Below are 55,322 nucleotides of genomic sequence, written 5' to 3' on the forward strand. Positions count from 1 at the left end.
CTGGTCGCGCACGTCCCGCCCACCCTGCAGCGCCGCGGTGAGCACCCCGTCGCCGCCGATGAGCCCCTGCACCCGGTCGAGGGCCCGATGGGCCCGCAGGTCGCCGCCGGAGGCCCCGCCCCACAGCCGGCCCTGCTCGGCGCCCGCCGGGGCGACGTCTTGCGCGGTGAGGGCCAGCCGCACCAGGGACACCGGGTGGGAGTCCTCGGGATCCTCGGGAGCCCGGGTCAGCGCGCCCGCGGTGAGCCACCCCTCGAGCTGCCAGCGGATCCGGTCGGTGATGCGCGCGGCGGTGAGGCCGCCGAGCCCGCCCGTGTCGGTGCGCCACACCCGGACCAGGTCCTCGCCCTCGTCGGTGCGGGCGGCGACCTGGAGGCGCCCGCAGGTGACCGAGTGCTCCATGAGCAGCGCGTGGAGCTCCTCGGCGAGCCGCCTGCCCATGAAGGTGGCGATGTCGACCCGGTGGGCCGGCGGGTCGAGCTCGCAGGACACCTCGAGGTCCGTCTCCGGGCGGCGGCGGGCCGGGGGCCGGGCGTCGTGGCCGCGCGCGAGCAGCTGCGCCCAGGCGCCGAGCCTCCCGAACCGGGCCTGCACGTCCCCGTCGGGCAGGCCGGCGAGGTCGCCGAGGACGCGCAGCCCCAGCCGGCCGAGCAGGTCCACGAGCTCGCCCACCCGGGCGTCGAGGCCGTCCTGGACGGCGGCGTGGGCCAGCTCGCTCATGCCCCGCGGGGCCAGGTAGTCGCGCGAGGCGCCGGGTGGCACCGTCGCGTCCTCGCGGGCGGCGAGGATCGCGGCGAGCAGCCCATCGGCCGTCCCGACGTGGGCCTCGTGTCCGGTGCGCTGGGCGACGGCCGTCACGATCCGCTCCGCGAGCGCCTCCTCCGAGCCGTGGTAGCGACTCGCTCCCCCGGCCGGCAGCAGCAGCAGGCCGGCGCGGGCCACCTCGATGCCCGCGACGACTGTCTCGACCGCGGTGGCGACGGGCTCGAAGAGCCGCACGTCACGCCCCTCGTCGGCGGCGAGCAGCACGAGCTCGGGGCAGCAGCCCTGCGCCTGCCGTCGGCGCATCCCCCGGCGCACGCCCTGGGCGCGCGCGAGGGTGGAGACGGCGACGAGGCGCCGCCCGTCGTGGACGGCCGCGGGCAGATGCGGGGCCACCTCGTCGCCGCGCACGGCGGCCACGACCGGCCAGTCCGGCACCCACACGACCGTGGTGCGCGTGCTCATCCGACCAACCGCAGCGGCGCGGGCGTGCTCACACGTCCCCGGCCAGAGTCCGAGACCGGCGGGGCGCCGCCCGTCGACCTGCCGAGCGGAAGCGTCAGGCCGACGCTCCGCGGGACGCCGGCGCCTCCGCGTCCGCTGCGGGTGACCCGCAGCTCATGCGCGCGCAGCCTCCCGGCGCCGTCCTCGGCGCCGCTCCACCGCTCGCTGGCGGCGGTCAGGACGGTGTTCGCCCCCGGCCACGCCACACTCGAGAGCAGCACGGCCCCCCGGTCGCGGGCGCGGGCCGCGAGTCGTCGCCGGTCGCCGTCGGTGAGCACCGCGCCGGGCCCGACGAGCACGACGTCGAGCCCGTCGACCAGGGCCGCCACCACGCTCGGCGCGTCGAGGCCGGGACGGGGCACCAGGGCGAGCCGCTCCAGGGCCACCCCTGCCTGGGCCGCGGCGAGCAGGCCCACGCCCGGCTGCCCGACGACGGCCGCCCAGGCGCCCTCGGCGCACGCGTGGGCGAGCAGGGTGAGCAGCAGCGAGGTGGAGCCGGTGACGGCCATGGCGCTGCCCCGGCGTAGCCCGTCGGGCAGCAGGGGCGCGAGCTCGTCGGGGACGGGCAACGAGGGCCGCTCGCTCAGGAGCAGCGAGGGCTGGGGCGCCTCGACCGGGGCCCCGGGGAGGTCGAGGGCCTCCCCGACCTCCGCCATGCCGGAGGGCTCGGCGGGCATGGCGTCCGCCGCGATCACGCCACTCGGGGCGGGCCCCGCGGGGGGCGGCGCGGCGCCCCCGCCGGGCAGCACGAGGGGACGCGCCCCGGTCCGCCGCTCGGCGTGGGCCAGCGCCGCGCGGGCACGTGCCGCACGCTCCTCCCGGGTCAGCACCGCCGTCTCCACGACCCGTCCCTCCCTGTCGACCTCGACCGCATCTCGAACACTTGTTCGATCATGCCAGTACACGCTGACACCCGACGCCTGTCAATCGAGCGACCACGGACGGCGTACGATCACTCAATGGATTGATGAATCCATCAAGTCGTGTTGATCGGAGAGTTGTGCCGCTTCCCCCGCCGGGCGCCGACCGGCCCGTCCACGAGTTCAAGGCCGAGCTGTTCAAGGCCCTCGCCCACCCGGTGCGCATCCGCACGCTGGAGCTGCTCGCCGAGCGCCCCCGGCCGGTCAGCGAGCTGCTCGCCGAGATCGGGATCGAGGCCTCCCACCTGTCCCAGCACCTGGCCGTCCTACGCCGCGCCGGGGTGGCCACCGCCCGCCGCGAGGGCAACGCCGTGCACTACACGCTCGCCCACCCCGCGGTGGCCCAGATGCTCGCCGCCGCCCGCACCGTGCTGCTCGACACACTCGCCGACGCGCGGACCGCCCTCGCCGGCCTCGAGCGCGACGAGGACCGCTCGTGAGCGTCCCGGGCCTCCTGGAGCGGGTCGACTGGCGCGCCACCGCGTCCCTGCTCGCACGCCGCACCCTGCCCCGCCGCGCCGACTACGCCGGACTGCGCGGCTCCTGGCGCGCGGACGCCGTCGCCGGCCTCACCGTCGCCATCGTCGCGCTGCCGCTCGCCCTCGGATTCGGGGTCACCTCCGGCCTGGGCGCCACCGCCGGCCTCGTCACCGCCGTCGTCGCCGGGGCCGTCGCGGCCATCTTCGGCGGCTCCCAGCTCCAGGTCTCCGGGCCCACCGGCGCGATGACCGTCGTGCTCATCCCCATCGTGGCCCGCTACGGCCCCGAGTCCGTCGCGGTGGTCTCGATCATGGCCGGCGGGCTGGTCATCCTGGGCGGCCTGGTGGGCCTCGGGCGGCTCGTGGCCTATATCCCCTGGCCGGTGGTCGAGGGGTTCACGCTCGGCATCGGGGTGGTGATCGCCCTGCAGCAGGTCCCGCTCGCCCTGGACACCCCCAAGGCCGGCGGGGAGAACGCCGCCCTCGTCGCGCTGCGCACCCTGGGGCACGTCGACTGGCTCGCTGCGCTGCCCGCCCTCGGCATCGTGGCGCTCGTCATCGCGATCATGACCCTGCTGCCCCGCGTCAACCGGGCACTGCCCGCCTCCCTCGTGGCAGTGGTCGCCGCGACACTGCTGGTCGAGCTCACGGGCCTCGGCGTGGACCGCATCGGCGCCCTCCCCTCCTCCCTGCCCGCCCCCTCCGTGCCGATGGCAAGCGTCGAGACCACCTCCGCGCTGTTCTCAGCCGCACTGGCCGTCGCCGCGCTCGCCGCCCTCGAGTCGCTCCTGTCCGCACGGGTGGCCGACGGGATGGCCGACGACATCCCCCGCACCCAGCCCAACCGCGAGCTCGTGGGCCAGGGCCTGGCGAACGTCGCCTCCGGCCTCTTCGGCGGCATGCCCGCCACGGGCGCCATCGCCCGCACCGCGGTCAATGTGCGCGCCGGCGCCCGCACCCGGATGTCCGCGCTGCTGCACGCCGCAGTGCTCGCGGCGATCGTCTACGCGGCCGCCCCGTGGGTCGCGCGGATCCCGCTGTCGGCGCTCGCGGGCGTCCTGCTGGTCACGGCGGCCCGGATGATCGACCTGCCGACGGCCCGCTCCATCTGCCGCTCGGGCCGCTCGGGCGCCCTGGTCTTCCTGCTCACCCTCGGCGCGACGGTCGTCTTCGACCTGGTGATGGCCGTGGAGATCGGGATCGCCGTCGCCGCGGTGCTCGCCCTGCGCGCGGTGGCCCGGGCCAGCGGCCTGCACCGCGAGGAGATCCCCGCCTCCGACGTCGAGGCCGTGGGCGTGGCCGACGAGCACGCGCTGCTGAACGAGCACATCGCGCTGTACCGCATCGACGGCGCGCTGTTCTTCGCCGACGTGCGCAGGTTCCTCGACGAGCTGGCGCAGGTGGCCGACGTGCGTGTCGTCGTGCTGCGGCTCTCCTCGATCAACGTCCTGGACACGAGCGGGGCGAACGCCCTCGCCGAGGTGGTCGCCGACCTGCAACGCCGGGGCATCGTGGTGCTGCTCAAGGGCCTGCGCCCCGAGCACCGGCGCGTCGTGGAGTCCGTCGGGGTGCTCGCCGAGCTGCAGCACCACCACCACCTGTTCACCGACCTGGACGACGCGATCGAGCACGCTCGCTCGCATGTGCGCCGCGGCCAGGGCGACCGGCTCCCCACAGGCGCCGGGCCACACCCCCGCGCATGATGGAGGGGTCGGCCGGGGAGCCGAGCCGACCCCGACCCGCGCGGAGGTCTTCATGGCCGTCTCACTGACCCGCCCGTTGGCCCCTGAGCCGTATGCGATGCTCCCGCACGTCGCGTCATTCGAGGTGACGAGCGAGGACGTCCGCCACGGGGAGCCGCTGCCGGACGCGGTGCAGGCGCCTCCGGGCGGCGACGCCTCACCGCAGCTCGCCTGGTCCGGCTTCCCCGCCCAGACCCGCTCGTTCCTGGTCAACGTCTTCGACCCCGACGCCCCGGGCGCCTCCGGATTCTGGCACTGGGTGCTGGTCGACGTGCCCGTCACCGTGACGTCGCTGTCGCGCGGCGCCGGGGCTCCCGACGGCAGCAGGCTGCCGCCCGGGGCCTTCCATGTGCGCGGCGACCACGGGCTCGCGGGGTACGACGGCCCCGCCCCGCCACATGGCGACCGCCCGCACCGGTACTACTACGCGGTGCACGCGCTGGACGTCGAGCGCCTCGGGGTGACGGTGGGCGCGATGCCGGGCGCCGTGTCCATTGCGGCGGTGCGGCACACCCTGGCCCGCGGGGTCCTGATGGGCACCGCGCAGCGCTGAGCACCGTGCGGCGTTGAGCGCGCGGTGACGCGGGCCGGACGCCCTCGTCAGCCTGCCGGGCCCCTCGCTAGCCTCGCCCTCATGACCGTGACGACCCTCGGGACCCTGACCTGGCTGCGCGCCCTCGACCACCCCGAACTGCTGGCCGAGACCACGTTCGCCGCGCTCAGCGGCTGGTCGGCCGTGGCGCCGTCCGTCGCCGAGTCCGTGGTCGTCGCCGAGATCGACCCCGATCTCGCCGACACCGCCGCGATGACCGAGGCGTACGGCCTGCCGCTCTCCGCGTCCGTCAACTGCGTGCTCGTGGCCGGCCGGCGCGAGGGCGAGGAGCGGATCGCCGCAGCCGTCGTGCGCGCCACGACCCGGGCCGACGTGAACAACGCGGTGAAGCGGTTGCTCGACGTCCGCAAGGCGTCCTTCCTGCCGATGGACCGCGCCACCGAGGAGTCCGGCATGGAGTACGGCGGCATCACGCCGATCGGCCTGCCCGACGGGTACAGGGTGCTCGTGGACGCCCGGGTCGCAGCCCCGGACCCCGCTGGCGACCTGGTGATCATCGGCAGCGGCCTGCGCCGCTCGAAGCTGGCCCTGCCCGGCGCCCTGCTCGCCGCCGCGCCGGGCGCCGAGCTCGTGGACGGCCTCGCGCTGGCCTGAGCTCGCCTGTGGGCTTCACGCGCGAGGCGTCACGGCGCCAGCCGGTAGAACCGGAAGGTGTCGTGGTCCACGTCGAGCACCTCGGTGCCGCTGAAGCCCGCGGCGCGCGCGTACCCCGCCAGCACGTCGGGCCGCATCACGGTCCCGGTGCCCGCGCTGGGCTCCTCGGCGAGCGCGTCGGGCAGGCACACCGTGAGCGAGTACCCGTAGAACAGCCGTTCCGCGGCACTGGCGGGTGCACTGAACTCCGGCTCGGTGCGCTCGTCGACGACGAGCACGTACCCCTCCGCGCCCGCGAGCGCCCGCATGCCGCGCAGCACGCCCACCGGGTCGCGCAGGTCGTGCACGCACTCGAAGGCGGTCACGACGTCATAGGCGCCCGCGCGGCCGGGGCCACCGTCGGCGTACACCGCGGCGTCGGCCTCGACGAACCGCACCCTGTCCCCCACGCCCGCCTCGCGCGCATGGCCGTGGGCCGCCTCGATGGACGGCTGGTCCAGATCGATGCCGTCCACCCGCACGCCCGGGAACCCGAGCGCGAACGCGATCGACGACCAGCCCTCGCCGCACCCGATATCGGCCACGCGGGCGCCGTCGGCGAGCAGCGCCGCGAGCGCGGGGACCTGCGGCACGACCACCTGGGCGAGCTGGCGCAGGAAGAACGGGCGGTTGAGCGCTGCCTGCGCCTCGCGCGCGTCGGACCCCAGCCGGGCCCAGCTGACGCCCGCGCCCGTGCGGTAGGCCTCGACGGTCTCGTCGATGACCCGCCAGGAGGCCGCCGCCAGCCGTCCGAATGGCGCCAGGTAGGCCAGGGAGGCCACGTCCGTGAGCACCTCCCGGGCCCCCGGCGTCAGGGCGAAATGGCGCGCGGAGGCGTCGTCGGAATCGGCATCGGACGCGGTGACGACGGCCAGGTAGCCGACCGCGGCCTGGTGCTCGAGCCACTCGCGGGCGTACCGGGGGTCTGTGCCCGTGCGCTCCGCGAGCTGCTGGGCGGTGGACGGGCCGTGCTCGGCGAGCGACCGGTACCAGCCGAGGCGATCGCCCGCGTACAGCGCATGCAGCTCCTGGGAGCCGAGCAGCGCGGCGAGCACCCGATCGGCCACGTCGCCCGTTCCCGCGCCCAGGCTCGCGAGCAGGTCGCCGGGCAGGGCCGCCGGCAGGTCGCCGGGCAGTACCGCGGCGTCGGGGTCAGAAGGGTCGGGCGGATGAGCGTCATGGGGCATGTGGGCCTCCGTCGCCGGGCCGGTCGGCGTCCGGGTTCAGGGACGCCACACCTCGACCTTGCGCTGGCTCCCGCGACGCCGCAACCGACCCATGCCAGTCGCATCCCACTTGCATCTCACGTGCTCTCAAGCCTGATCATGCGGATCTCCACCGGTCCGGGAGCGCCCCGCGCGCGGGTCCGTGCCACGATGCAAGGGCGACGGCGCGACGCGTCGGACGCGGCATCGCCGACGATCGGAGGCAGCCATGACCGCTCTGCTCCTGGTGCACGGGCGTGGTCAGCAGATGCCCCTGGGCATGGGCCGCTCGCCGGAGGACGTCGAGAAGCACGTCGCCACGCTGACTCGCCTGTGGCTGGCCGGGCTCGCGAAGGGCGCCGTCCTCGCGGGCGAGGACCCGCCACCGGTGGACGCCGTCCACTTCCCGTTCTACGGGAACGACCTCGCAGCGCGCGTGGCCGATCTCGACGCGGCGGGCGGCCCTCCGCCGGACCTGGCGAGCGGCCTGGACGTGGACGCGCTGATCCAGCACATGCTGATCGACGCCGCCGAGGGCGCCGGGTACCGCGCCGAGGACCGGCTGCCGCAGACCGGCGCGGACGGTGTCGCGGCGGTGGCCGAGATCCAGGAGATCCGCCGCACGGAGCAGCTCGTCCACCCGGAGGTCGAGTGGTCCGACTTCCTGCGGCTGCAGGTCGCCCGCTCGGCTCTCCAGTTCCTCGCCGTGAAGACCGGGCTGGCCGCATGGGTCATCGAGCAGTTCTACCGGGATGTGGCCTACTACCTGACCGATCCCGGCATCCGCACCTTGGTGCAAGGCGTGGTCCACAGGTCGGTGGAGGCCGCGGCGCACGACGGCCACACCGACCTTGTCGTGATCGGCCACAGCCTGGGCAGCGTGGTCGCCTACGACGCCTGCCAGAGCCTCCCGCCGGGCGTGGTGGTCCGGCTGTTCGCCTCCACGGGATCACCGCTGGGCCTGCGTGTGGTGCGCCGCCATCTGAGCGGGCCGGGCGCCGGCACCGAGCACCGCCCCGTGCCCGAGGTGATCCAGCCCTGGGAGCCGACCGCGCCGGCCTGGGTCAACGCCTACGACGTGCGCGACGTCATCGCCCTGGTCCACCCGCTCGGCCCCCTGTTCACCGGTGGGGACGAGGCCATCCGCGACGAGCGGACCAACAACCCGTCCTCCCCACACGCCGTCGAGGACTATGTGGCCGACCCTGACGTCGCGGGCCCCATCGTCCGCGCGCTCACCGGCGCCAGCCGCCATCCGTGAGGCGAAGCCGCCCTATCCGTTCGACCGACGGCCAGCCCGCCGCGCGAAGGCGTCCATCGCGTCCGTGACCGCGGTGATCTGCCAGATGCGGTCCCGCTTCGCGGTGCTCGCCAGCGTCACGACGCCCGCCCCTGCCAAGAGGTCCAGGGCGTTGCGGGCGGTGCGTGTGGTGACGCCGAGCTCGCGGGCCACGCGTTCGGCGTTGACCACCGGTTGGCGCATCAGCAGGTCGATCAGCGGCCAGGCGGCGGAGTCGGCGCGGGCCACGAGGCTCGCGCGGGCCGTCTCACGGATCACGGCCATCTCGGACGCGAGCTGCCGCCCGTTCGACACGGCGGCGAACGCCGCGCGCGCCGTCTCCGTGACGATCGCGTCGGGGTGGCCCTCCCGGTAGGCGGTGAGCGCCTGGAAATACCGTGCCGTGTCACGCAGCAGCCCTGAGGAGACCGGCACGGTGGAGTGCCGAGTCAAACCACGCCCGCGCAGCAGGGTGTGCATGATCGCGCGGCCGGTGCGGCCGTTGCCGTCGAGGAACGGGTGGATGGTCTCGAACTGCGCATGGACGAGCGCCGCGTGGGCGAGCACCGGGATGTCGTCCCGCGCGGCGAAGCCGACGAGATCGTCGATGAGCGCCGGCACCCGATCAGCGTGCGGTGGGACGAACTCGGCGCCATGCGGGCTCGCGTCCGAGCCCCCCACCCACACCTGCTCGCTCCGCAGCCCGCCGACGATCCCGGGGTCGGAATGCTCGAGCAGCCTCTGGTGCGTCTCGATGATCGACTGCCGCGTGATGCCGGTCCCCACCTCCAGGGCACGCTGCATCGCGCGGACATTGGCGACGACGAGCTCGGCGTTCTGCCGCGACCCCAAGTCGAGCTCGGCGATGGCCAGGTTGCGGGCGTTGGACGTCAGCCGCTCGATCTGGGAGCTGGACGCCGACTCGCTGCGCAGCAGGATGGCGGGCATGGCGACGGGCATGGCCACCATCTCGGCGTCGAACCGCACCACCTCGGCGCTCGCCGACGCCACGATCGCGGCCGTCTCGGGCTCCAGCCGCACCTCGAGGGGCGCGATGAACCCCGGAACGCTCGCCTCGTAGGGCCGCGCGATCCGGATGCGCTCCCAGACGTCGAGTCGCCCGGGGTCGATACGCGAGGTCCACTCGCGACGCTCGACTCCGAGTGGCGGCCACCCAGGGGTGACGAGCTCTCGACTCATAGGCTTCCCCATCTCGCGCTCTTACGGAAGGCTAGCACCGCATCCTTCCGTAAGGGCATCGCCGACGGAACGATATGGGCGCGTTGAGAGGAGCCATCCGGCAAGGGCTTCACCCGGAGGCGAGCTCCTAGCCATCCGACCGCCGACCAGCCAGCCGCGCGAAGGGGCCAGCACCGACCGGCTCGGCGCCCGGCACGGGCTGGTTGATCTCAGCCCACACCGCGTCGAGGGACAGCCCGAGCACCTGGGCGAGCGCTGCGACGGTCGGGAAGGCGGGCGTCGCCACGCGGCCCGACTCGATCTTCCGCAGGGTCTCCGGCGACACCCGCGCGTCGAGCGCGACCTCGAGCATCGAGCGCTCGCCCCGGGCGCGACGCAGCAGGGCTCCGAGGCGCTGTCCGCGCTCGACCTCGGCCGGAGTGAGGGGCAGTCTGACCATGGGGCCGATACTAATCCCGGGATAGTATGGCCGGTATAGTTATTGGCTCGTTGCGAGAGGCGCCCCATGATCGAGATCCTGAACTCCACCGAGCTGGGCCGAGCGAAGCGGACGGGCGCCCTCGTCGGCGGCATCCTGCAGGCGCTCCGGAGCCGCGCCACAGTCGGCACGAACCTGCTCGACCTCGACCGCTGGGCCCAGCGCATGATCCTCGACGCCGGCGCGCAGTCCTGCTACGTCGACTACGAGCCGTCCTTCGGTCGCGGGCCCTTCGGCCACTACATCTGCACGTCCGTCAACGACGCCGTGCTCCACGGGCTGCCCCACGACTACACGCTCGCCGACGGCGACCTGCTGACCCTCGACCTGGCGGTCTCCCTCGACGGGATCGCCGCCGACTCCGCCATCAGCTTCGTCGTGGGCCCGTCACAACCCCCGGAGAGCATCGCGATGATCCGCGCCACTGAGCGCGCGCTGGCCGCCGGGATCGCCGCCGCCCGGCCAGGCGCCCGCGTCGGCGACATCTCCCACGCCATCGGCACGGTGCTCAGCGAGGCCGGCTACCCGGTCAACACCGAGTTCGGCGGGCACGGCATCGGATCCACGATGCACCAGGATCCGCACGTCACGAACACCGGACGCCCCGGCCGCGGGTACACGCTGCGCCCCGGCCTGCTGCTCGCCCTCGAGCCCTGGGTCATGGCGGACACCGCAGAGCTCGTCACCGACGCCGACGGATGGACGCTCCGCAGCGCCACCGGCTGCCGCACCGCGCACAGCGAGCACACCATCGCCATCACCGATGACGGCGCCCAGATCCTCACCCTGCCCGCGTAGGCGCCGGCGTGAGGCGAGGGCCGTGTCCAAGGGCGGGCTGCGATCACGGGCTGGGCGTCGGTCACGCGCTGGCGTCGAGCAGGCCTCGCAGGTAGTTCCCGGTGACGCTGCGCGGATCGGCCGCGACCTGCTCGGGGGTCCCGGTGGCGACGATGCGCCCACCCGCGTCCCCGCCGCCAGGACCGAGGTCGACCACGTGGTCGGCGCTCGCGATCACGTCGAGGTCGTGCTCGATGACCACGACCGTCGCGCCGGTCTCGACGAGGCGCTGCAGCACCTCGAGGAGGACCCGGACGTCCAGCGGGTGCAGGCCGATGGTCGGCTCGTCGAGCACGAAGACCGCGTCACCCTGGTCGCGGTCGAGGTCGGAGCCGAGCTTCAGCCGCTGCGCCTCACCGCCGGACAGGTTCGGCGTCGCCTCGCCCAGCGTGAGGTAGCCGAGCCCCAGGTCGACAAGCGTCTGGAGCCGGGCGCGGATCTTCCGCAGGCCGCCGACCTGGCCGAGGGCCTCGACCACGGTGAGGCCGAGGAGCTCGGGCAGCGTCAGTCCCCCGTCGGGCTCCATCGCGTCCACGGCCCGGCGCACCTGATCGGCCGCGGGGGCGTACCGGCTGCCGCCACATGCCGTGCAGACGATGTCGACGTCCGGCAGGAACTGGACGTCGAGGGAGATCTGCCCGGTCCCCTCGCACGTGGGGCACCGCAGGGAGCCGGTGTTGTAGGAGAAGTCGCCGGCCTTCAGGCCCAGGCGCTGGGCGGCGGGGGCGGCGGCGTACGCGCGACGCAGGTCGTCGAGGATCCCGCTGTAGGTGGCCACCGTGGATCGGACGTTCACGCCGATCGGCGTGGCGTCGACGAGGTTGACGCGGACGATGCCCGCGGGATCCACCGCGCGGACGTGGGCGGGCAGCGGCGCCCCGCTGGCAGCGGCCCGCAACGCGGGAACCAGGCTCTCCAAGACGAGGGTCGTCTTGCCCGAGCCGGACACACCCGTGACGACGGACAGGCGCCCCCGCGGGAGGTCGAGCGCGAGAGGGCGGACCGTGTGGATCGGCCCGGTCTCGAGGTGGATCCGCCCCAAGTCGAAGACTGCGCCGGCCGCCGCGCGAGGGCGGCCTCCGACCCGCTCGCGACCGGAGAGGAACGGCCCGATCCGCGACGCGGGACTCTCGGCGACGGCGTCCACGGTTCCGGCGGCCAGGATCGCGCCGCCCTCCCTCCCCGAGCCGGGCCCCAGCTCGATGAGGTGATCGGCTTGGCGCAGCAGCTGCACGTCATGGTCGACGAGCACCACGGAGTTGCCGTTGTCGAGCAGGCTGCGCATCACGCCGAGGAGGCCGTCCACGTTGGAGGGGTGCAGGCCGACCGACGGCTCGTCGAGCACGTACAGCACACCGGTGGTCTGGTTGCGGACCGCCCGGGAGAGCTGCACCCGCTGACGCTCACCAGTGGACAGGGTTGAGCTCGCGCGGTCGAGGGCGAGGTAGCCGAGGCCCAGCTCGACGAGCCGCTCGGTGGTCTCGAGCATCTGGCTGACGATCGCGTCGGCCATCGGGGCCAGCGCCCTGGGCGCCGTCTCCACGAGGCGCGGAGCCCAGGCGACGAGCTCGTCGAGCGTCTTCGAGGTCGCCTCGGCGAGGTCGATCCCGTCGACCAGCGTCGAGCGGGCGCGCGCGCTCAGCCGGGACCCGTGGCAGTCGGGGCACACCTGGACGCTCAGGAACTGCTCGACGCGATCGAGGCCCTTCTGGGTGGTGGCTCCCTTGAGGGCCTCCTGGACGGCTTGGCGCGCGTTGCGGAACTCGGCGTTGAGCTTGAACACCTTGCCGTTCTTGGACGGGTACATGACCTCGCGCCTGACGGGAGGCCCGTCGAAGACGATCTGCCTCTCGGCCTCCGTGAGGTCGGCGAAGGGCACGTCGGTGCGCACCCCCAGCTCGCCCGCGACCTGCGGGACGAGGGTCAGCCCGAACAGCCGCCACGGCGCCACCGCCCCGTCGGCGATGCTGCGCGCGGGGTCGGGCACCAGGGCGCCCAGGTCCACCTCACGCACGACGCCCGTGCCCGAGCAGCGAGGGCATGCGCCGTCGCTGTTGAACGAGAAGGACTCCGCGCTCGGCGGGCCGAAGACGGCCTGGCACACGGGGCAGGTCAACGGCCGATCCAGCGCGACGTCGGCCGTCGGCTCGAGCCGGTGCCCGTTCGGGCACTGGTGCGACCCGAGCCGCGAGTAGGCCAGACGGAGGCTGTTGAGCAGCTCGGTCGACGTTCCGAAAGTGCTCCGCACCCCGGGGACGGCAGGTCGCTGCCGGAGCGCCAGCGCGGCGGGGACGTGCGCCACGCTGTCCACGTCAGCCCTGCCCGCCTGGCTGAGCCGTCGCCGGGTGTAGGTCGACAACGCCTCCAGGTAGCGCCGGGAGCCCTCGGCGTAGAGCACCCCCAGCGCCAGGGACGACTTGCCCGACCCGGAGACCCCCGCCATGGCCACCATCTGGTGGAGCGGGACCGACACGTCGATGTCGCGGAGGTTGTGCACCCGCGCGCCGGTCACGTCGATCGTGGCGCTCGCCCGGTACGCGGGGACGACCCGGCCGCCGTCGCCGGCGTGCCCTTGCTCGGTCACTGGTATCTCCTCACTCGGCGACGCCACCCGGCGATGCCGTCCCTGCCATCGTGCCGTCGCTCAGGAGTCGGAGCACACGTTCGAGCCAGCGTGCTCCGCCTCCGCGCACAGCTCATCCACGAGCGTCGCCGGCTCCGCACGCCCTGGAATCAACGAGAGCCCCTTCGGGCCGGCGCGATAGCGGCTGTGATCGCTTGCGCGTCGCTGTCACGCAGCGACTTCTCGCGTTCGTGAGTCTCGACCTTGAAGGGTTCCCCCAGGCCATGCTGGCTTCCGCCCGGTGCTCCACGATGGCGCAGAAGACGCACTCCGTGGCCGCCAGTTCCTCGGTCATGTGCGCACGCCACGGGTGAGGTTCGGCAGGACCACGCAGTCGGCGCTGCCCGCCAGTGCGTCGCCGACGGCAGCCACCAGGATCGTCCGGCCCGGTTGGCTGCGGATCGCCGCCCAGACCTCCTGCGCACGGGCCTCGGGCAAGGCCGAGTCGTCAGGGTTCAGCTCGCCATAGAGCCCCAGCAAGCCCTGCAGGTCCGCATCTTCAGCGGGCCGGATGATGGCCGTCACGTCCGCGAGCCTAGGCCGCTCAAGGTCCGCCGTGTCAGGTCGTGGCGCGGGTGGCCCAGAAGGCGACGGCCGCCGCTGCGGCCACGTTGAGCGAGTCGACGCCCCCGGCCATCGGGATGCGCACGGTCAGGTCGGCCGCCGCGACTGTCGTCGCCTTCAACCCGTGGCCCTCGGCGCCGAGGATCAGCGCGAGGCGCTCCGGCAGGTCGCGCTCGAGCGCATCGAGGCTGATCGAGTCGTCGGAGAGCGCGAGGGCCGCAGTGACGAACCCCGCGTCGCGCAGGGTCGCCATCCCGGCGGGCCACTCGTCGATGCGGGTCCACGGCACCTGGAACACGGTGCCCATCGACACGCGCACCGAGCGCCGGTAAAGCGGGTCGGCGCAGCGCGGGGTGACCAGCACCGCGTCGACGCCCAGGGCTGCGGCTGAGCGGAACGCGGCGCCCACGTTGGTGTGGTCGACGATGTCCTCGAGCACGGCCACCCGCCGAGCCCCGCTGCCACCGCGCGCCCCGCGCAGCACGTCCTCCACGGACGGCAACACCGGCCGGTGCATCGCGGCCAGCGCCCCGCGGTGCACATGGAAGCCGGTGATGGCCTCGAGCACGTCGGGCTCGGCGACGTAGACGGGCACCCGCGTGCCGTCGTCGGGCAGGCCCGCGAGCATCTCCTCCAGGTCGGGCAGCCAGCGCGGGGAGACCAGCACCGAGCGTGGCCGGTGACCGGCGTCGATCGCGCGGCGCAGCACGGTGGAGCTCTCCGCGATGTACAGGCCCTTGGCGGGCTCGTGCTTGGAGCGCAGCGCGACGTCGGTCAGCGAGACGTAGTCGGCGAGGCGCTCGTCGGCGGGGTCGGTGAGGGGGATGATCTCGGGCGCTGGCACGTCGACCATCATCCCGCGATTGGCGCCCCGGCCCGGACCACCGTCCGGGCCGGGGCGCGTCGGACGCCAGTCGAGCGCCCTAGTCGAGCGCCGTGGCCGCCTCCGCGAACTGCGAGGCGTACAGCCGCGCATAGGCGCCGTCGGCCGCGAGCAGCTCGTCATGGGTGCCCTGCTCGACGATCGACCCGTGCTCCATGACGAGGATGACGTCCGCGTCGCGGATCGTGGACAGCCGGTGCGCGATGACGAAGGACGTCCGCCCGGCGCGCAGCGCGTTCATCGCCTGCTGCACGAGCACCTCGGTGCGGGTGTCCACCGAGGACGTCGCCTCGTCGAGCACCAGGATCGCGGGGTCGGCGACGAACGCGCGGGCGATGGTGAGCAGCTGCTTCTCCCCCGCGCTGACATTCGACCCCTCGTCGTCGATCACCGTGTCGTAGCCCTCGGCGAGGGTCCGCACGAAGTGGTCGACGTGCGTGGTCCGCGCCGCCTCGATGAGGTGCTCGCGGGTGATCTCGTCGGCGGCGTAGGCGATGTTCTCGGCGATGGAGCCGCTGATCAGCCACGTGTCCTGCAGCACCATGCCGATCTGCGAGCGCAGGTCGTCCCTGGTCATGGCGGCGGTGTCCACCCCGTCGAGGGTGATGCGCCCGGAGTCGACCTCGTAGAACCGCATGAGCAGGTTCACCAGCGTGGTCTTGCCGGCGCCGGTGGGGCCGACGATGGCGACGGTCTGCCCGGGCTCGGCCACGAAGGACAGGTGCTCGATGAGCGGGTTCTCCCGGTCGTAGCTGAACGAGACGTCCTCGAAGGCCACGCGGCCCAGCACCGGGGTGGGCACGGGCGCCGCGGGGTCCGGGTCGGGGCTCTGCTCCTCGGCGTCCAGCAGGTCGAAGACGCGCTCGGCGGACGCGACGCCGGACTGGAGGAGGTTCATCATCGACGCGATCTGCGTGAGCGGCTGCGTGAACTGCCGGGAGTACTGGATGAACGCCTGCACGTCGCCCAGCGACATGGTCCCCGACGCGACCCGCAGGCCGCCGATGACCGCGATGATCACGTAGTTGAGGTTCGACAGGAAGCCCAGCGCCGGCTGGATGATCCCCGAGATGAACTGCGCGCGGAACGAGGCCTCGTACAGCTTGCCGTTCTCGTCGTGGAACGTGGAGATCGCCTCGCGCTGGTGGCCGAACACCTTGACCAGCGCGTGGCCCGTGTACATCTCCTCGATGTGCGCGTTGAGCGTGCCGGTGCGCTGCCACTGCGCGACGAACTGCGGCTGGGACCGCTTGGCGATGGCGGCGGTCACCACCACGGAGAGCGGCACGGTCACCAGGGCCACGAGGGCCAGCAGCGGCGAGATCCAGAACATCATCGCGAGCACGCCGATCACGGTGAGCACGGAGGTGATCACCTGGGACAGGGTCTGCTGCAGGGTCTGGGCGATGTTGTCGATGTCGTTGGTGACGCGGCTGAGCACCTCGCCGCGGGGCTGCTTGTCGAAGTACGACAGTGGCAGCCGCTGGAGCTTGCGCTCGACGGACTCGCGCATCCGGAAGACGGTGCGCTGCACAATGCCCGCGGTGAGCCGGCCCTGCAGCCACCCGAACACGAACGACCCCACGTAGATAGCCAGGACGAGCAACAGCACGTCGCGCAGGCGCGTGAAGTCGACGCCTTGCCCGGGCACCACGTCCGCGCCCGACAGCAGGTCCGCGAAGCTGTCCTCGCCCCTGGCGCGCAGCCCGGCGATGGCCTCGCTCTTGCTGATCCCCTCGGGCAGCTGGCGGCCGATGACGCCCTCGAAAATGATGTTCGTCGCCTGGCCGAGGATCTTCGGCCCGGTGACGACGAGCGCCACCGACACAACCGCGAGCGCGACGGTCAACGCCATCTTCAGTCGCTCGGGCCGCAGGTAGCCGAGCAGCCGGCCGCCGGAGCCGCGGAAGTCCATCGACTTCTCGGTGGGCATGCCGAGCCCGCCCATCGGGCCGTGGCCGCCTCCGTGCGGAGGACGGCGCCCACCCGTCGCGGGCTTCTCCCCGACCGGCGCTGCGCCGGGTCGCTGGTTCGCGCTCACGCGGCGGCCTCCTCTTCGCTGATCTGCGAGAAGACGATCTCGCGGTAGGTCTCGGACGTCTCGAGCAGGCTCTCGTGGGTGCCGCGGGCCACGATGGCCCCGCCCTCGAGGACGACGATCTCGTCGGCGTGCCGGATGGTCGCGACGCGTTGGGCCACGATCAGCACGGTGGACCCGCGGGTCTCGGGGACCAGCGCGGCGCGCAGCGCGGCGTCGGTGGCGAAGTCGAGCGCGGAGAACGAGTCGTCGAACAGGTAGATCTGCGGGCGCCGCACGATCGCTCGGGCGATCGCCAGGCGCTGGCGCTGGCCCCCGGAGAAGTTGGAGCCGCCCTGCGCGACGGGCGCGTCGAGCCCGCCGGGCGTCGCCTCGACGAAGTCGCGGGCCTGCGCGACCTCGAGCGCATGCCACACCTCCTCGTCGGTGGCGTCCGGCTTGCCGTAGCGCACGTTCGTGGCGATGGTCCCGGTGAACAGGTAGGGCTTCTGCGGCACCAGCCCGATGGCCGACCACAGGTCGTCCGGGTCGAGCTCGCGCACGTCCACGCCGCCCACCAGCACGGAGCCGCCGGTGGCGTCGAACAGGCGGGGCACCAGGCCCAGCAGCGTCGTCTTCCCGGCGCCGGTGGAGCCGATGATGGCGGTGGTCTGGCCGGGCTGGGCGTCGAGGTCGATGCCGTGCAGCACGGGGTGCTCGGCGCCCGGGTAACGGAACTCCACGTCGCGCATCTGCAGGCGTCCGCGATCTGCGGGGTCCAGGGGCATGGGACGGGCGGGCGGCTGCACGGAGGTGTGCGCCTTCATCACCTCGCCGACGCGCTCCGCGGAGACCACGGCCCGCGGGACCATGATGAACATCATCGTGGACATCATCACGGACATGAGGATGTAGGCGATGTAGCTGAGGTAGGCGACGAGCGACCCGACCTGCATCTGCCCGGAGTCGATGCGGCCGGCGCCGAACCACAGCACCGCCACGCTCGTCGCGTTCATGATCAGCATGACGAGCGGGAACATCAGCGCCATGATCTTGCCGACTCGCAGCGAGGTGTCGAACAGCGCGGTGTTGGCGCCGGCGAACCGGCGGGACTCCTGGCGCTCGCGCACGAAAGCGCGGATGACGCGGATGCCGGTGATCTGCTCGCGCATCACGCGGTTGATGGTGTCGATGCGCTTCTGCATGACGCGGAACTGCGGCACCATCCGGGCCACGACGAAGCCGATCACGACGCCCAGCACGGGCACCGCGACGAGCAGCACGGCGGACAGCCCGACGTCCTCCTGCAGGGCCATGATCACGCCGCCGACCAGCATGATCGGCGCCATCACCATCACGGTGAACGTCAGCAGCACCACCATCTGGATCTGCTGCACGTCATTCGTGGTGCGGGTGATGAGCGTGGGGGCGCCGAACTGGCCGACCTCGCGCGCGGAGAACGTCTGCACATGCGTGAACAGGCCCTCGCGGACGTCGCGGCCGAACGCCATGGCGGTGCGGGCGCCGAAGTACACGGCGGCGATGGCGCACACGACCTGGAGCAGGCTGACGGCGAGCATGATGCCGCCCTCGCGCAGGATGTAGCCGGTGTCGCCGCGCGCGATGCCGTCGTCGATGATGTGCGCGTTGAGGCTGGGCAGGTACAGCGTCGCGATGGTCTGGACGAGCTGCAAGGCCATCGCGGCGGCGACCGACCGGCGGTACGGCCTGAGGTACTCCTTCAGGAGTTGCGTGAGCATCAGCCCTCCTCCCCGTGGTTGGCGGATGTGTGGGCGTCGGACGCGTGGTGGGCGAGGCCGTCCAGGGCGACGGCGACGAGATCCTCGGCGGACAGGTTCAGCCCGCTCCCCCAGGCGCCGGGGCGCCGCGTCGACAGCACGAGCCCCATGAGGATGCGCGCGCTGTCCAGCGGCGGCAGGCGCAGCTCGGCGGCATGCGCGGCGAGGAGCTCCGCGACCGCGTCGACCACGGGCTCCACGGACGCGTGGTGGCGGCGGGCGCGATGCCCATGCGGTGGAGCGCCATGTCCGACGCCGGGGCGGTGCTCGCCGCCAGGACGGTGCTCGCCGCCAGGAGAGTGCTCGCTGCCGGGACGGTGCTCGCCGTCGGGCGCGTGGTGGGCCACGAAGAGCAGGTCGACGACTTGGCCGGCGCGGTCCTGCATGAGCCGCACCGCCTCGGTGAGTGCGGGCCGCAGGGCCTGCGAGGCGGGGATCGCCTCGATCTGGGCGACCAGGTCCACCGGGTCCAAGGCCCGCTCGACGGCGGCGCGCACAAGGGTCTCCTTGTCGGGGAAGACCCGGAACAGCGTCCCCTCGGCGACGCCGGCGGCGGCGGCGAGCTCGCGGGTGGTCACTGCGCCACCGCGTTCGCGCAGCAGCGGCACAACTGCCTCGAGGATCGCGGTGCGCCTGTCGTCAGGCGCCATCGCGGGGGCGCGGCGCGGCCGCGGCTGGGCGTTGAAGGGCATGAGCCCCATGGTAAGTGAGTGAGAACTCACTCACAAGTTCATTTCCGCCGCCGGCCCGCTCACTGCTCCGGGGCCGGGCCCGAGTCGGGTCGGGCGTCACGCTCGGACGGCGGCACGATGGGGTCGACGTCCTCCGGCGGCTCGGTCGGCGCGATCGGCTCCCGACGCGCCGGCGGAGGCGCGGCGACGTCCTCGCGCTGCGGGACCGCTGGGCGCTGCCCCAACTCCGCGCCGGGGTCGAACGGCAGCCCACTGAGCGTGCCCGCGCTCGTCGCGTCCTCGGTGGCGGCCTGCGAGTCCCGCCGGGCCTCCGCGAGCGCCTCGGCGGGATCCTTGAGCGCCACCGACGGCAGCCCGGACCCGAGCGGCGAGGGCTCGGGCTGGCGGGGCGCCCCCCCCGGCGGCGGGGCGCCCAGCCCGGCGAACCCCTGCACGAACTGCCCGAGCGCGCCCGTCAGCTCCGAGGGGATCACCCACACCTTGTTCGCCGGGCTCGCGGCCACCTTCGGCAGGGTCTGCAGGTACTGGTAGGCCAGCAGCTTCGGGTCGGCGTCGCCGCGGTGCACCGCGTCGAAGACCTGGAGGATCGCCCGCGCCTCGCCCTCGGCGTTGAGGATCGCGGCCTGCGCCGAGCCCTCCGCCCGCAGGATCGCCGCCTGCTTCTCGCCCTCGGCCGTGAGGATCTGGCTCTGCTTGACGCCCTCGGCCGTGAGGATGGCGGCGCGCCGGTCACGCTCGGCGCGCATCTGCTGCTCCATCGACCCCTGCACCGAGGCGGGCGGGTCGATGGCCTTGAGCTCGACCCGGTTGACGCGGATGCCCCAGCGCCCCGTGGCCTCGTCCAGCACCCCGCGCAGCTGGCCGTTGATCTGGTCGCGGCTCGTGAGGGTCTGCTCGAGGTCCATCGACCCGATCACGTTGCGGAGCGTGGTGACGGTGAGCTGCTCGATGCCGGTGATGTAGTTGGCGATCTCGTACACCGCGGACTTCGGGTCGGTGACCTGGAAGTAGATGACCGTGTCGATGCTCACCACGAGGTTGTCCGAGGTGATCACCGGCTGCGGCGGGAAGGAGACGACTTGCTCGCGCAGGTCGACGGCGGCCCGCACCCGGTCCACGAACGGGATCAGCAGATGCAGCCCCGCGTCGAGGGTGCGCGAGTACCGGCCCAGCCGCTCGACCACCACCGCGACGGCCTGCGGCACGATCCGCACCGCCCGCGCGAGGGCCACCACCACGAAGATGACGACCAATGCCAGCACGATCAGCCCGAGGACCTGCCCCGGATCGAGGTTCTCGTCGAACACGATGCGTCCTCCTCGTCAGGCCGCGCGACACGCCTGGTTGGCTCGTCGCGCCCTCGCTCACGCGTGCGGGGCGTCCTGCTGCGCGACCACCACGGCCGTCGCCCCCTCGATCCGGCTGACCCGCACCTCGGCGCCCGCCGGGAAGACGGCGCCCTCCTGGCCGGCACGGGCCGACCAGACCTCGCCCGCCAGCTTCACCCGGCCGCCGGCCTCGGTGGTGGGGGCGACCACCACGGCGGTGCGCCCGACGAGCGCGGCCGCGTTCGTCTCCACCAGCGTCGTCCGAGCCCGCAGGTGCCGCAACAGCCAGGGCCGCAGCGCGAACAGCAGCACGACGGCCGTCCCCGCGGCCACGACGATCTGCACGGGGACCGAGGCGCCGAGCGCGTTCGCCACGGCCCCGGCGATGGCCCCGCCGGCCAGCATCAGGAAGATCAGGTCGAGGGAGATCATCTCGGCGATGCCGAGCAGCAGGGCGCCGCCCACCCACCACAGCCATCCGCCGTTCATCGGGGCCTCCCCTACTCGTCCCGGGGCCGTCAGCCCTCGGGCTACCGCTGCGCCGCGCTCTCCCGGGCGAGCCACGGATGCCGCTCGGGCCGGGCGGCGACCCGGCCGAGCCGGTCCTCGACGGCCGCGAGCGCCCGGCTGTACACCGAGTCGTCCCCATGCAGCAACGAGAGCGTGTTGGCCATCTCGAGCATCGAGGTGAGCTCGAACTCGAGCTGGTCGACGTCTGTCCCCTCGACGATATCCCCGGCGTCCAGCGCCCTGGCGGCGATGCCCCGGACGTGACGCGACCACGCGGCGTAGGAGTCGACCACGGCGGCGCGCACGGGGCCGGTGCGGGAGTCGAACTCGGCGGTCACGGCGGAGAAGAAGCACCCGCCGTCGAACACCCGGCTGCGGGAGTAGTCGAGCCACAGCGCGCACAGCGTGTGCAGCCGGTCCAGCCCGTCGGGCACCTCGCGCGCAGGGCCCACGACGTGGTCGACGAGCATGGCGCGCGCCGCCTCGACGGTGGCGAGCTGCAGCGCCTGCTTGGAGCCGAAGAGCGTGAAGATCCCGCTCTTGCTGACGCCGACCTCACTCGCCAGCCGTCCGAGCGAGAGCTCGGCCAGGCCGTCCACCGAGGCGATCTGCACCGCGCGGGCGAGCACTGCGGCACGGGTGCGGTTGCCCCGCTCGACCCGCCCGTCGGGGCGCTCTCCGCTCTCGCTCATGCGGGGACGCTATCCGCCGACCGGGACCTGTGCAATGCTCTGAACGCACGTCCGTGCGCATTGTCGCGTGACGCTTGACACCGCCGAGGAGAACGACCATGGACCTGCGCGTCACCGCGCGCCACGCCCTGCGGGTGGCCCACCGCCTGGCTCCGCCCCTCGCCAGCGCCGGGGCCGCGGCCCTGTTCCTCAGCCCAGCGCCCCGTGCGCGGGTCTGGTCCATCGAGCGCGAGGCCCTCGCCAGCGCCGATGTCCGCGATGTGACAGTGCGGGGCGCCACCGGGCGGGGCTCCACCGTGCGCGCCTACCAGTGGGGCGACGGCGCCCGCCCGGTGCTCCTCGTGCACGGATGGCAGGCCCGCGCCTCCCGATGGGCGCCCCTCGCGGCCGCGCTCGCCGCGCGGGGCCTGTCCCCCATCGCCTTCGACGCCCCAGGACACGGCGACTCTCCGGGCCGCACCACCGACGTGCCGCAGGTCGCCGCCGTGATCGAGCGGATCGCCCAGGACACCGGCCCGCTGACCGCCCTCGTCGCGCACTCCTTCGGGGCGCTCGGCGCCACCTTGGCCCTGCGGCAGGGCGTGCCCGCGGAGCGCTTCGCCGCGCTGGCCCCGGTGAGCGACCCCGAGCACCTGCTCCAGACGTTCTCGCGGCAGCTCGACCTGCACCCGCGGCTCACCTCGGCCGTCCGCGGCAGGGTCGAGCGCCACCTGCGCAAGGAGGACCACACCTGGCTCAGCCTCGCGGTCGACCGTGGGCCGCAGGACCCTCAGATCCCCGTGCTCGTGGTCCATGACGACGAGGACCATGTGGTGCCGATCGCGCACGGCCAGCGCATGCTCGCCGCCCACGCCGACGCCGGCGAGCTGCTCGTCACCCGCGGCCTCGACCACCAGCGGATGCTGACCGCGCCAGAGGTCATCCGGGCGGTCGCGGACTTCGCAGCCGCCTGACAGCAGGCGCTCAGGCGGCGCGGGCCGCCCAGCGTTCCCCGTGGCGGTCGACCACGAGGTCGATGCCGAACGCCGAGGACAGGTTCTCCGGCGTGAGCGTCTCCTCGATCGGCCCGGCGGAGTGCACCTGGCCGTCGCGCAGCAGCAGCAGGTGCGTGAAGCCCGGCGGGATCTCCTCGACGTGATGCGTGACCAGCACCATCACGGGCGAGCGGCGGTCGCGGGCGAGCTCGGCGAGGGCGCTGACGAGCTCCTCGCGGCCGCCCAGGTCCAGCCCGGCGGCGGGCTCGTCGAGCAGCAGCAGCTCGGGGTCGGTCATCAGCGACCGGGCGATCTGGGCGCGCTTGCGCTCCCCCTCGCTCAGCGTGCCGAACCGGCGGCCGGCCAGGTGGTCCACCCCGAACGCGGCCATCAGGTCCTTGGCCCGGCCCTCGTCGAGGGACTCGTAGGCCTCGCGCCACCGCCCGGTCACGCCGTACGCGGCGGTGAGGACCACGTCACGGACGAGCTCGCCCGCCGGGATCCGGTCCGCGAGCGCGGCGCTGGACAGCCCGATGCGCGGTCGCAGCTCGAAGACGTCGACCCGCCCCAGGCGCGAGCCCAGCAGGTCCGCCGTGCCCGACGACGGGTGCATCCGCCCGGCGGCGATCTGCAGCAGCGTCGTCTTGCCGGCGCCATTGCGCCCGAGCACCACCCAGCGCTCGCCGTCGCGCACCGTCCACGACACCCCGTCGAGGATCGTCGTGGTCCCACGGCGGATGGACACGTCCTGCAGGTCGAGCACGTCACTCATGGGCACAAACCCTAGTCGGGCGCGGATCGGTCGGGGACCGCGCCGCGCGTCGTAGGTTGGTGCGATGGATCACTCCGGACTGGCCCTGCCGCGATCGGTCGTCCTCGCGCTCTGGCTGCAGGAGGTGGGCGCGGGCGCCGCGCCCGTCCGCCAGCTGCTCGAGGCCGTGCAGGGCGATGACGAGCCGCATGACGTGCGCGCCGCTGACGGCTCCGCGGAGCTGGGCGGCACGCTGTCCGAGCTGGTCGCCGCCTGGGCGTCCGGTCCGCGCGCGGTCGCCGCGGTGCTGCCCGCGCCCGGCGACCCCACGGGCGTGCCGAGCGCGGTGTCCAGCGCCGCCACACACGCCGGGGAGTGCGTGCTGGTGCACACCGACCAGGGCTCATGGGCCGCCGTCCCGGAGGTCGAGGCGTTCGGGTCGGTGTACGAGCAGGGCCACCTCGTGACGTGGGAGGTCCAGCAGGTGCCGGACTGGCGCACGACGTTCCAGGGCCAGGTCGGCTCGCTCTCCGAGTCGGAGTCCGAGCTGCGCACCGCGCTCACGCAGGCCACCGAGGCGCTCGCCTCGCTGGACGTCGCCCGGTGGCGTCCCGACGCGGCGGATGCGATCGCCGCGCTGCGCACGGGCGTCGACCCGGGCTGGGCGCTGCCCAGCGGGATCGACGGGCGCCGGGTCCGGGTGCTGGGCAGCGCCGCGCGGCTGCGGGCCATCGTCGAGCTCGCCACCGCCGACGACGGCGGCGCGGTGAACCTGTGGCAGGCGGACCAGCGGTCCACGGCCCTGCGCGAGGTGGACCGGGCGGCCCGCCGCGCGATGTCGGCGGCCACGCAGCAGCAGCCCGCGCGCCCCTGACCTTGCCGATGCGCCCCTGCCCGCGGCGGGCGGGGCAGCCCGGCAGCACCGAGCGGGAGACCTCGAGGGTCCTCTCGGCCACGGCCTCCCAGGAGAAGTGCTCCTCCACACGCTTGCGCGCGGCGACGCCCATCTCGGCGGCGCGCTCCGGGTCGCCCACCACGCGCACGAGCGCGGCGCCGAGGTCCGCGACGAACTTCTCGGGGTCGACGGGCGTCCCAGTGCCGTCCTGGAGCTGCTCGATCGGCACCAGCTCCCCTGTCACGCCGTCGTCGACGACCTCGGGGATGCCGCCGGTGGCGCTTCCCACCACGGGCAGCCCGACAGCCATGGCCTCGAGGTTGACGATGCCGAGGGGCTCGTACACCGACGGGCACACGAAGACCGTGCCGCTGGCGAGCACGGCGATCAGGTCGGGGCGCGGCAGCATCTGCTCGATCCACACCACGCCGTCGCGACGGGTCCGCAGGTCCGCCACCAGGCCGCTGACCTCGGCGGCGATCTCCGGGGTGTCCGGGGCGCCCGCGCACAGCACGAGCTGGACCTCGGGCGGCAGCGCCTCGGCCGCGCGCAGCAGGTAGGGCAGGCCCTTCTGCCGCGTGATCCGGCCGACGAACACCACAGACGGGCGCTCGGGGTCGATGCCGAGCCCTCGCACCACCTCGTCGGCGCGGGCCAGCGCGGCGGCGTCGGAGGGCCGCTGCCAGCCGTCCAGGTCGATGCCGTTGTGCACCACGTGCACCCGCGCGGGGTCCACCTGCGGGTAGCTGCGCAGGATGTCCTGGCGCATCCCGGCGCTGACGGCGATGACCGCGTCGGCGGACTCGAACGCGGTGCGCTCGGCCCACCCCGAGAGCGCGTACCCGCCGCCGAGCTGCTCGGCCTTCCAGGGCCGCAGCGGCTCGAGGCTGTGCGCGGTCACCACATGCGGGATGCCGTACTGCAGCGCGGCGAGGCGCCCGGCGAGGTTCGCGTACCAGGTGTGGGAGTGGACCAGCTCGGCGGGGCCGTCCGTGTCGTGCTCGGCGATCCGGTCGCCCGGGCGCCCCACGGCGTCGGCGATCTCCAGGTCGATGCCGAACGTGGCCAGCGCCGGGTTCGCGTCGGCGAGCCCTGCGGGGATGGCATGCCCCACGACGCCCGACTCGTGCCGCCCGCCGTCGAAGCACTGCACCCGGACGTCGATGCTGCGCCGCAGGACCGCCGCGAGCTCCGCGACGTGCACCCCCGCGCCGCCGTACACGTGCGGCGGGTACTCACGCGTCAACAGGTCGATCCGCACGTCTGTCCCTCCCCGTGGGCAGTGGATCCGCCCAGCCGTTTAGCGCGACACGCTAGCGCCTCGCGCGCCCCCGCCTCGCCCCGGACGGGTCGGTGGCCCTAGGGTCATGCCATGGCAGCGCCGCGCGTCCTTGCGATCGTCCTTGCAGGTGGAGAGGGCAAGCGACTCATGCCCTTGACGGCAGCCCGGGCCAAGCCCGCGGTGCCGTTCGGTGGGATCTACCGCCTCGTCGACTTCGCCTTGTCGAACCTCGTGAACTCCCACTACCTGCACATCATCGTGCTCACGCAGTACAAGTCCCACAGCCTCGACCGGCACGTCACGAAGACGTGGCGCATGTCGTCGCTGCTCGGCAACTACGTGGCGCCGGTGCCCGCGCAGCAGCGGGTGGGCAAGCACTGGTACCTGGGCAGCGCCGACGCGATCTACCAGTGCCTGAACATCATCGACGATGAGCGGCCCGACATCGTGGTGGTCGTCGGCGCGGACCACGTGTACCGCATGGACTTCTCCCAGATGGTCGACCAGCACATCGCCTCGGGCGCCGAGCTGACCGTCGCGGGCATCCGCCAGCCCATCGAGATGTCCGACCAGTTCGGCGTCATCGAGACGTCGGCGGACGACCCGACGCGCATCACGGCGTTCCGCGAGAAGCCCGTCGACCCGCAGGGCCTGGCGGACTCCCCGAACGAGATCCTCGCCTCGATGGGCAACTACGTCGTCAACGCCGACGCCCTGGTGCGCGCCGTCACGGCCGACGCGGAGAACCCCACGTCGCGGCACGACATGGGCGGCGACCTCGTCCCCGCGTTCGTGGAGCGCGGCACCGCCGGCGTCTACGACTTCATCCGCAACGACGTGCCCGGCTCGACGCCGCGCGACCGCGACTACTGGCGCGATGTCGGGACGCTCGACTCGTATTACGACGCGAACCAGGACCTCATCTCCATCGAGCCCGTGTTCAACCTCTACAACTACGAGTGGCCGCTGCACACCGGCTACACCGGGCTCCCGCCCGCCAAGTTCGTCCACGCGGGCGCCGGCCGGCTCGGCCACGCGGCCGACTCGATCGTCTCTCCCGGCGTGCTCGTCTCCGGCGCCACGGTCTCCGGCTCGGTGCTATCCCCCGGCGTGTACCTGCACTCCTGGGCGCAGGTCACCGACTCGGTGCTGATGGACGGCGTCACCGTGGACAGGTACGCCCAGGTGCACCGCGCGATCCTCGACAAGAACGTCGTGGTCCCCGAGCGCGCGCGCGTGGGGCTGGACCGCGAACACGACTTGGAGCGTGGTTTCACCGTCACCGAGTCGGGCATCACCGTCGTCCCGAAGGGCACAGTCATCAAGGCGTGAGCACCACAGGTGGGCTCGGAGCCCCGCGCACTACCCTGCCCAGGTGAGCACGCTGCCTGACGCCCTGAGCACCCCCGCGACCTCCGCCGCCCCCCGACTCGTGGTGATGGACGTCGACTCGACGCTCATCACGGCGGAGGTGATCGAGCTCCTCGCGGCGCGGGCGGGCTCGCTCGACGCTGTCGCGGACATCACCGAGCAGGCGATGCGCGGCGAGATCGACTTCGCGGCCTCCCTGCACCAGCGGGTGGCGACTCTGGCCGGCCTGAGCACCTCGGTGTTCGGCGAGGTGCTGGCGGAGGTCGAGCTCACGCCCGGCGCCATCGAACTCGTCGCCGAGCTCGACGCGCGCGGCTGGCCGCTGGCGCTCGTCTCCGGCGGCTTCGTCGAGGTGGTGGAGCCGTTGGCCGCGAGCCTCGGGATCACCCGGTTCCGCGCGAACGGCCTGGAGGCCCGCGACGGGGTGCTCACCGGCCGGGTGCGCGGCCCCGTGATCGACCGGGCCGCGAAGGCGATCGCGTTGCGCGAGTTCGCCGCCGAGTCGGGCATCCCGTTGGATCAGACCATCGCGATCGGCGACGGGGCCAACGACCTGGACATGCTGGAGCAGGCCGGGTTCGGCATCGCGTTCAACGCGAAGCCGCTGGTGTGCGGCCAGGCCGACGCCGTGGTGCGGGGCCGGCTCGACGACGTGCTGGGGCCCGCGCCGTTCGCGCTAGCCGGCTGACGGCAGCGGGCTGACGGCGCGAGCGCCCAGATCAGGCCGGGGTGACCAGTCGCACCAGGCGGGCGCCGTCCGGCTCGAGCTCCGACCAGCGCGCGTCGGTCTCGAGCACCGAATAGCTGGCGGTCGGCACGCCGAGTCGCACCCGGTCGAGCACCGCCTCGTCGGAGCCCGGCCCGGCCAGCGTGGCGGCCGTCTGCGACATCACGGGCTCATGCCCCACGACCAGCACCGTCGCCACGTCGTCGCCGATCTCGCGGACGATCTCCAGCACCCGGCGCACGTCGGCCAGGTAGAGGTCCTCGTTGATGTCGACCGACTCCGGCTCGCCGGAGAGCGCCGCCCGCGCCAGGTCCCAGGTCTGCCGAGTGCGGATGGCAGCCGAGCACACCACGTGATCGGGCACGAGCCCCTCGTGGCTCAGGCTCGCCCCCCCGCCCCCCGCCTGCGTGCGCCCCTTCAGCGCGAGGGGCCGCAGGCGGTCCTCGATCTGGGGGTGCTCCGCCTTGGCGTGGCGGAGCAGCACGAGTCGTCGAGGCGCAGTGGAGTTCACGCCCTCAGAATCCCATCGCGTGGACGCCGCCGTCGACGTGGACGATCTCGCCCGTCGTCGCCGGGAACCAGTCGGAGAGCAGCGCGGCGACGGCACGGGCCGTGGGCTCGGGGTCGGTGACATCCCAGCCGAGGGGCGCGCGGTCGGGCCAGCCGCCCTCCATGGCCTCGAAGCCGGGGATCGACTTGGCCGCGGTGGTCCGGATCGGGCCGGCCGACACGAGGTTCACGCGGACGCCCTCGGGGCCGAGGTCGCGGGCCAGGTAGCGGGCGGTGGACTCGAAGGCGGCCTTCGCGACGCCCATCCAGTCGTACACGGGCCACGCGTAGCGCGCGTCGAACGTGAGCCCGACGATGGAGGATCCGCTGCCCAGCAGCGGCTGCGCGGCGACGGCCAGCGACTTGAGCGAGTACGCCGAGACCCGCAGCGCGGTGGCCACGTCATCCCACTCGCCAGCGAGGAAGTTGCCGCCCATCACCGACTGCGGCGCGAAGCCGATCGAGTGGACCACGCCGTCGAGGCCGTCGACGTGCTCGCGCACGCGGTCCGCGAGCGCGGTCAGGTCCTCCTCGTCGGTGACGTCGAGCTGGACCACCGGCGCGGGCTGCGGCAGCCGCCGCGCGATGGCCTGCGTGAGCCGGAACTGCCGGCCGAAGGAGGTCAGGACCACCTGCGCGCCCTGCTCCTGGGCGAGGCGCGCGACGTGGAACGCGATCGAGCCGTCGGTGAGGACGCCGGTGACGAGGAGCTTCTTGCCGTCGAGCAGACCCATGGGTGCTGTTCCGTTCCGCTAGTCGTGAGGTGCTGAGGGGGTTGAGCGGTGGCGCGGGACGCCAGGAGTGTCAGTGCCCCATGCCGAGGCCGCCGTCGACGGGGATGACCGCGCCGGAGATGTACCCGGCGTCGGGCGACGCGAGGAACTGCACGACACCGGCGACCTCGTCGGGCTGGGCGAACCGGCCCATCGGGATCGCAGCGCGGTACGCCTCCTGCCGCTCGGCCGGGAGCTCGGCCGTCATGGTCGTGGCGATGAAGCCGGGGGCGACCACGTTGGCGGTGATGCCCCGCCCGCCGAGCTCGCGGGTGATCGAGCGCGCCATGCCCACCAGCCCGGCCTTGGACGCGGCGTAGTTGACCTGCCCCGCGCCGCCGTAGAGGCCGACCACCGACGAGATGAGGACGATGCGGCCGCGACGCATGCGGATCATGCCCTTGGAGGCACGGCGCACGCAGCGGAAGGCGCCCGTGAGGTTGACGTCCAGGACACCCTCGAAGTCCTCGTCGGTCATCCGCAGCAGGAGCTGGTCGCGCGTGACGCCGGCGTTGGCGACCAACACCTCCACCGGGCCATGCGCGGCCTCGACCTCGGTGAAGGCGGCGTCCACGGCAGCGGTGTCCCGCATGTCGCCGACGGCCCCCAGCACGCCGTCGGGCAGGTCGCCGCCGCGGTAGATGGTCGCGACCTTGTCCCCGTTCGCCACGAACCGCTCCGCGATCGCGCGGCCGATGCCGCGGTTCGCGCCGGTCACCAGGACGCTGCGAGGTGTGGGTGGGTTCACTGTGGTCTCAGGCACGGCAACCGACGTTAGCCGACATGCGCCGCTGCCAGGGGCGACGCGGTCGCACAGGTTGTCGCCGAGCCGTTGTCCGGTCCGCACAACAGCGCCTGCCCCACGGGCGGGTCTGACGGCCCCTGCCCGGACTTAGGATCGGATGATGAGCAAGAAGCGGGAGGACGGCGAGGAGGTCCACCGGATCACCTCGGCGCCTGAGGCGCTCGCCGAGGACCAGGCTCGCCGCACCAAGCGGTACCTGGTCCAGATGGGCGTGCGCGTCGTCTGCTTCATCGCGGCGGTGCTGACATGGCACCGGATCCCCATCGCGTTCTCGATCCTCATGATCGTCGCGGCGGTCGTCCTGCCGTACGTCGCGGTGCTGTTCGCGAATGCCGGCCGGGCCCGCCGCGAGCCCGACGACCCGCTCATGGACCCACGCACCCTCGGACCAGGCCACCGGCCCGGCGCCGACCAGCTCGGAGGCAACCACCGATGAACCTGCTGTCCCCCACCCCCGACGCGGTCGACGAGCTCGTGTGCAGCGCGCGCGGCTGCCGCTCCGAGGCGGCCTGGGGCCTGCTGTGGAACAACCCGAAGCTGCACACCCCCGAGCGCCGCAAGGTGTGGCTGGCCTGCGACGACCACCGCGAGCACCTCGAGCAGTACCTGGGCGCGCGGAGCTTCCTGCGTGATGTCGTCCCCGTCTCCGAGCTGCCGGTCGCCGACCTCTCATGAGGCCCCAGGTGCGCCGCGCGGTGGGGATCGTCCTGCTGGGCGTCCTGATCGCGGTCGGTTGCACGTTCGCGGGCCGCTGGCAGTGGAATCGGCATGTGGACCGCGACGCCAAGATCAAGGTCGTCGAGGCCAACTTCGACGCCGATCCCCTCCCGCTCTCCGAGGTGCTCGACTCCCCCGCCACGGCGCTGACCGCCAGCCAGGAGTGGCAGCCCGTCGTCGTGACCGGGAGCTACGCGCCAGAGGCCACGGTCTTGTTGCGCAACCGTCCCGTGGACGGGCAGCCCGGCTACCACGTGCTGGTCCCGCTCGTGCTGGGGGACGGCGGAGAGCCGGGATCCGTGCTGCTGGTCGATCGCGGGTACATCGCCTGGGGCGACGACGCGTCGGCCGCCGTGGACGTCCCGTCGCCGCCGTCGGGCAAGGTGACGGTCACCGCGCGGATGCGGCTCGACGAGCCGGCGCTCGGCCGCTCGGCGCCCGCGGGGCAGGTGCAGTCGATCACCGTCGACGAGGTCCTCGCTGCGGGCGGCGCCAGCGAGCTCGCGTCCTCCGCGTACCAGGGCTATGGCTCCCTCGTCGCCGAGGAGCCGGGCGCCCAGGCCCTCGGCGAGCTCGCCGAGCCGAGCACCGACCCCGGCTCGCACCTGTCCTACGCGTTCCAGTGGTGGACGTTCGCGCTGGGGTCCCTGGTGGGCTTCACGTTGCTGGCCCGGCGAGACCTGCGCGAGGACGGCGAGCCGACTGACGGCGCACGGCCCGGCGAAGGCTCCTTGCGGGCGCCTGCGCGCGAGCCGCGCCGCCGTCGCGGGCCCAGCGCCGAGGACGAGGAGGACGCCCTGGTCGACGCACGGCTCGACCGTGTCGACCGTGTCGACCAGGGCGGCCGGGTCGACCAGGGCGGCCGGGTCGGCTGAGGGCGCCCGTCAGGCGAGCGAGATGAGGTCCAGGTAGTCCGGGCCCCACAGGTCCTCGACGCCGTCGGGCAGCAGCACGATGCGCTCGGGGTCGAGCGCCTCCACGGCGCCCTCGTCGTGGCTGACCAGCACCACGGCCCCGGTGTAGGAGCGCAGCGCCGCGAGGATCTCCTGGCGGCTCGCGGGGTCCAGGTTGTTGGTGGGCTCGTCGAGCAGCAGCACGTTCGCCGCGGACACGACCAGGGCCGCGAGCGCGAGCCGGGTCTTCTCCCCGCCGGAGAGCACCCGTGCGGGCTTCTCCGCGTCGTCGCCCGAGAACAGGAACGAGCCGAGCACCGAGCGCACCTGCGTGTCGGTGAGGTCCGGCGCGGCCGAGCGCAGGTTCTCCAGGACCGTGCGGTCCAGGTCGAGCGTCTCGTGCTCCTGCGCGTAGTAGCCGAGCTTGAGCCCGTGGCCCGCGCGCACCTCGCCCGTGTCGGGCTTCTCGACGCCTGCCAGCATGCGCAGCAGCGTCGTCTTGCCGGCGCCGTTGAGCCCGAGCACGACGACGCGGCTGCCCTTGTCGATCGCCAGGTCGACGTCGGTGAAGACCTCCTGCGAGCCGTAGGACTTCGACAGCCCGGCGGCGGTCAGCGGGGTCTTCCCACACGGCGCCGGGTCCGGGAACCGCAGCTTGGCGACCTTGTCCGATGCCCGGACCTCCTCGAGGCCCGAGAGCATCCGCTCGGCGCGGCGCATCATGTTCTGCGCGGCGACGGCCTTGGTGGCCTTGGCGCGCATCTTGTCGGCCTGGGCGAGGAGCACCGTGGCCTTCTTCTCGGTGTTGGCGCGCTCGCGCTTGCGGCGCTTCTCGTCTGTCTCGCGCTGCTTGAGGTACGCGTCCCAGCCGAGGTTGTACTGGTCGAGCTCCCCGCGGTTGGCGTCCAGGTGGAACACCTTGTTGACGGTGGCGCGCAGCAGCTCGGTGTCGTGGCTGATCACCACGAAGCCGCCCGGGTAGGACTTGAGGTAGTCGCGCAGCCACAGGATCGAGTCGGCGTCGAGGTGGTTGGTGGGCTCGTCGAGCAGCAACGTCTCGACACCCGAGAACAGGATGCGCGCCAGCTCGACGCGGCGGCGCTGGCCGCCAGAGAGCGTCCCGATGGTCTGCCCCAGCACCCTGTCGTCGAGGCCCAGGTTCGCCGCGATGCGGTGCGCCTCGCTCTCGGCGGCGTAGCCTCCCCCGGCCTGGAACCGCGCGTCGAGCTTGGAGTAGCGCTCCATTGCGGCGTCACGCGTCTCGTCGTCCGCGCTGGCCATCGCGCCCTCGGTCTCGCGCATCGACCGGACGATCTCGTCCAGGCCGCGCGCGGACAGGACCCGGTCCAGGGCCAGCACGTCCAGGTCGCCGGTGCGGGGGTCCTGCGGAAGGTAGCCGACGTCCCCGGTGCGGGTGATCTGCCCGCCGGTGGGCAGGCTCTCCCCCGCGAGGGTCTTGGTGAGCGTCGTCTTGCCGGCGCCGTTGCGACCGACCAGACCGATCCGGTCACCCGCCGCGATGCGGAAGGTGGCCTCCTCGAGGAGCACTCGGGCGCCGACGCGCAGCTCGACGGCGTGGGCAGTGATCACTGATGTCCTTCCGGGGCCGGTCGATGACCGGCTGGGGATTTCCTCCGACTGCCTGACGTCACCATTGGACGGAGGCACAAACGCCATCAAGTCTACGACCGGCTAGCGTTGTCAACGGCCCGAGGACCCTGTCCGGGCGCTCTGCCTCCCGCCTTCGCACCCTCTGGAGAGCCATGTCCCACGTCCCCGGCGAGCCGATCGCCCGCTCCGCCGACGGCGCCGCCAGCGCTGCTCCGCTCCCCCTCACCCGGTCGTCCGCGGCCACCGATGTGGCGCTCGTCGCAACCTTCGCGGCCCTGCTCGCGGTGTGCGCGATCATGCCCCCCATCGCCGTCGCGGGCCTCGCCGTCCCCATCACCCTGCAGACGTTCGGCGTGATGCTCGCGGGCCTGGTGCTCGGGTCGCGCCGCGGGAGCCTCGCGGTGCTGCTCTACCTGGCCGTCGGCTTCGCGGGCCTGCCCGTGTTCGCCGGCGGGTCCGGCGGCGTCGGCGTGCTCGGCACAGCCTCCGCCGGCTACCTCGTCGCGTTCCCGCTCGCCGCGTTCCTCGCCGGCTTCCTCGCGCAGCGCGCCGCGTCGGTGCGGCCCGCACTGCGGTACCCGGCGCTGTTCGGCTCGGCGATGACCGCGAGCCTGCTGCTGATCCACCCGATCGGCATCACCGTCATGGGCTGGCGCCTCGGCATGTCGGCGACCGAGGCGATCACCGCCGGCGCCACCTTCCTGCCGGGCGACGTCATCAAGAACCTCCTCGCGGCGCTCGTCGCGACGGCCGTGCTCCGGGCCTTCCCGGACCTGCTGCGCCGCACGCGCTGACACCGAGGCCAACCCGCATGATCGAGCTCGACGCCGCCACCGTCACCGTGTACGCCGCGCGTGACGGTGGCGGCACAGCCGACGAGATCCGGACCCTGCTCCACCCTGTGACGTGCCGCCTCACCGAGCCGCGCGTCGCCGTGATCGGGGCGAACGGCTCGGGCAAGTCCACGCTGGCACGGCTGGTGAACGGCCTCGCGCTGCCCTCGGCGGGCAGCGTGCGCGTCGAGGGCCTGGACACCGTCCGACAGGGCCCGGCGGTGCGCCGCCGGGTCGGATTCGTGTTCTCCGACCCCGACGCGCAGCTCGTCATGCCGACAGCCGTCGAGGACGTCGCGCTCTCGTTGCGCCGGATCGACGTCCCCGCCTCGGAGCGCGCCGCCCGCGCGCGCGAGATCCTCGCCCGCTTCGGCCTGGGCGGGCGCGCCGAGGTGCCCGTGCACGCGCTCTCGGGCGGGCAGAAGCAGCTCCTCGCGCTCGCCGGCGTCCTCGCCACCGAGCCGACGGTGCTCGTGTGCGACGAGCCGACCACGCGGCTCGATCTGCGCTGGCGGCGCGTCGTCGACGACCTGATCGACGGGCTCGAGCAGCAGGTGCTCCTCGTGACACACGACCTGGACGCCGCCGCCCGCGCCGACCGGGTGCTCGTGGTCGACGAGGGCACTGTGGTGCACGACGGCGACCCGCTCGACGGCGTCGCGCGCTACCGCGAGCTCATGGCCGCCGTCCCGGCCCCATGGTGAGACGCGCGCGCGGACCCCGTCGCCGGGCGTGGGCCGGCCCGCTCGGGCTGTACCACCCCGGCACGAGCCCCCTGCACCGCGCACGCCCCGGAGCGAAGCTCGCCGGGCTGATGGTGCTCAGCGTGCTCGTCGTGGCCCTGCGGGGCGTCCCCGCGACCCTGGCGCTGACGGCCGTGGCCCTGGGCCTCGTGGCTGTCGCCCGGGTGCCGCTGCGCGCCACTGCCCGCGGCGCTGCTCCCGTGCTCGTGACCGCCGCCCTGGTGCTCGGCTACCAGTGGTGGGCGCGCGGCTGGCAGGTCGGCCTGGAGATCGCGCTCGACCTCGTGACGATCGTGCTGGCCGCGAGCGTGCTCACCGCCACGACCCGCGCCGACCACATGCTCGACGCGCTGGCCCGGGCGGCCCGCCCGCTCCGGCACGTCGGACTGCCGCCCGAGACGTTCGCCCTCGCCGTGAGCCTCATGCTGCGCGCCATCCCCGCGCTCCTCGAGACATTCGGCGAGGTCCGTGACGCCGCGTGGGCGCGCGGGCTCGACCGCGACCCCCGCGCCCTGCTCGCCCCGGCGGCGGTGCGCACCGTGGCACGGGCGCGGGCCACGGGCGACGCGCTGGCCGCGCGCGGCATCGGCGAGGATTGACCGCGCCCGCACCGCGCCTCGCACGCCCGACTTGGACGCCCGACCTGCGCGTCTCGGGCGGCGCCGCTAGGTTCGCCGGATGACGTTCAACCAGGGTGGCAGCTTCGAGGGCGGCCGGGTCCGCACGAGTCGCGGCGGCCGGGGCGCGGCGATCGGCGGCGGCATCGGGGGCCTCGGGCTCCTGGTGGTCGTCGTCATCTCGCTCATGACCGGCGCGGACCCCAGCCAGCTCCTCGGCGCCAGTGGCGGCTCAGGCGGCGGCGAGCAGGGCGAGGTGGGCGCCTGCACCGCCGAGCAGGCCAACAGCGACCCGCAATGCCGGCTGTCCGCCACCGTCCAGGCGCTCGACGCCTACTGGGCGACCGCGTTGCCGTCGGGGTTCGCCGAGCCGGGGGTCGAGTCGTTCACCGGCGGCACGTCGACCGGATGCGGGCAGGCGTCCTCGTCGACCGGCCCGTTCTACTGCCCGCCCGATCAGTCGATCTACCTCGACCTGGCCTTCTACGATGTCCTGCAGAGCCAGTACGGCGCCTCGGGCGGCCCGCTCGCGGAGATGTACGTCACGGCGCACGAGTACGGCCACCACGTGCAGAACCTCACGGGTGTGATGGCCAGCGCCGACCGCCAGGGCGGCGGGGCGGAGTCCGACTCGGTGCGGGTGGAGCTCCAGGCCGACTGCTACGCGGGCCTGTGGGCGGGCCACGCGTCGAGCACCGTCGACCCGGACACCGGCGTGGTGTTCCTCGAGCCGATCAGCGCCGACGAGCTCGCGCAGGCCCTGTCCGCGGCGGCCGCGGTCGGTGACGACCACCTGCAGGCGCAGTCCTCGGGCGGCGTCAACCCCGACACCTGGACCCACGGCTCCAGCGAGCAGCGGCAGCGCTGGTTCACCACCGGGTACGAGCGCGGCGACATCTCCGCATGCGACACATTCGCCGCAGCCCAGCTCTGAGCGGCCCCGCACATGACGGCGCCGCGCTCAGGTGATCCCGAGCGCGGCGCGGCCGCCCTGTGGCTGAGGGTCAGATGTTGAAGCCGAGGGCCCGCATCTGCTCGCGGCCGTCAGGCGTGATCTTCTCCGGGCCCCACGGCGGCATCCACACCCAGTTGATGCGGAAGCCGTCGACGATCCCGTCGAGGGACTGCGCGGCCTGCTCCTCGATCACGTCGGTGAGCGGGCACGCCGCCGACGTGAGCGTCATGTCCACGACGGCGTTGTTCTGCTGGTCGATGGAGACCCCGTAGACGAGGCCGAGGTCCACGACGTTGATGCCCAACTCGGGGTCGATGACGTCGCGGAGGGCCTCCTCGACGTCGGCGGCCGTCGTCGGCTGGGCCGGGTTCGTGGCGGTCATGCGTCCTCCTGAGATGTGGTGGCGCCCGTCTTGATGAGGGCGTCCTGCAGCGCGGCCCAGCCGAGCAGCGCGCACTTGATCCGTGCGGGGTACTTGGCGACGCCGGTGAAGGCCGTCGCGTCGCCGAGCGTGTCCTCCGCCTCGTCGTCCAGCCCGGCGCCGCGTGCGTGCATCAGCGCGCGGAACGTCCCGGCGAGGTCGTCGACCTGCCCGAGCTCCGCGCCCGTGACCAGGTCGTGCAGCACCGAGATGGAGGCCTGCGAGATGCTGCAGCCCTGACCCTCCCAGCTGACCCGCTCGACGCGCGGCGAGCCGGGCACGCTGGTGTCGAGCTCGACCCGCAGGGTGACCTCGTCGCCGCAGGTGGGGTTCACCTGATGCGACTCACCAGCGGTCGCCACCGGCTCCAGCAGCCCCTTGCCGTGCGGCGCCCGCGCATGGTCGAGGATGACCTGCTGGTACAGCTGCTCCATCGAGCCCGTGCTCATGAGTCCTCCTAGCCGACCGGCACAGCCGGTGAGTCCGTCAGTCCGAAGAACGCCCGGACCCCCGCCAGCGCTTCCCGGAAGACCTCGATCTCCTCGAGCGTCGTGTAGACCGCGGTGCTCGCCCGCGTGCTCGCCGTGGCCCCGAGCCGACGGTGCAGCGGCTGGGCGCAGTGGTGGCCCACCCGCACGGCCACCCCGGCGTCGTCGAGCACCTGGCCCACGTCGTGCGCGTGCACGCCGTCGACCACGAAGGAGACGTTAGCGAGCCGATCCCGGGTGTCCGTGGGCCCGAGGACCCGGACGCCGGGCACGGAGGCGACCGCGTCGAGCAGCGCCTGGGTGAGGACTGCCTCGTGCTGGGCCACCGCGTCCATGCCGAGCTCGGCCAGGTAGCTCGCGGCGGCCCCCATGCCGACGGCCTGGGAGACCATCTGGGTGCCCGCCTCGAACCGCTGCGGCGGCGGCGCGTAGGTGGTGCGCTCCATGGTCACGACCTCGACCATCGAGCCGCCCGTGGCGACCGGCGGCATCGCCTCGAGCAGCTCCCGGCGGCCGTACAGCGCGCCGACGCCCGTGGGGCCCAGCATCTTGTGGCCGGAGAACGCCGCGAAGTCGACGCCCAGCTCCGTCAGGTCGACCGGCAGGTGCGGCACGGACTGGCATGCGTCGAGCACCGTCAGCGCGCCGACCTCGCGGGCCCGGGCGACGAACGGGGCCACCGGGGTGATGGCCCCGGTGACGTTCGAGGCGTGCGTGAACGCCAGCACCCGGGTCCGCTCGGTGACGACCGTCTCCAGGTCCTCGACCCGCAGCCGGCCGTCGTCGTGCACGCCGATCCAGCGCAGCGTGGCGCCGGTGCGCTCGGCGAGCTCCTGCCACGGCACGAGGTTGGCGTGGTGCTCCGCCTCGGTCACGACGATCTCGTCGCCCGCCCGCAGCGCGAGCCCGCGCGCCTCGGCGCCGCCCCGGCCCAGCGACGCGTTGGACATCGCGTACGCCACCAGGTTGATGGCCGAGGTCGCGTTCGACGTCCACACCAGCTCGCCGGGCGAGACGCCCACGAACGACGCCACCTGCGCCCGGGCGGCCTCGAACGCGTCGGTGGCCTCCTCGGCGAGCTGGTGCGCGCCCCGGTGCACCGCCGCGTTGCGCTGGACGTAGAAGTCCTGCTCCGCGTCGAGCACCACCTCGGGCTTCTGCGAGGTCGCCCCGGAGTCCAGGTACACCAACGCGCGACCGTCGCGCACCGTGCGGGTGAGCAGCGGGAAGTCGGCGCGCACCGCCGCGAGCTCGGCGGGGCCGAGCGTCGGAGTGTCCTGGATGGGGTTCACAGCAGTTCCCGTCGTCGTCGTGTCAACCTGTCGCGTCGAGACGCGTCAGGCGCTGATGCTCCCGCTGGGCAGGAAGCGGTCGTAGCCCTCGTTCTCCAGGCGCTCGGCGAGCTCCGGGCCGCCCTCCTCGGCAACGCGGCCGTCGACGAAGACGTGGACGAAGTCCGGCGTGATGTAGCGCAGGATGCGCGTGTAGTGCGTGATGAGCAGGACGCCCACCTCGCCGCCCGAGCGCACCCGGTTGACGCCCTCGGAGACGACGCGCAGCGCGTCGACGTCCAGGCCGGAGTCGGTCTCGTCGAGGATCGCGAACTTCGGCTTGAGGAGCTCCATCTGGAGGATCTCGTGACGCTTCTTCTCACCGCCCGAGAAGCCCTCGTTGACCGAGCGCTCGGCGAACGTCGAGTCCATGCGCAGCGCGTCCATGGCGCCACGGACCTCCTTGACCCAGGTCCGCAGCGGCGGCGCCTCGCCGTCGATGGCGGTCTTGGCGGTCCGCAGGAAGTTCGCGACGCTGACGCCGGGAACCTCGACGGGGTACTGCATCGCCAGGAACATCCCGGCGCGGGCGCGCTCGTCGACGCTCAAGGACAGCAGGTCCTCGCCGTCGAGCGTCACGGTGCCCGAGGTGATCTGGTACTTCGGGTGGCCGGCCAGCGAGTACGCCAGCGTCGACTTGCCCGAGCCGTTCGGGCCCATGATCGCGTGGGTCTCGCCGCTGGCGATCGTCAGGTCGACGCCGCGCAGGATCGGCTTGGGGCCTTCCTTGGTCTCGACGCTGACGTGCAGGTCGCGGATCTCAAGCGTGGACATACTCAGGTTCTCCTCAAAGCTCACAGGGGCGCGTCGACATCGACGAGCACGCGCTCGCCGTCGACGGTCAAGGGGTACACAGGGACGGGGCGCACGGCGGGCGGGCTGAGCGGCTTGCCGGTGCGCAGGTCGAAGCGCGAGCCGTGGAGCCAGCACTCGACAGTGCAGCCCTCGACCTCGCCGTCCGACAGCGACACGGCCCCGTGGGAGCAGATGTCGCTGATGGCGTGCAGCTGGCCGTCCTCGTCGCGCACAACGGCGACCTCGACGCGGCCGGACGCGCCCTCGAGCTCGACGCGCAGGGCGCCGGCCACGGGGACGTCGGCCGTCAGACAGGCCAGCTGGGCGCTCATGCGTGCTCCGTCTGGGCGCCTGCCTCCGCGCCCTCGACGTGCGGCTCGGCAGCAGACGGAAGCACGCTCATCGACGTGTTGAGCTCGTTCTCGATCGAGGCGATCAGGCGCTCCTCGACCTCCTTGACGCCGATCTGCTGGATCAGCTCGGCGAAGAACCCGCGCACCACGAGCCGGCGCGCGTCGAGCTCGGGGATGCCGCGGGCGCGCAGGTAGAAGAGCTGCTCGTCGTCGAAGCGGCCAGTCGCGCTGGCATGCCCGGCGCCCTCGATGAGGCCGGTCTCGATCTCGAGGTTCGGCACCGAGTCGGCGCGGGCGCCGTCGGAGAGCACGAGGTTGCGGTTGAGCTCGTAGGTGTCGGTGCCCTCGGCCTCGGCGCGGATCAGCACGTCGCCGACCCACACCGCGTGGGCGCCCTGGCCCTGCAGCGCGCCCTTGTACGTGACGCGCGAGCGGCAGCTGGGCACGGCGTGGTCGACGAAGAGCCGGTGCTCCTGGTGCTGGCCGGCGTCGGCGAAGTACACGCCGAGCATCTCGACCGAGCCGTTCTCGCCGACGAACTCCGTGTCGGGGGTGACCCGCACGACGTCGCCGCCGAGGGTGACCACGATGTGCTTGACCGTGGCGTCACGGCCGAGGCGCAGTCGGTGCGAGGCGGTGTGCACGGTGCCCGGCGCCCAGTCCTGCACCGAGACGAGCGTGAGGTGCGCGCCGTCCTCGACGACGACCTCGACCGTCTCGGTGAGCAGCGCCTGCCCGACGTGGTCGAGCACGACGACGGCCTCGCTGAGCTCCTGCGCGTGCACCAGCAGGTGCGCGCCGGTGGGCTCGAGCGGGTCCTGCCCCTCAACGCCCTCCACCCGGATCGACGTGGCGCTCGTGGCGACGGCCTGCTTCGGGATCGTCACGACCGTCGCGCGGGAGAACGAGGCCCAGGCGGCGACGGCGGCGCGGTCGCCGGGGCGGCCGGCCGCGCCGAGGCGGGCGTCGTCACGGTCGACGATCTCGACGGTGACCTCGGGCGCCTCCACGACGGTGGTGAGCACGCCGTGGCCCGTGAGCACGCCGTCGGTGTCGGCGCCGAACAGCGGCGCGATCCGGTCGACGGGCGCGAAGCGCCACTCCTCCTCGCGGCCCGTGGGCACGGGGAAGTCGGCGACGTCGAAGGACGTGAGCCGCTCGGCACGCGAGCCCTGCGGCACGAGGCCGTGGCTGTGAGCGCCGTCGGCGGTGGCCTGGCTGTGGTCGGTCGACAGACCGCTGGTGTCCTGTGTGGTGGTCGACATCAGCCGACGGCCCCTTCCATCTGCAGCTCGATCAGGCGGTTCAACTCGAGGGCGTACTCCATGGGCAGCTCACGGGCGATCGGCTCCACGAAGCCGCGCACGATCATGGCCATGGCCTCGGTCTCGGTCATCCCGCGGGACATCAGGTAGAACAACTGGTCCTCGCTCACGCGCGAGACCGTGGCCTCGTGCCCCATCGACACGTCGTCCTCGCGGACGTCGACGTAGGGATAGGTGTCGGAGCGGGAGATCTGGTCGACGAGCAACGCGTCGCACAGCACGTTCGAGGCCGAGTGCTCGGCGCCCTCGAGCACCTGCACGAGGCCGCGGTAGGACGTGCGCCCACCGCCGCGCGCCACCGACTTCGAGACGATCGAGGACGACGTGTGCGGCGCGGCGTGCACCATCTTCGCGCCCGCGTCCTGGTGCTGGCCCTCGCCGGCGAACGCGATCGACAGCGTCTCGCCACGGGCGTGCTCGCCCATGAGGTAGATCGCCGGGTACTTCATGGTGACCTTGGAGCCGATGTTGCCGTCGACCCACTCCATCGTCGCGCCCTCGGCAGCGGTCGCCCGCTTGGTCACGAGGTTGTAGACGTTGTTCGACCAGTTCTGGATCGTCGTGTAGCGCACGCGGGCGTTCTTCTTGACGATGATCTCGACGACGGCCGAGTGCAGCGAGTCGGACGAGTACACCGGGGCGGTGCAGCCCTCGACGTAGTGCACGTACGAGCCCTCGTCCGCGATGATCAGCGTCCGCTCGAACTGGCCCATGTTCTCGGTGTTGATCCGGAAGTACGCCTGCAGCGGGATCTCGACGTGCACGCCCGGCGGCACGTAGACGAACGAGCCGCCCGACCACACCGCGGTGTTGAGCGAGGCGAACTTGTTGTCGCCCGGGGGGATCACCGAGCCGAAGTACTGCTGGAAGATCTCCGGGTGCTCGCGCAGGGCCGTGTCGGTGTCGAGGAAGATGACGCCCTGCTCCTCGAGCTCCTCCTGGATCTGGTGGTAGACGACCTCGGACTCGTACTGCGCGGCGACGCCCGCGACGAGGCGCTGCTTCTCAGCCTCGGGGATGCCCAGCCGGTCGTACGTGTCCTTGATCTCGTCAGGCAGCTCTTCCCAGGTGGTGGCCTGCTTCTCGGTCGAGCGCACGAAGTACTTGATGTTGTCGAAGTCGATGCCCGTGAGGTCGGAGCCCCACCACGGCATGGGCTTCTTCTCGAACAGGCGCAGCGACTTCAGGCGCGTCTTGAGCATCCACTCGGGCTCGTTCTTGAGCGCGGAGATGTTGCGGACCACGGCCTCGGAGAGCCCTCGCTGGGCGATGGCGCCCGCGTCGTCCTTGTCGTGCCACCCATAGGTGTAGTTCCCGATGGAGGCGATCGCCTCGTCCTGGGTCAACGGGGTGCTAGCAGCGCTCTCAGTGGGTGCGCTCATGTCATCGTCCTTCCGCGGGGGCAGGGGTCGTCATCGTCGGGATGTTCGTGGTGCAGACGTGGCCGCCCCCGGCCAGCGTCGCGAGGCGTTGCACGTGGACACCCAGCATCCGCGAGAAGGCCTGGGCCTCGGCCTCGCAGAGCTGGGGAAACTCTTGGGCGACCTGCTGCACCGGGCAGTGGCCCTGGCAGAGCTGGATCGCCGCGGCGCCGGGCACCGGCCGCGCGGTGGCGGCGTACCCGTCGTGGGCCAGCGCGTCGGCCAGGGCGCGGACTCGGGCCACGGGGTCGTCGCCCGCGGCCTCGACCGCCGCGCCGTGGCGCTCCTCGAGCTCGCGCACGCGGCGCTCGGCGAACTCCTCGACCGCGTCCGGGCCGGCGACCTCCGCGAGGAAGCGGAGGGCCTCCGTGGCGATCCCCGAGTAGGCGTGCGGCTGGGCCGCCTGCCCCTGGTTCGTCACGACGTACCTGCGGGCAGGGCGGCCGCGTCGCGCGGGCGCGCTGCCCTGCGCCTCGCGCACCGTGATCTGCCCGTTGCCCTCGAGCACGGCGAGGTGGCGGCGGATGGCCGCCGTCGTCAGGTCGAGCTCCGCTGCCAGCTCGGCCGCGGAGACCGGGCCGTCGGCGGTGACGATCTGCAGCACCCGCTCCCGGGTGCCCGCCTCGTGGTCCGCCACATCCTCGTCAACGGGCTGCCACACCGACACCGCACGTGCGCGCGCGGAGGGACGCACAGACGCGTGCGTTCGGGAGACAGGCATGACGGCGCTCATCCATACCTCCGATCGGTGGGACTGCCAGACGTCGGCGCTGGCCTTGATATTGCCAACATCCTTGTTGCCAATATCGTTCCTCGCAAGCAAGGTGAGCCTCACCACGTCGCGACCTCCCTGCCCTGGATGCTGCTGCGCCTAGACTCATCGCCGTGTCAGCACCCCCCGCCGTCGAGATCCGTGGGCTCGTCAAACGGCATGGCGGCCGCGCTGTCGTGGACGGGCTCGACCTCACCGCCGAGGCCGGCCAGGTGACGGCGGTGCTCGGCCCCAACGGCGCCGGCAAGACCACCACCATCGAATGCTGCGAGGGCCTGCGCACGCCCGACGGGGGGTCGGTGCGCGTGCTCGGGCTCGATCCGCGAGCCGACGGCCGCGAGCTCCGCGCCCAGGTCGGCGTCATGCTGCAGGACTCGGGCCTGCCGACCGGCGTCCGCGCGCTGGACATGCTGCGGCACGTCGCCACGATGTACGCCGCCCCCCGGGACGTCCCCGAGCTCGCGGCGCGGCTGGGGCTCGGCGACTTCGCCGCGACCACGATCCGACGGCTGTCCGGAGGCCAGCGCCAACGGCTCGCCCTCGCGATCGCCCTGGTCGGGCGCCCCTCGCTCGTGTTCCTCGACGAGCCCAGCGCGGGCATGGACCCGCAGTCCCGGCATGCCGTCTGGGAGCTCGTCCGCGAGCTGCGGGACGAGGGCGTCGCGGTGGTGCTCACCACCCATCTCATGGACGAGGCGGAGTCGCTGGCCGACCACGTCGTGGTGGTCGACCACGGCAAGGTCATCGCCGAGGGCGGCGTGCGCGACCTGGTGGCCGCGGCGGCCGACCGGACGCTGCGGTTCGAGGCCACCCCAGGGATCGACGTCGCCTCGCTCGCCGCAGCCCTCGCCCCCACCCTCCCGACGCCCGGCGCCGAGCCGGTGGTGCAGGAGCCAGCGCCCGGCGAGTACGTGCTCAGCGGCTCGGTCACGCCGGAGACGCTCGCCGCGCTCACCGCCTGGACAGCCGCCCGCGGCGTGCTCCTGACCAGCACCAGCGTGGGCCGCCGCACCCTCGAGGACGTGTTCCTCGACCTGACCGGACGGAACCTGAGATGACCGCGGTCACCGATGTCCGCCGCGCCGCCGGCGCCGCGACCCCCGCGCGCCGCGTGTTGTCGCAGACGGCGTTCGAGACGCGGGCGATCCTGCGCAACGCCGAGCAGCTCATGGTGACGCTCGCGCTGCCCGCGCTCATCCTCATCGGGCTCACGCGCAGCGACCTGGTCGAGCTCTCGACCGGTGGCGCCACCCGGATCGACTTCGTGGCCCCGGGCGTCATCGCGCTCGCCGTGATGAGCACGTCCTTCACGTCGCAGGCCATCGCCACGGCCTTCGACCGGCGCAACGGGGTGCTGCGGCTGCTCGCTACCACCCCGCTCGGGCGCGGGGGCCTGCTCGCGGGGAAGATCCTGGCGGTGTTCGCTGTCGAGCTCGTGCAGATCGTGGTGCTCGGCGCGATCGCCGTGGCGCTCGGCTGGCGCCCCGATGCGGCCGGCATCCCCCTCGCGCTGCTCACGATCGTGCTGGGCACCGCCGCGTTCACCTCGCTTGCGCTGCTCATCGCCGGGACCCTGCGCTCCGAGGCCGTGCTGGCGGTGGCGAACCTGCTGCTGGTGCTCCTGGCCGTCGGCGGCGGCGTGCTGGTCCCCGCGGAGCAGCTGCCGGGCCCACTGGCCGACCTCGCACTGCTCCTGCCCTCGGGGGCCCTCGGGGAGGGCCTGCGCCAGTCGTTGCTGGCAGGCAGCGTGCCCGGCTGGACGGCGCCCGTGCTCGTCGCCTGGGCGGCGATCCTCGGATGGGGCGCCGCGCGGCTCTTCCGCTGGCACTGACCACCCCTCCGGGAGCCCCGCGCGCCCTGTCCGCCTGACGGGCCGCCCACGGCGCGACATGCCTCCCAAAACGCGCATGTCGGACGTTGCGCCTAGCATCGCCCGCATGGGCGATTCGATCATCGCGCGGGGACTGGTCAAGCGGTACGGGGATGTCGTCGCGCTCGACGGCGTCGACCTGACAGTGCCCACCGGCACCGTGCTCGGGCTGCTCGGCCCGAACGGCGCCGGCAAGACGACAGTGGTGCGCATCCTCACCACGCTGCTGCGCCCCACCGCCGGGAGCGCCACCGTCGCAGGCGCCGACGTCCTCGCCGAGCCGGCGCGCGTACGCCGGCACATCGGGCTGTCCGGCCAGTACGCGGCGGTCGACGAGTACCTGACCGGCTTCGAGAACCTCGTCATGATCGGGCGGCTCTACCACCTCGGGCGGCGCGCGTCGCGGGCGCGCGCGCGTGAGCTGCTCGAGAACTTCTCACTCGCCGAGTCGGGCGACCGGCCCACGCGCACCTACTCCGGCGGGATGCGCCGCAGGCTCGACCTGGCCGGTGCGCTCGTCGCCGACCCGCCCGTGATCTTCCTGGACGAGCCCACGACCGGCCTCGACCCGCGCGGGCGCACCGAGATGTGGAACGTCATCCAGACCCTCGTCGCCAAGGGCACCACGCTGCTGCTCACCACGCAGTACCTGGAGGAGGCGGACCTGCTCGCCGACGAGATCGTGGTGATCGACCACGGCCGGATCATCGCGCAGGGCACCTCCGACGACCTGAAGCGCGAGGTCGGCGGCGAGCGGCTCGAGCTCACTCTGGCCGACGGCAGCCAGCTCCCCGAGGCCGAGCGACTGCTCGCCCCCCTCGGCCTCGGCCCACCGACGCTCGACGCGGGTAGGCGCACGCTGCTGATGCCCGTGGCCGGTGGTGCCTCGACCCTCGCCGAGACGCTGCGCGTCCTGGACGGGACGTCGATCGCACTCGACGACATCGGCCTGCGCCGCCCGACGCTGGACGACGTGTTCCTCTCCCTGACCGGCCGCACGACGCACGACGAGGACGCCGACGACACAGAAGGACGGCAGTCATGAGAGTGCCCCATGTCGTCGCCGACGCGTCGGTCGTCGCGACGCGCAACGTCATCAAGATCAAGCGCGTTCCCGACCTGCTGGTCTTCACCACGCTGTCCCCGATCATGTTCGTCCTGCTGTTCGCCTACGTGTTCGGCGGGGCGATCGAGGGCGGCAACGGCGACGAGTACCGGCAGTTCCTCATCGCCGGCATCTTCGCCCAGACGGTGATCTTCGGCGCCACGATCACCGGGGCGGGGCTCGCCGAGGACGTCAAGAAGGGGATCATCGACCGCTTCCGATCCCTGCCGATGTCCCCGTCCGCGGTCCTCACCGGCCGCACGTTCTCCGACGTCATCAACAACGTGCTGGTGCTGATCGTCATGTCCCTCACCGGCCTCGTCGTCGGCTGGCGGATCACCAGCTCGTTCTGGGACGCCGCGGCGGGGTACCTACTGCTCATCGTGTTCGCCTATGCGATCTCGTGGATCTTCGCGTGGGTCGGCATGCTGGTGCCGAGCCCAGAGGTCGTGAACAACGCCTCGTTCATCATCATCTTCCCGCTCACGTTCGTCGCGAACACCTTCGTGCCGCTCGACACGATGCCGGCCCCGCTGCAGACCTTCGCCGAGTGGAACCCGGTCTCCTCCGTCACACAGGCGGCGCGCGAGCTCTTCGGGAACATCCCCGCCGGCACGCCCGAGCCCACGAGCTGGGCGCTGCAGCACCCCGTCGCCTACACGCTGATGTGGTCGGCGCTGATCCTCGCGGTGTTCGTCCCGCTCGCCAACGCGCAGTACCGCGTCTCCACCAGCCGCTGAGGCCGCTGGGACGGCTGGGACCGCTGGGACCGCTGGGACCGCTGGGACCGCCGCATGTCACACCCGGCAAGGGCGGTTCGCGTGCCGCCCGCACGTACGCTGGTCCGCGTGAGCGCAGCCCTCGTCGCCCCTGACCTCCCCGCCACGCGGCGTGACGTGTGGCGCCACCGCGCGATCGTCGCGAACCTCGTCGCCCAGATTGGCATCGTCGTCACCGGCGGCGCGGTGCGGCTGACGGCCTCCGGGCTCGGCTGCTCCACCTGGCCGATGTGCGAGCCGGGCGCGTTCACCCCGGTGCGGCACGCGGCCGCGACGGGCCACTCGTTCATCGAATTCGGCAACCGCACGCTCACCGGCGTGCTCGGCGTGATCGCCCTCGCGGTGGCCTACCTGGTGTGGACGAACCGCAGCCGTGACGACGGCTACCGCAAGCTCGGGCTCGCCCCGCTGCTCGGGGTCGCCCTGCAGGCGTTGGTGGGCGGCGTGACGGTGCTCCTGGACCTGCACCCCGCGGTGGTCGCCGTGCACATGCTCATCTCCCTGGCGCTGATCAGCGTCTCGACGCTGCTGCTGCGCCGTGAGCGCGAGGGCGACGGCCCCGCCCACACAGTGGTGGGCCCCGCGATCGTGCGCGCCGGGGGGCTGCTCGCCGGTGTCGCGGTGGTGCTGCTGAGCCTCGGCGTCATCGTCACCGGCGCGGGCCCGCACGGCGGGGACGACGACGTCGCCTACCGGTTCGCCGTCGACCCGGCGCTCATGTCACGACTCCACGCCCTCGCGGTGTGGGTCTTCTGCGGTGTGCTCGCCGTGATCCTCGTCGCGCTGTGGCGCACGGGCGCCCCCGCCGCCGTCCGCAGGTCCGGGATCCTCCTGGCCGCGGTCACGCTGGCCCAGGGGCTCGTCGGGTACGTGCAGTACTTCACCGGGCTGCCGGCACTGCTCGTCGGCGTGCACATGCTCGGCGCCGGGCTGCTCGCCGCCGCCCTCCCCTGGTTCCTGGTGAGCCTCCGGGCCCGCGCGCAGGCCACCTTCCCGGACACGGCGGGAGACGACCCCGGACGGGTCGGCTCCCCCGCCGTCGCCTGACCCGCGCCCCTCGGCGCCCCGTCAGGGCGCACGCACGACGAAGGCCGGCCCCCCAGGGGCCGGCCTTCGTCGTTGCTGCTCTCGTGCCGCGGCGGGTTCAGCCCACCACGGCCACCTCGTCGGCAGCGCGCAGCGTGGACCAGCCACGGTCGCGCGCGGCGGACGCGGCGAGGATGCCGAGCACCGCCGTCGGGCTGTGCAGGCGACCGCCCAGCACCGCCTCGACGGCGTCGTCCAACGGCACCCACACGGGCACCATCTCGGCTTCCTCGTCCTCGCGGGCGAAGCGCTCGTCGTCCGGCACCGGCGACAGGTCGCGGGCCAGGAAGATGACGATCCGCTCGTCCGAGCCGCCCGGCGACGAGAAGTAGTCCACGAGCACCTGCCAGGAGCCGGCGCGCAGGTCCGCCTCCTCGCCGAGCTCGCGTGCCGCGGCGTCCACCAGCGGCTCCCCCGCGACGTCCAGCAGTCCCGCCGGCGGCTCCCACAGCTCGGTGCGCACCGGGTGCCGGTACTGCGAGAGCAGCAGCACCCGGTCGTCGTCGTCGAGGGCGATGACCGCGACCGCGCCGGGGTGCGCCACGTACTCGCGCAGCACCTGCGACGGCCCCAGGTCCACCACGTCGCCCACGACGTCCCACACCTTGCCGGCGTGGATCTGCGTGTGCTCGGTGACGGGCCGGGGCGCCCGCAGATCCGTCAGGCCCTCCGGCGCGGCGACGCGCGTCACTTCGCCCCCGCCGGCGTGGGACTCGGCCACGTCAGTCCTCGTCCGTGCCGCGCCGCTCGAGCGCCGCGCCGATGAGGCCGGCGAACAGCGGGTGCGCGCGGTTCGGGCGCGACTTGAACTCGGGGTGCGCCTGCGTCGAGACGTAGTACGGGTGCACCTCACGCGGCAGCTCGACGAACTCGACGAGCGAGTCGTCCGGGGACGCGCCCGAGACCACGAGACCAGCGCCCTCGAGCTTGTCGCGGTAGGCGTTGTTCACCTCGTAGCGGTGGCGGTGACGCTCGGAGACCTCGGTGGTCCCGTAGGCCTGCGCCACGACGGAGCCCGGCCTCAGCACGGCGGGGTACGCGCCGAGGCGCATCGTGCCGCCCAGGTCGCCCGCGCCGTCGACGATCGCGAGCTGCTCGGCCATCGTCGCGACGACCGGGTCGGCGGGGTTCGTGTCGAACTCGGAGGACGACGCCTCCGGGAGCCCCAGCACGTTGCGGGCGTACTCGATGACCATGCACTGCAAGCCCAGGCAGATGCCGAGCGTCGGCACCTGCTGCTCACGGGCCCAGCGCAGGGCGCCGAGCTTTCCCTCGATGCCGCGCACCCCGAAGCCACCGGGGACCAGCACGGCGTCGACGCCCTCGAGTGCCAGGGCCGCGTCCTCCGGGGTCTGGCAGTCGTCGGACGTGACCCAGCGGATGACCACGCGCGTGTCGTGGTGGAACCCGCCGGCGCGGAGCGCCTCGGTGACCGAGAGATACGCGTCGGGCAGGTCGATGTACTTGCCGACGAGCGCGACCTCGACCTGGTGGGCCGGGGCGTGCACGCGCTGCAGCAGCGCGTCCCAGCTGTCCCAGTCGACGTCGCGGAACGGCAGGCCGAGCCGCTGCACCACGTAGGCGTCCAGGCCCTCGGAGTGCAGCACCTTCGGAATGTCGTAGATGCTCGGCGCGTCCTTGCACGTGACGACTGCCTCGACGTCGACGTCGCAGAACAGGGCGATCTTGCGCTTGGTCGACTCGGGGATGTCCCGGTCCGACCGGCACACGATCGCGTCCGGCTGGATGCCGATCGAGCGCAGCGCCGCAACCGAGTGCTGCGTGGGCTTGGTCTTGAGCTCGCCGCTCGGGCCGATGTACGGCACCAGGGAGACGTGCAGGAAGAAGACGTTGTCGCGGCCGAGGTCGTGCCGCACCTGGCGTGCCGCCTCGAGGAACGGCTGCGACTCGATGTCGCCGACGGTGCCACCGATCTCGGTGATGATCACGTCCGGCGGCGACCCGACGGCGGGGTGCGCCTGGGACCGCATGCGGGCCTTGATCTCGTCGGTGATGTGCGGGATGACCTGCACGGTGTCGCCGAGGTACTCGCCGCGCCGCTCCTTGGCGATCACCTGGGAGTAGACCTGGCCGGTCGTCACGTTCGCGGAGCCGACGAGGTCGACGTCCAGGAAGCGCTCGTAGTGGCCGACGTCCAGGTCCGTCTCGGCGCCGTCCTCGGTGACGAAGACCTCGCCATGCTGGAACGGGTTCATGGTGCCCGGGTCGACGTTCAGGTACGGGTCGAGCTTCTGCATCGTGACCCGCATGCCCCGGGAGCGCAAAAGACGCCCGAGGCTGCTGGCCGTCAAGCCCTTGCCGAGTGAGGAGGCAACGCCTCCAGTAACGAAGATGTGCCGGGTCGTGTTGTCCGACCGCCCGGAGAGTCGATCTGCGCGCTCTGCCACGGGCTTCCACTCTACCGGAGAGATCAGCGCCGTCGACCCTCGCGCAGGGTGAGTCACAGCACTCTCCATCGTCGCCCGCGACGCGGCGCGGTCAGTCACGCGACGAGGCCCGCCCGCTGTAGACGGCACGGAGTTGCGCCACGACGTCGGCGACACGGGGCAGCGTCGCCGCCTGTGCCCGGGACGCCGCAGCGAGCGCCGCGCGATGCGTCGGGTCCCCGAGGACCTCGCCCAGGGCCTGCGCCAGGCCGTCGACGTCGCCCACCGGCACCAGCACGGCAGCGTCCCCGGTGACCTCCCGGGTGCCTCCCGCGTCGGTGGCGACGACGGGGGCGCCGAGCTGGAGCGCCTCCTGCACCGCGATGGGCTGCCCTTCCCACACGGCGGTGCTGGCCACGACGTCGGCGGCCGCCATCAGGTCGGCCACGTCCTCACGACGCCCGAGGAGGCGCACCGGGAGCCGTTCGGCGTCGATGCGCGACTGCAGCTCGCCGCGGAGCGGCCCGTCACCCGCGACGGCCCACAGCAGGCCGCGCTGCCCCGGAGCCGGGCTGAGCCGGGCAGCCGCGTCCGCGAGCAGCCCCAGGCCCTTCTGCGGCGCCAGCCGCGCCACGCTCACCACGAGCATGTCGTCCGCCCCCAGGCCGAGCGCGCTCCGCACCGCGGCACGGTCCACGCCGGGCTCGGGCAGCGGCGGCGCGGGGACCAGCGCGCGCAGCGCCTGGCGTGCGCCCCGGGCCCGGGCAAGGGTGACGAGGTCCCCCGAGACGCCGAGCACCACATCCGCGCCACGCGCCACGACCCGCTCGAGCACTGCGGAGACCGCACGGATGGCGCGGCCGCCGACGGGCAGGTTGTGCAGGGTGACGACCACTCGGGGACGCGACCGGGACGGGAGGGATCGGACCGCGAGCACCGCGAGAGCGCCCGCGCGCAGGCCGTGGGCGTGCACCACATGGGCGCCCGACGCCAGGGCGCGAAGCCGGAGCACCGCCCGGACATCGGCGGGGCGCGGCCGGTCCGCGATCGGCGTCGCGTGGAAGACGGCTGCCCCGTCGCGCGGGGCGACCACAACGGCCAGCTCCGGCGGTCCGGCCACGTGCACGGTGTCCGCCTGCTCCGACTCCGGCACTGTCTCGCCCAACGCGCTCGTGATCTGGGCGACGTGACGCGCCACGCCGCCCGCGCTCGACCCCAGCACCTGCAAGATCCTCATGGCGTGTCTCCCTCGTCGCCGCCGTGCGCCGCCAGCGGACGGGCGCCGCGGTCCAGTCCCAGGACCCCCCGCAGCGTCCCCCTGTCGAAAGCCAGGACAGCGGCGACGACCACCAGCACCGCTAGCGCGCCACCCCCGGCGCCCGCGCCGACGGCTGGCGCCCAGCCGTGGCCGAAGATCGCCAGCGCCTCGACGGTGGTCCACCGGCCCGCGACGGCGCCGACGAGCACCCCGGCCGCGAGGACCGTCAATGTGCGCGGGAAGCCGTGCAGCACCCCCGTGCCACCGGCCCGCCGCAACGCCGCCAGCAGCGCCACGCCGGCCACCGTCATGCCGATCGTGTTCGCCACCCCGAGGGCGGTGAGCATGCGGGCGTCGTCGCCCGTGGGGACCCAGAGCCAGGCTAGGAGCCCGGCGGACACGGCGACGGCGGACCAGCCCCAGGCCGCGGCGACGACGGCGGCCCGTCCGCGCTCCAGTGCGTACAGGGCCCGAGAGACGTGGAACAGCAGCGCGAAGCCCAGCAGGCCCGGCGCCATCCAGGTCAGCGCGGGTCCCATCGCCACGACCAGGCCGGACTCCTCGGGCTGCGCGATCGAGATGAACAGCTCGGCGACAGCCGGTGCGGCGGCGATCAGCGCGGCCACCCCGACACCCGCCGCGACGACCACGGCGCGGGTGGTCAGCGCCGCCATCTCGGCGAAGCCCTCGCGGGCCGGCCGGGCGGCACGATCGGCGAGCCGCGGGAACGTGCTCGTCGCCAACGGGACCGCCAGGACGGCGTACGGGAGCAAGTAGACGGCCTGGGCGTACAGGAAGACGGTCCATGCCCGCCCACCGGCCAGCAGCAGCATCACCACGACGGAGGCCTGCTGGGCGACCAGGGCGCCGATCCCCGCGAACGCGAGGCTGCGCACCCGGGCGGCCACCCCGGGCGGGAAGCTCAACGTGGGCCGGAAGCGCACGCCCGAGCGCAGCACCGGGATGAGCAGCGGCAGGCTCATCGCCGCGACCCCCGCCGTGGTGCCCCAGGCCAGCCAGTCCAAGGCGCCGGGCGGCAGCGCCGACGCGTCGTTGCGCTGCTGGTCCGCGAGCTGCCCGTAGACGGCGTACGCGACGATGACCACCGCCGTGGACAGCGCCGGGGCGAGGGCCGGCCAGAAGAACCGGCGCTGCGCCTGGAGCAGGCCGGACAACACGACGCCGAGCCCGTAGAGCGGGATCTGCACCGCGAAGACCAGGATGAAGTAGCGGATCAACTCGGGCTCGACGGGGCCCTCGCTGATCCCCGCGAACAGCCGAGCGAGCGGGTCGGCGGCGAGGGCGAGCACGATCGCCAACGGCACGAGCACCAGCAACGTCCAGCCCAGCAGCGCGGAGGAGATGCGGTTGACCTCGGCCCGGTCACCGCGCCGCAGGGGCCCGGTGATGACGGGGATCAGCGCCCCGGCGAGCGCGCCGCCCGCGGCGACCTCGAACAGCACGTTCGGCAGGGTGTTCGCGGTGTTGTACGCCCCGCCGATCAGGCCGGAGCCGACGGCGCCGGCCTGCACGAACCATCGCCCGAAGCCGAGCAGCCGGCTGATCACCGTGATCGCGGCGATCATCGCCGCCGCGCTGGCGAGGCCGCCCAGCGCCCGCCTCGTCGACGTGCTCACGCGGGGCGGCTCTCGTCTCCGGCGGGCGCCGCCGGGCGCCTGCCCCAGGCGTCGAGCTCGCGGAGCACGGGGGTGCGGGCGATGACCTGGGTGAAGCTGACACGCTCGCTGGCCACCGTCAGGCCGACGGCGCCCGCGAGCAGCGCGAGGCGCACCCGCCGGGGCGCGTCGAGCACCACCGCGGCGCCGAGCATGGCGCCGAGGGCATTGGCGCCGCCGTCCCCGAGCATGTCCCGCTCGGCGAGGTCCGCCTCGAGCCCCGCGGAGGCGACACCGACGACGGCGGCCGCCGTCCCGGCGCCCGCTCCCCCGGCGACCGCCATGGGGGCCGCCGCGAGGGCGACGGCCTTGAGCGCCCGCCCGGGCCGCAGGTCCAGCAGGTTGACCAGGTTCGCCGAGGCGGCGATCAGGGCGCCGGACGCCGCGACGTCGGCGGTCCACCCGAGGGCCGAGCGCCGGGACCCGTCAGCCGACCGCAGCGGGGTCGCCACGGCGGCGGCGGCCAGCGCGCCCGCCCCGATGCCCAGCACCTTGAGCGCCCCGGTGGTGAGACGCCCGGACCGCAGCGCGCCCAGGTGGCCGCGCAGTCCCTTCGCGCGCCGGTCCTGGTCCTCGGCGAGGTCGTCGATCAGCCCGAACGTGGCGCCGGCAGTCGTCGCGAGCCCGGTGGCGACCGCGCCACGGGCCGACGAGGCGCCGATCACCCCTCCGGCCAGCAGCCCGACGGCGGCGGCCGGCCCGGAGAGCAGGCTGACCGGCTCGCCACGGTGGTTCATCCGGGTCCAGCGGCGCGAGCCGCCGGGCGGGTCCTCGTCGAGGGCTCCCCGCACCGCGAGGGTGGCTCCGGACGCCGCGAGCGCCGCTGCGAGCCGTTGCCCCATCCCGACGCTCATCCGGCGGCGCCGTCAGGCGCGGCGGGGTCGTCGGCCACGCCATCGGGCGTCACGGGCTGCGGTGTGCGGTCCACGGGGGTGAGCGCGACCTTCGTCGGCACCGTGGTCTCCCCCTCGGCGAACCCGTAGTGGCCGTTCACGCCGGCGATCCGCGCATTGAGCGCGAGTGGCACCGTGACCTGTCCGGCGACCTCGTCCGTTCCCGAGACCGTCGTGATCGTCTCCGCGAGCGTGTCGTCGGCGAGCACCAGGCTCGTCAGGCTCGTCGTGGATGTGCCCGCGTCGGCCAGGACCGCGCCCTCGGAGCCGTCCTGCGCAGCCGTCAGCACGGCCAGCTGCGCCGATGCCACAGCGGCGGCCTCGTCCTCGTCGACTGCCTGGTCGTCGTCGTTCGCGCCCTGCGGCGTGAGGACGACGATCGCGTCAGCCGGGGCCGTGACGGAGTCGGCCCCCGTGAGCAGCGGCTTCTCGTCGACGCTCAGCAGCTCGAGCAGCACAGTGGCGGGCTCGGAGAACTCGTTCGGGGCCTGCGGGTTGGCGCCGGTGAGCGCTTGCACGAGCGCGATGGCCAGCTCGGCGTCAGTGCCGGTGTCGTCGGCGGGCACCGGGTCGAGGTACTCCACCAGGGTGCCGACCAGCGCCTGCCGGAAGCTGCGCAGGCCAGGGTCGGTCCACGCCTCGGTGAGCGTGACGACCCCGCTGACCTGGGCGCCGGCAGCCGTGAGCTGCGCCTCGACTCCGTCGACCTCCTCCTCGGTGACCTCGCCCAGCGCGATGACCGCGACGCGGCGCTCGGCCAGTGCCCCGGACAGGAGCTGGGGCGCGGCGGCCTCGATGTAGGTCGTGGCGTTCTGCAGGTCGGCGTTGGCCACGTCGGCCTCCGCGCGCAGGGTCTCCTTCTCCGCGCGCAGCGCCTGCACCTGCCCGGTGAGGGTGTCGCCGATGGTCTCCTTGAGCGGCCCGGCGCCGAGCGCGATGCCGACGGCGAGCGCCAGGAACACCGAGATGAGCGAGACGATGTGGTAGCGGAAGTCGATCACGATGTGGTCTCTCGGTCAGGTGCGGGCGTGGGCCGGATCATCTGCGATGTCGTCATGACGTCGAGCTGAAGATCGAGCGGAACCACGAGAAGAGGTCGTCGAACC

General features: G+C 73.3%; 56 protein-coding genes and 1 pseudogene (2 of these 57 only partly in view). 22 read left to right on the forward strand and 35 right to left on the reverse strand.

What is annotated here, in order from left to right:
* Together BN3788_RS18095 and BN3788_RS18100 are read right to left on the reverse strand one after the other, a co-directional pair.
* Positions 1-1,227, reverse strand: the 5' portion of a protein-coding gene (locus BN3788_RS18095; protein ID WP_066589229.1) for a DNA polymerase Y family protein. It extends 378 nt beyond the left edge of the window; the window shows 1,227 of its 1,605 coding nt (coding positions 1-1,227); the start codon lies at positions 1,225-1,227; its stop codon lies off the left edge, out of view.
* Positions 1,224-2,108, reverse strand: a complete 885-nt coding sequence (locus BN3788_RS18100) for a hypothetical protein (RefSeq protein ID WP_066589232.1) — start codon at positions 2,106-2,108, stop codon at positions 1,224-1,226. Before BN3788_RS18100 ends, BN3788_RS18095 begins: the two co-directional genes overlap by 4 nt.
* Before the next feature lie 158 nt (positions 2,109-2,266).
* Between BN3788_RS18100 and BN3788_RS18105 the strand changes: the two genes are divergently transcribed.
* From BN3788_RS18105 to BN3788_RS18120, 4 genes are all read left to right on the forward strand, one after another.
* Complete coding sequence (locus BN3788_RS18105; protein ID WP_066589235.1) at positions 2,267-2,626, forward strand: ArsR/SmtB family transcription factor; 360 nt, start codon at positions 2,267-2,269, stop codon at positions 2,624-2,626.
* A complete protein-coding gene (locus BN3788_RS18110; protein ID WP_234346717.1) occupies positions 2,623-4,368 on the forward strand; it encodes a SulP family inorganic anion transporter in 1,746 nt (581 codons plus the stop codon). The genes BN3788_RS18105 and BN3788_RS18110 overlap by 4 nt, the downstream gene beginning before the upstream one ends.
* 52 nt (positions 4,369-4,420) lie before the next feature.
* Positions 4,421-4,960 (forward strand): YbhB/YbcL family Raf kinase inhibitor-like protein, encoded by a 540-nt coding sequence (locus tag BN3788_RS18115; RefSeq protein WP_066589744.1) that lies wholly within the window; start codon positions 4,421-4,423, stop codon positions 4,958-4,960.
* Between the two features lie 81 nt (positions 4,961-5,041).
* Positions 5,042-5,614 (forward strand): YbaK/EbsC family protein, encoded by a 573-nt coding sequence (locus BN3788_RS18120; RefSeq protein WP_066589238.1) that lies wholly within the window; start codon positions 5,042-5,044, stop codon positions 5,612-5,614.
* Between the two features lie 29 nt (positions 5,615-5,643).
* On the opposite strand, the gene BN3788_RS18125 is transcribed toward BN3788_RS18120, so the two are convergent.
* The gene (locus tag BN3788_RS18125) at positions 5,644-6,840 is read right to left on the reverse strand and encodes a class I SAM-dependent methyltransferase (RefSeq protein ID WP_082813044.1); all 1,197 of its coding nucleotides are present in this window, start codon (positions 6,838-6,840) and stop codon (positions 5,644-5,646) included.
* Positions 6,841-7,087: 247 nt separating this feature from the next.
* Here BN3788_RS18125 and BN3788_RS18130 point away from each other — a divergent pair, with 247 nt between their 5' ends.
* Positions 7,088-8,119: a hypothetical protein gene (locus BN3788_RS18130; protein ID WP_066589240.1), complete on the forward strand. Its 1,032-nt coding sequence runs from the start codon at positions 7,088-7,090 to the stop codon at positions 8,117-8,119.
* Between the two features lie 12 nt (positions 8,120-8,131).
* Here the strand turns inward: BN3788_RS18130 and BN3788_RS18135 are convergent, their stop codons facing one another.
* Together BN3788_RS18135 and BN3788_RS18140 are read right to left on the reverse strand one after the other, a co-directional pair.
* Positions 8,132-9,337 (reverse strand): Fic family protein, encoded by a 1,206-nt coding sequence (locus BN3788_RS18135; protein WP_234346718.1) that lies wholly within the window; start codon positions 9,335-9,337, stop codon positions 8,132-8,134.
* A gap of 127 nt (positions 9,338-9,464) precedes the next feature.
* Complete coding sequence (locus BN3788_RS18140; RefSeq protein ID WP_066589245.1) at positions 9,465-9,776, reverse strand: helix-turn-helix domain-containing protein; 312 nt, start codon at positions 9,774-9,776, stop codon at positions 9,465-9,467.
* A gap of 66 nt (positions 9,777-9,842) precedes the next feature.
* Between BN3788_RS18140 and map the strand changes: the two genes are divergently transcribed.
* Positions 9,843-10,613 (forward strand): type I methionyl aminopeptidase, encoded by a 771-nt coding sequence (gene map, locus BN3788_RS18145; protein WP_066589248.1) that lies wholly within the window; start codon positions 9,843-9,845, stop codon positions 10,611-10,613.
* A 61-nt stretch (positions 10,614-10,674) separates the two neighbouring features.
* Here map and BN3788_RS18150 read toward each other — a convergent pair whose 3' ends face one another.
* From BN3788_RS18150 to BN3788_RS18190, 9 genes are all read right to left on the reverse strand, one after another.
* Entirely contained in the window at positions 10,675-13,236 is a 2,562-nt protein-coding gene (locus BN3788_RS18150; protein ID WP_234346719.1) for an excinuclease ABC subunit UvrA, read from the reverse strand.
* 330 nt (positions 13,237-13,566) lie between these two features.
* Positions 13,567-13,800: a GNAT family N-acetyltransferase gene (locus BN3788_RS18155; protein ID WP_066589250.1), complete on the reverse strand. Its 234-nt coding sequence runs from the start codon at positions 13,798-13,800 to the stop codon at positions 13,567-13,569.
* Between the two features lie 34 nt (positions 13,801-13,834).
* Positions 13,835-14,692, reverse strand: coding sequence for a TrmH family RNA methyltransferase (locus tag BN3788_RS18160; RefSeq protein WP_066589750.1), 858 nt, complete (start codon positions 14,690-14,692; stop codon positions 13,835-13,837).
* Positions 14,693-14,762: 70 nt separating this feature from the next.
* Entirely contained in the window at positions 14,763-16,763 is a 2,001-nt protein-coding gene (locus BN3788_RS18165) for an ABC transporter ATP-binding protein (RefSeq protein ID WP_390620160.1), read from the reverse strand.
* A complete protein-coding gene (locus BN3788_RS18170; protein WP_066589252.1) occupies positions 16,760-18,499 on the reverse strand; it encodes an ABC transporter ATP-binding protein in 1,740 nt (579 codons plus the stop codon). The genes BN3788_RS18165 and BN3788_RS18170 overlap by 4 nt, the downstream gene beginning before the upstream one ends.
* Entirely contained in the window at positions 18,499-19,230 is a 732-nt protein-coding gene (locus tag BN3788_RS19930; protein WP_234346721.1) for a TetR/AcrR family transcriptional regulator, read from the reverse strand. The genes BN3788_RS18170 and BN3788_RS19930 overlap by 1 nt, the downstream gene beginning before the upstream one ends.
* A 59-nt stretch (positions 19,231-19,289) precedes the next feature.
* Positions 19,290-20,537 (reverse strand): SPFH domain-containing protein, encoded by a 1,248-nt coding sequence (locus tag BN3788_RS18180; protein ID WP_066589258.1) that lies wholly within the window; start codon positions 20,535-20,537, stop codon positions 19,290-19,292.
* A 57-nt stretch (positions 20,538-20,594) separates the two neighbouring features.
* A complete protein-coding gene (locus tag BN3788_RS18185; protein WP_066589261.1) occupies positions 20,595-21,047 on the reverse strand; it encodes an NfeD family protein in 453 nt (150 codons plus the stop codon).
* A 41-nt stretch (positions 21,048-21,088) separates the two neighbouring features.
* On the reverse strand, positions 21,089-21,760 hold the full coding sequence (locus BN3788_RS18190) for a TetR/AcrR family transcriptional regulator (protein ID WP_066589265.1): 672 nt from the start codon (positions 21,758-21,760) through the stop codon (positions 21,089-21,091).
* A gap of 98 nt (positions 21,761-21,858) precedes the next feature.
* On the opposite strand from BN3788_RS18190, the gene BN3788_RS18195 reads away from it, so the two are divergent.
* Positions 21,859-22,713, forward strand: coding sequence for an alpha/beta hydrolase (locus tag BN3788_RS18195; protein WP_066589267.1), 855 nt, complete (start codon positions 21,859-21,861; stop codon positions 22,711-22,713).
* A gap of 10 nt (positions 22,714-22,723) precedes the next feature.
* Here BN3788_RS18195 and BN3788_RS18200 read toward each other — a convergent pair whose 3' ends face one another.
* On the reverse strand, positions 22,724-23,506 hold the full coding sequence (locus tag BN3788_RS18200; protein ID WP_066589268.1) for an ABC transporter ATP-binding protein: 783 nt from the start codon (positions 23,504-23,506) through the stop codon (positions 22,724-22,726).
* A 64-nt stretch (positions 23,507-23,570) separates the two neighbouring features.
* On the opposite strand from BN3788_RS18200, the gene BN3788_RS18205 reads away from it, so the two are divergent.
* Positions 23,571-24,359, forward strand: a complete 789-nt coding sequence (locus BN3788_RS18205) for a hypothetical protein (protein WP_066589270.1) — start codon at positions 23,571-23,573, stop codon at positions 24,357-24,359.
* Between the two features lie 43 nt (positions 24,360-24,402).
* Here the strand turns inward: BN3788_RS18205 and glgA are convergent.
* Positions 24,403-25,641: pseudogene (glgA, locus tag BN3788_RS18210) on the reverse strand (glycogen synthase); the annotation flags it as partial.
* 111 nt (positions 25,642-25,752) lie between these two features.
* Between glgA and BN3788_RS18215 the strand changes: the two are divergent.
* Positions 25,753-26,994 carry a glucose-1-phosphate adenylyltransferase gene (locus BN3788_RS18215; protein WP_066589274.1) on the forward strand — a complete coding sequence of 414 codons (1,242 nt, stop codon included), beginning with the start codon at positions 25,753-25,755 and terminating at the stop codon, positions 26,992-26,994.
* 43 nt (positions 26,995-27,037) lie between these two features.
* Complete coding sequence (gene serB, locus BN3788_RS18220; RefSeq protein ID WP_390620161.1) at positions 27,038-27,721, forward strand: phosphoserine phosphatase SerB; 684 nt, start codon at positions 27,038-27,040, stop codon at positions 27,719-27,721.
* A gap of 31 nt (positions 27,722-27,752) precedes the next feature.
* Here the strand turns inward: serB and BN3788_RS18225 are convergent, their stop codons facing one another.
* From BN3788_RS18225 to fabG, 3 genes are all read right to left on the reverse strand, one after another.
* On the reverse strand, positions 27,753-28,271 hold the full coding sequence (locus tag BN3788_RS18225) for a SixA phosphatase family protein (RefSeq protein WP_066589277.1): 519 nt from the start codon (positions 28,269-28,271) through the stop codon (positions 27,753-27,755).
* A 4-nt stretch (positions 28,272-28,275) separates the two neighbouring features.
* A complete protein-coding gene (gene fabI / locus BN3788_RS18230; protein WP_066589280.1) occupies positions 28,276-29,043 on the reverse strand; it encodes an enoyl-ACP reductase FabI in 768 nt (255 codons plus the stop codon).
* Positions 29,044-29,113: 70 nt separating this feature from the next.
* Positions 29,114-29,845, reverse strand: coding sequence for a 3-oxoacyl-ACP reductase FabG (gene fabG, locus BN3788_RS18235; RefSeq protein WP_066589282.1), 732 nt, complete (start codon positions 29,843-29,845; stop codon positions 29,114-29,116).
* A gap of 142 nt (positions 29,846-29,987) precedes the next feature.
* Between fabG and BN3788_RS18240 the strand changes: the two genes are divergently transcribed.
* From BN3788_RS18240 to BN3788_RS18250, 3 genes are read left to right on the forward strand one after another with little or no spacing between them, the layout of a single operon-like run.
* Positions 29,988-30,323, forward strand: a complete 336-nt coding sequence (locus BN3788_RS18240) for a DUF3099 domain-containing protein (RefSeq protein ID WP_066589757.1) — start codon at positions 29,988-29,990, stop codon at positions 30,321-30,323.
* Complete coding sequence (locus BN3788_RS18245; protein WP_066589284.1) at positions 30,320-30,562, forward strand: hypothetical protein; 243 nt, start codon at positions 30,320-30,322, stop codon at positions 30,560-30,562. The genes BN3788_RS18240 and BN3788_RS18245 overlap by 4 nt, the downstream gene beginning before the upstream one ends.
* Entirely contained in the window at positions 30,559-31,479 is a 921-nt protein-coding gene (locus BN3788_RS18250) for an SURF1 family cytochrome oxidase biogenesis protein (protein ID WP_066589285.1), read from the forward strand. The genes BN3788_RS18245 and BN3788_RS18250 overlap by 4 nt, the downstream gene beginning before the upstream one ends.
* 9 nt (positions 31,480-31,488) lie before the next feature.
* On the opposite strand, the gene BN3788_RS18255 is transcribed toward BN3788_RS18250, so the two are convergent.
* Positions 31,489-33,087, reverse strand: coding sequence for an ABC-F family ATP-binding cassette domain-containing protein (locus BN3788_RS18255; RefSeq protein ID WP_066589286.1), 1,599 nt, complete (start codon positions 33,085-33,087; stop codon positions 31,489-31,491).
* Between the two features lie 173 nt (positions 33,088-33,260).
* Between BN3788_RS18255 and BN3788_RS18260 the strand changes: the two genes are divergently transcribed.
* From BN3788_RS18260 to ypfJ, 4 genes are all read left to right on the forward strand, one after another.
* Positions 33,261-33,902, forward strand: coding sequence for a biotin transporter BioY (locus BN3788_RS18260; protein ID WP_066589287.1), 642 nt, complete (start codon positions 33,261-33,263; stop codon positions 33,900-33,902).
* A 17-nt stretch (positions 33,903-33,919) separates the two neighbouring features.
* Positions 33,920-34,645 (forward strand): energy-coupling factor ABC transporter ATP-binding protein, encoded by a 726-nt coding sequence (locus tag BN3788_RS18265; RefSeq protein WP_066589289.1) that lies wholly within the window; start codon positions 33,920-33,922, stop codon positions 34,643-34,645.
* Positions 34,639-35,283, forward strand: coding sequence for an energy-coupling factor transporter transmembrane component T family protein (locus tag BN3788_RS18270; RefSeq protein WP_066589291.1), 645 nt, complete (start codon positions 34,639-34,641; stop codon positions 35,281-35,283). Before BN3788_RS18265 ends, BN3788_RS18270 begins: the two co-directional genes overlap by 7 nt.
* Positions 35,284-35,362: 79 nt before the next feature.
* Positions 35,363-36,235, forward strand: a complete 873-nt coding sequence (gene ypfJ / locus BN3788_RS18275; protein ID WP_066589293.1) for a KPN_02809 family neutral zinc metallopeptidase — start codon at positions 35,363-35,365, stop codon at positions 36,233-36,235.
* 70 nt (positions 36,236-36,305) lie between these two features.
* Here the strand turns inward: ypfJ and BN3788_RS18280 are convergent, their stop codons facing one another.
* From BN3788_RS18280 to BN3788_RS18315, 8 genes are read right to left on the reverse strand one after another with little or no spacing between them, the layout of a single operon-like run.
* Positions 36,306-36,638, reverse strand: a complete 333-nt coding sequence (locus BN3788_RS18280) for a metal-sulfur cluster assembly factor (protein WP_066589295.1) — start codon at positions 36,636-36,638, stop codon at positions 36,306-36,308.
* Positions 36,635-37,126 carry a Fe-S cluster assembly sulfur transfer protein SufU gene (gene sufU / locus BN3788_RS18285; RefSeq protein ID WP_066589298.1) on the reverse strand — a complete coding sequence of 164 codons (492 nt, stop codon included), beginning with the start codon at positions 37,124-37,126 and terminating at the stop codon, positions 36,635-36,637. Before sufU ends, BN3788_RS18280 begins: the two co-directional genes overlap by 4 nt.
* Positions 37,127-37,134: 8 nt before the next feature.
* A complete protein-coding gene (locus BN3788_RS18290) occupies positions 37,135-38,457 on the reverse strand; it encodes a cysteine desulfurase (RefSeq protein WP_066589301.1) in 1,323 nt (440 codons plus the stop codon).
* A 45-nt stretch (positions 38,458-38,502) separates the two neighbouring features.
* Positions 38,503-39,270, reverse strand: a complete 768-nt coding sequence (gene sufC, locus BN3788_RS18295) for a Fe-S cluster assembly ATPase SufC (protein ID WP_066589304.1) — start codon at positions 39,268-39,270, stop codon at positions 38,503-38,505.
* Positions 39,271-39,290: 20 nt separating this feature from the next.
* On the reverse strand, positions 39,291-39,623 hold the full coding sequence (locus BN3788_RS18300; protein WP_066589308.1) for a non-heme iron oxygenase ferredoxin subunit: 333 nt from the start codon (positions 39,621-39,623) through the stop codon (positions 39,291-39,293).
* Positions 39,620-40,909 carry a Fe-S cluster assembly protein SufD gene (gene sufD, locus BN3788_RS18305; RefSeq protein ID WP_066589309.1) on the reverse strand — a complete coding sequence of 430 codons (1,290 nt, stop codon included), beginning with the start codon at positions 40,907-40,909 and terminating at the stop codon, positions 39,620-39,622. Before sufD ends, BN3788_RS18300 begins: the two co-directional genes overlap by 4 nt.
* Positions 40,909-42,351: a Fe-S cluster assembly protein SufB gene (sufB, locus tag BN3788_RS18310; RefSeq protein ID WP_066589310.1), complete on the reverse strand. Its 1,443-nt coding sequence runs from the start codon at positions 42,349-42,351 to the stop codon at positions 40,909-40,911. Before sufB ends, sufD begins: the two co-directional genes overlap by 1 nt.
* A 1-nt stretch (position 42,352) precedes the next feature.
* The gene (locus tag BN3788_RS18315) at positions 42,353-43,111 is read right to left on the reverse strand and encodes a helix-turn-helix transcriptional regulator (RefSeq protein ID WP_082813083.1); all 759 of its coding nucleotides are present in this window, start codon (positions 43,109-43,111) and stop codon (positions 42,353-42,355) included.
* 164 nt (positions 43,112-43,275) lie between these two features.
* On the opposite strand from BN3788_RS18315, the gene BN3788_RS18320 reads away from it, so the two are divergent.
* The 5 genes from BN3788_RS18320 to BN3788_RS18340 all read left to right on the forward strand — a co-directional run bounded on the left by BN3788_RS18320 (position 43,276) and on the right by BN3788_RS18340 (position 47,963).
* Positions 43,276-44,220: an ABC transporter ATP-binding protein gene (locus BN3788_RS18320; protein WP_066589313.1), complete on the forward strand. Its 945-nt coding sequence runs from the start codon at positions 43,276-43,278 to the stop codon at positions 44,218-44,220.
* Positions 44,217-44,993 carry an ABC transporter permease gene (locus BN3788_RS18325; RefSeq protein WP_066589316.1) on the forward strand — a complete coding sequence of 259 codons (777 nt, stop codon included), beginning with the start codon at positions 44,217-44,219 and terminating at the stop codon, positions 44,991-44,993. The genes BN3788_RS18320 and BN3788_RS18325 overlap by 4 nt, the downstream gene beginning before the upstream one ends.
* Positions 44,994-45,099: 106 nt before the next feature.
* Complete coding sequence (locus tag BN3788_RS18330) at positions 45,100-46,077, forward strand: ATP-binding cassette domain-containing protein (protein WP_066589319.1); 978 nt, start codon at positions 45,100-45,102, stop codon at positions 46,075-46,077.
* The gene (locus tag BN3788_RS18335) at positions 46,074-46,877 is read left to right on the forward strand and encodes an ABC transporter permease (RefSeq protein WP_066589323.1); all 804 of its coding nucleotides are present in this window, start codon (positions 46,074-46,076) and stop codon (positions 46,875-46,877) included. Before BN3788_RS18330 ends, BN3788_RS18335 begins: the two co-directional genes overlap by 4 nt.
* A 108-nt stretch (positions 46,878-46,985) precedes the next feature.
* Positions 46,986-47,963 carry a COX15/CtaA family protein gene (locus tag BN3788_RS18340; protein ID WP_234346722.1) on the forward strand — a complete coding sequence of 326 codons (978 nt, stop codon included), beginning with the start codon at positions 46,986-46,988 and terminating at the stop codon, positions 47,961-47,963.
* A gap of 97 nt (positions 47,964-48,060) precedes the next feature.
* Here BN3788_RS18340 and BN3788_RS18345 read toward each other — a convergent pair whose 3' ends face one another.
* The 7 genes from BN3788_RS18345 to steA all read right to left on the reverse strand — a co-directional run.
* Positions 48,061-48,723 (reverse strand): NUDIX domain-containing protein, encoded by a 663-nt coding sequence (locus tag BN3788_RS18345; RefSeq protein ID WP_390620162.1) that lies wholly within the window; start codon positions 48,721-48,723, stop codon positions 48,061-48,063.
* A gap of 1 nt (position 48,724) precedes the next feature.
* Entirely contained in the window at positions 48,725-50,410 is a 1,686-nt protein-coding gene (locus BN3788_RS18350; RefSeq protein ID WP_066589325.1) for a CTP synthase, read from the reverse strand.
* A 91-nt stretch (positions 50,411-50,501) separates the two neighbouring features.
* Positions 50,502-51,626 carry a glycosyltransferase gene (locus BN3788_RS18355; protein WP_082813047.1) on the reverse strand — a complete coding sequence of 375 codons (1,125 nt, stop codon included), beginning with the start codon at positions 51,624-51,626 and terminating at the stop codon, positions 50,502-50,504.
* Positions 51,623-53,284 (reverse strand): murein biosynthesis integral membrane protein MurJ, encoded by a 1,662-nt coding sequence (gene murJ, locus BN3788_RS18360; RefSeq protein ID WP_066589331.1) that lies wholly within the window; start codon positions 53,282-53,284, stop codon positions 51,623-51,625. The genes BN3788_RS18355 and murJ overlap by 4 nt, the downstream gene beginning before the upstream one ends.
* The gene (locus tag BN3788_RS18365) at positions 53,281-54,177 is read right to left on the reverse strand and encodes a hypothetical protein (protein WP_066589337.1); all 897 of its coding nucleotides are present in this window, start codon (positions 54,175-54,177) and stop codon (positions 53,281-53,283) included. Before BN3788_RS18365 ends, murJ begins: the two co-directional genes overlap by 4 nt.
* On the reverse strand, positions 54,174-55,217 hold the full coding sequence (locus tag BN3788_RS18370) for a copper transporter (RefSeq protein WP_066589339.1): 1,044 nt from the start codon (positions 55,215-55,217) through the stop codon (positions 54,174-54,176). Before BN3788_RS18370 ends, BN3788_RS18365 begins: the two co-directional genes overlap by 4 nt.
* Before the next feature lie 52 nt (positions 55,218-55,269).
* Positions 55,270-55,322: the end of a putative cytokinetic ring protein SteA gene (gene steA / locus BN3788_RS18375; protein WP_066589341.1), read on the reverse strand. Its footprint extends 1,135 nt past the window's final position; the window shows 53 of its 1,188 coding nt (coding positions 1,136-1,188); its start codon lies off the right edge, out of view — the gene reads right to left on this strand; its stop codon occupies positions 55,270-55,272.

The sequence above is a fragment of the Cellulomonas timonensis genome (assembly GCF_900046455.1).
Classification (GTDB): Bacteria; Actinomycetota; Actinomycetes; order Actinomycetales; family Cellulomonadaceae; genus Cellulomonas_A; species Cellulomonas_A timonensis.

Coding starts and splice junctions, on each gene's coding strand:
- BN3788_RS18115 (WP_066589744.1), top strand. CDS start 4,421: ATGGCCGTCTCACTGACCCGCCCGTTGGCCCCTGAGCCGTATGCGATG.
- BN3788_RS18120 (WP_066589238.1), top strand. CDS start 5,042: ATGACCGTGACGACCCTCGGGACCCTGACCTGGCTGCGCGCCCTCGAC.
- BN3788_RS18125 (WP_082813044.1), bottom strand. CDS start 6,840: ATGCCCCATGACGCTCATCCGCCCGACCCTTCTGACCCCGACGCCGCG.
- BN3788_RS18130 (WP_066589240.1), top strand. CDS start 7,088: ATGACCGCTCTGCTCCTGGTGCACGGGCGTGGTCAGCAGATGCCCCTG.
- BN3788_RS18135 (WP_234346718.1), bottom strand. CDS start 9,337: ATGAGTCGAGAGCTCGTCACCCCTGGGTGGCCGCCACTCGGAGTCGAG.
- BN3788_RS18140 (WP_066589245.1), bottom strand. CDS start 9,776: ATGGTCAGACTGCCCCTCACTCCGGCCGAGGTCGAGCGCGGACAGCGC.
- map (WP_066589248.1), top strand. CDS start 9,843: ATGATCGAGATCCTGAACTCCACCGAGCTGGGCCGAGCGAAGCGGACG.
- BN3788_RS18160 (WP_066589750.1), bottom strand. CDS start 14,692: ATGGTCGACGTGCCAGCGCCCGAGATCATCCCCCTCACCGACCCCGCC.
- BN3788_RS18170 (WP_066589252.1), bottom strand. CDS start 18,499: ATGCTCACGCAACTCCTGAAGGAGTACCTCAGGCCGTACCGCCGGTCG.
- BN3788_RS19930 (WP_234346721.1), bottom strand. CDS start 19,230: ATGCCCTTCAACGCCCAGCCGCGGCCGCGCCGCGCCCCCGCGATGGCG.
- BN3788_RS18185 (WP_066589261.1), bottom strand. CDS start 21,047: ATGAACGGCGGATGGCTGTGGTGGGTGGGCGGCGCCCTGCTGCTCGGC.
- BN3788_RS18190 (WP_066589265.1), bottom strand. CDS start 21,760: ATGAGCGAGAGCGGAGAGCGCCCCGACGGGCGGGTCGAGCGGGGCAAC.
- BN3788_RS18195 (WP_066589267.1), top strand. CDS start 21,859: ATGGACCTGCGCGTCACCGCGCGCCACGCCCTGCGGGTGGCCCACCGC.
- BN3788_RS18200 (WP_066589268.1), bottom strand. CDS start 23,506: ATGAGTGACGTGCTCGACCTGCAGGACGTGTCCATCCGCCGTGGGACC.
- BN3788_RS18205 (WP_066589270.1), top strand. CDS start 23,571: ATGGATCACTCCGGACTGGCCCTGCCGCGATCGGTCGTCCTCGCGCTC.
- BN3788_RS18215 (WP_066589274.1), top strand. CDS start 25,753: ATGGCAGCGCCGCGCGTCCTTGCGATCGTCCTTGCAGGTGGAGAGGGC.
- fabI (WP_066589280.1), bottom strand. CDS start 29,043: ATGGGTCTGCTCGACGGCAAGAAGCTCCTCGTCACCGGCGTCCTCACC.
- BN3788_RS18240 (WP_066589757.1), top strand. CDS start 29,988: ATGAGCAAGAAGCGGGAGGACGGCGAGGAGGTCCACCGGATCACCTCG.
- BN3788_RS18245 (WP_066589284.1), top strand. CDS start 30,320: ATGAACCTGCTGTCCCCCACCCCCGACGCGGTCGACGAGCTCGTGTGC.
- BN3788_RS18250 (WP_066589285.1), top strand. CDS start 30,559: ATGAGGCCCCAGGTGCGCCGCGCGGTGGGGATCGTCCTGCTGGGCGTC.
- BN3788_RS18260 (WP_066589287.1), top strand. CDS start 33,261: ATGTCCCACGTCCCCGGCGAGCCGATCGCCCGCTCCGCCGACGGCGCC.
- BN3788_RS18265 (WP_066589289.1), top strand. CDS start 33,920: ATGATCGAGCTCGACGCCGCCACCGTCACCGTGTACGCCGCGCGTGAC.
- BN3788_RS18270 (WP_066589291.1), top strand. CDS start 34,639: ATGGTGAGACGCGCGCGCGGACCCCGTCGCCGGGCGTGGGCCGGCCCG.
- ypfJ (WP_066589293.1), top strand. CDS start 35,363: ATGACGTTCAACCAGGGTGGCAGCTTCGAGGGCGGCCGGGTCCGCACG.
- BN3788_RS18280 (WP_066589295.1), bottom strand. CDS start 36,638: ATGACCGCCACGAACCCGGCCCAGCCGACGACGGCCGCCGACGTCGAG.
- sufU (WP_066589298.1), bottom strand. CDS start 37,126: ATGAGCACGGGCTCGATGGAGCAGCTGTACCAGCAGGTCATCCTCGAC.
- sufC (WP_066589304.1), bottom strand. CDS start 39,270: ATGTCCACGCTTGAGATCCGCGACCTGCACGTCAGCGTCGAGACCAAG.
- BN3788_RS18300 (WP_066589308.1), bottom strand. CDS start 39,623: ATGAGCGCCCAGCTGGCCTGTCTGACGGCCGACGTCCCCGTGGCCGGC.
- sufD (WP_066589309.1), bottom strand. CDS start 40,909: ATGTCGACCACCACACAGGACACCAGCGGTCTGTCGACCGACCACAGC.
- sufB (WP_066589310.1), bottom strand. CDS start 42,351: ATGAGCGCACCCACTGAGAGCGCTGCTAGCACCCCGTTGACCCAGGAC.
- BN3788_RS18315 (WP_082813083.1), bottom strand. CDS start 43,111: ATGCCTGTCTCCCGAACGCACGCGTCTGTGCGTCCCTCCGCGCGCGCA.
- BN3788_RS18325 (WP_066589316.1), top strand. CDS start 44,217: ATGACCGCGGTCACCGATGTCCGCCGCGCCGCCGGCGCCGCGACCCCC.
- BN3788_RS18330 (WP_066589319.1), top strand. CDS start 45,100: ATGGGCGATTCGATCATCGCGCGGGGACTGGTCAAGCGGTACGGGGAT.
- BN3788_RS18335 (WP_066589323.1), top strand. CDS start 46,074: ATGAGAGTGCCCCATGTCGTCGCCGACGCGTCGGTCGTCGCGACGCGC.
- BN3788_RS18355 (WP_082813047.1), bottom strand. CDS start 51,626: ATGAGGATCTTGCAGGTGCTGGGGTCGAGCGCGGGCGGCGTGGCGCGT.
- BN3788_RS18365 (WP_066589337.1), bottom strand. CDS start 54,177: ATGAGCGTCGGGATGGGGCAACGGCTCGCAGCGGCGCTCGCGGCGTCC.